Here is a 52,793-nt window from a genome sequence, read left to right as displayed (position 1 = left end):
AAAACATAAAACTTGTTGCGAAACCGCTAGGTCGTCCATCCGCAACGGCAGTGAAAAATCACATAAGACCGGGCGAAAGAAATCCAATAGAGGGAAAATTTGGCCAAGCAAAGACCAGATATGGCATGGACAATATAAAAGCCAAGCTGGCCAATACAAGTACTTCATGGATATCTACTATAGCCCTGGTGCTAAACCTGGTCCGGATGACCAGGCAGGCACCTGTATCCCTACTATTAAGGATACAAAATTGGCTAGCCTATCATGTAGTCAGGCTAGCCGGAAATTTCAGAATTAAAAATTATTATAATGTGTTAATGATCACCTAGCGGTGAGTTATTGAGCAGACTTTACTTAACCAGCCCTAAGCACAAAATGGCTATAGGGATTAATTTTTCTAGTGAGACCCGGCAGATTGAAGATTTTAAAACTGAAGTGTATTAAACAGGCAATGCAGATGTCAGCGTTGTCATCAGATAAAGGCTTTTGCCTATTAATTATTGTATAACCCGGACCTGCATTTTTTTCTTTTTATCCAAAGGGCGGTGCAGCAACTAACCACCACCTGGAGTAAAACTGATGCAGCTATCCGTCGATATGATACTCCTTTAGTTTTCTGTATAGCGTTCTTTCACTGATACCCAGATCATAGGCGGCGTCCTTACGCTTACCTCTGTGTTTTTTAAGTGCTTTGGTGATGAGTTCCTTTTCCTTATCCATGATGTTTAAGGTCTCTTCCACTTCCTCATGGCTGTGGATCTGGTCCCGGTCGGGATCGGCGGCATTTAAAATCACCGGCTGTCCCTGATGTGGTGGATTAGCAGGGACGGTATGTGCATTTTGCGCATGCAGGTGCGGCGGATCCTCATGGAAAGCGCCCGGAAGGGCAGCATTTGCGTAATAAGGTTTTATAGCCGTAGCCGAAGCTTCCTGGTCATTTAAAGACTGGTAAATCTTTTCTTTGGTATAATCATTCAGAGAGTTCGCGATCACCGGGTTTTGCAGGATTTCCGCGAACATCTTTTTAAGCTCGCTGACATCTTTTTTCATGTCAAAAAAGAGTTTATACAGGATCTCTCTTTCATTCATGAATTCACCTGTGGCGTTGCCCCCATGTGGGCCGGGGGAGAGCACCGGCAGGCGGTTATTATGATATTCCGGCAAAAACTGCTGCATCTGCTCCGCTGAAATACTATTAGACTTACTCAGCACGGAGATCTGTTCTGCAATATTTTTAAGTTCACGCACATTACCGGGCCAGGGGTAGCTGACCAGCAGCTGCATGGCCTGTGGCTCTAATTGCAGGGGGGGCTTGCGGTATTTCTCGGCAAAATCCACAACAAATTTTCTGAACAGCAGACTGATATCGTCTTTTCTGTCTTTTAAGGCCGGCACCCGGATGGGCACCGTACTTAAACGGTAATATAAATCTTCTCTGAACTTGCCATTCTGTGTAAATTCATATAAGTCGCGGTTGGTGGCGGCAATCACCCGGACATCTGTTTTCTGCACTTTGGAAGACCCTACCCGGATATATTCGCCGGTCTCCAGGACACGCAGTAATCTGGCCTGGGTACCGATGGGCATTTCTCCGATTTCATCCAGAAAAATCGTACCGCCGTTTACGGTCTCAAAATATCCCTTTCTGCTGTCAACGGCGCCGGTGAAAGCTCCTTTTTCATGACCGAACAGTTCACTGTCTATCGTGCCCTCGGGGATGGCCCCGCAGTTAACCGCAATAAACTTATTGTGCTTTCTGGAAGAAAGCGCATGGATAATCTGAGAAAACACTTCTTTACCCACACCACTTTCCCCGACAATCAGCACGCTTAAGTCTGTGGCTGCCACCTGAACGGCCACATTCAGGGCATAGTTCAGGCCTTGGGAGTTCCCGATGATATTAAATCTGTTTTTGACAGTTTGTAAATCCATTGGTTCGAAGTTTCCGTTTGATGTTGTAATGTCTGCCCCCTCCAGGCCCTGAAGCCAGGCAGGATAACTCCTGTTGCGTCCGGCTCAGCGTTGATCCTTTCTTTGTCCTTCATGGCGGATGCAGGGGACAGCTGTAAATAGGTTAATACCGGGTAAACCGTCCTTTCGTTATCCTAATTCTTATTTATATATAGGTAATCAGGCCATTGCAGGGACCATCTGTCCCTTTAAAGTCGCTTTATTGCACTCCTCTACCTTCACCCATACATAATCACCCTTTTGCAGATCCTGATCGTTCTTAGGAAAAACGATCACTTTATTCTGAGAGTTTCTGCCCATCCACTGCTGTTCGCTTTTCTTACTTTCTCCCTCAATCAACACCTTGTAGGTCTTGCCTACATCTTTTTTATTGCTTTCAAAAGAGAGTTCATATTGAAGGTCCACGATCTCCTGTAAACGGCGTTTTTTGGTCTCCAGGGGAACGTCATCCTCAAAGCGGCGGGCGGCCAGGGTACCCGGACGTTCGCTGTAATAGAACATATAGGCATAGTCATACTGGCTATAGCGCATAATGGACAGGGTATCTTCGTGATCCTGGTCGGTTTCCGTACAAAAACCGGCAATCATATCGCTGGAGATGCCGCATTCCGGAATGATACGCCGGATCTGATCTACTTTGGACATATACCACTCTCTGGTATAGGTCCGGTTCATCAGCTGCAGGATTCTGGAGCTGCCGCTCTGCACAGGCAGATGAATATAATTACAGATATTCTCATATCTGGCCATGGTCAAAAGAACGTCTTCCGTTATATCCTTGGGATGAGAGGTGCTGAATCTTACTCTTAATTCCGGGCTGACCTGAGCCACCAGTTCCAACAGGCGGGCAAAGGTGATGGTCTGACCGGTCTCCTCTTGTATAAAATTATAACTGTCTACGTTCTGCCCCAGTAAGGTCACTTCTTTAAAACCGCGGCTGAAGAGATCTTCTGCCTCGGCTACAATGGATTTAGGCTCTCTGCTTCTTTCCCGGCCCCTGGTAAAAGGAACCACGCAAAAAGTACACATATTATTACAGCCGCGCATAATAGAGATAAAAGCGGTAACGCCGTTACTGTTAAGCCTTACCGGAGAGATATCGGCATAGGTCTCGTCCCGGCTCAATAGCACATTAATGGCTTTCTGGCCGCTCTGCGCTTCTTCCACCAGTGCCGGCAGACTCCGGTAGGCATCCGGTCCGACGACCAGGTCCACCAGTTTCTCCTCTTCCAGAAACTTGGATTTGAGTCTTTCTGCCATGCAACCCAGGACGCCTACCAGGGCCCCCGGGCGGTTGGTTTTGTATTTTTTAAACTCCGTCAGTCTTTTACGGACGGTCTGTTCTGCCTTTTCCCGGATAGAACAGGTATTGACAAAGATCAGGTCTGCTTCCTCTGCATTGCGGGTGGCGCCGAAGCCTTCTTTATTCAGGATCGAGGCCACGATTTCGCTGTCGCTGAAATTCATCTGACAGCCATAACTTTCTATATAAAACTTTTTACTATATTGCTGTTCTCCCGGCAGCGGCTCATAAGCCTCACCTTGCCTGAGCTCATTAATTTGCTTATTTTGCAGTTCTAAAGTCTCCATTCACGAAATTTTATCCTGCAAAAGTAATTAAAAAATCCCCAAATGTCATAATGGCAGATATTTTGGAAAATTTTGGCTATTGGAAACCCCAAAAAATAGCAGAGTCTTTTATTTTTGAGCCCATAACGAGGGAACTGTCGCATGCTTTTTAAACAGACGGCTGAATAGTTAGATAAAAATAACAGCAAAATTTAATTTGATCATAACAGGGGTGTTTATTAAACTATTGCAGTCCGGTTCAATCGAAAGCAGGGTAAAGCATAATAAAATACGACCAGCCTACAGTCATTAGGCAGTTTTTTTATTATTTTTAATTATTATATAAGGACAGGGTAAAAGCTGTCTCTGTAAAGCACTATATGCGTGTGCGGATTTCAGGGAACCTGAGGCAACACGTTTAAAATAAAAGATTTAATTGAGAACTAAAATAAAGCGGCATATTTATCTAATGGTGGTGATGACGGCAGTCGTCTCATCCTTGCATGCACAAAACGATATACCGGTACGCTCGCTGCCCTCAGAAATCTTTGTGACCGTAAAAAAAGGAGCCACCGATACCATTCCATGGAAATGGAAATACGGCGGCAGCGGTAATTTATCGCTCGCACAGAGCTCACTGCGTAACTGGGCGGCGGGAGGAGAGGACTTCTCCATGGCGCTCACCTCCTATGTCAACAGCTTTCTTTATTACCGCAAAGGCAAGCACTCCTGGGATACCAATGTAGATTTTAATTTCGGTTATGTCCAGACCACGTCCAACGGGGGCCGTAAAAATGACGACCGGATTGCCGGTACTTCTAAATACGGGATTAAACTGGACAGTGCCGGTAAGTTAAATGCCTCCATGCTGCTCAATGGCCGCTCTCAGTTTTTTGACGGGCGTTCTTATTATAGCAGGGACAGTTCGACCTTGATCTCTTCGTTTATGTCTCCGGCCTATGCCGTGATTTCACTGGGTCTTGACTATAAACCCAAACCGGAGCTCTCCATATTTGCCTCTCCGCTGACGACCAGGCTGACCGTCATACTGAACCGCAAACTGGCCAGTCTCGGGCTCTATGGCCTGGATAAGGGACACCGCTATAACCTGGCGCCGGGTTTTTTCGCCACGATTAACTATCAGAAAGATATCATTAAAAACGTCAATTACCGGGCGAACTTAAACCTGTTCTCTGATTACACGGATAATCCGCAAAATGTGGATCTGGATATGAGTAATAATTTGAATTTTAAGATTAACCGGTTTTTATCAGCCACCTACAGCCTGGATTTAATCTATGATGATGACGTTAAACTATTCGGCCCCAACTCCAACAGCCCTGCCCTGCAGTTAAAAAGCAATATAGGCATCGGCTTTAATATGTCCTTCAAAACAGGCTATGCACGCATGTAATTCATAATGATTACATTTGCATTAAGACCAATCTCCAATCGTCTATGCAAGTTGCTATTTATGCAAGAATTCTACCTGCCGAATATAGCCAGGATATCCACTCCTTACTGGAGGAACTGACCCTTAAAGGCATTGGCATTCTCATCTATAAAGGTTTGGTGGATCAGTTTGGTGAGATTACCAGCCGTTTTTCGGCTATCGGCGTATTTGAGGACGGAAAAAGCCTGAGCCCGGACACGGATTGTCTGATCAGTCTGGGCGGTGACGGCACAATCCTTGACGCCGTGACCCTGGTGGGTGATAAAAATATTCCGATTCTGGGCGTAAATTTCGGGCGACTGGGTTTTCTAACCGGTGCCAGCAGGGAGGAGTTCTCCCTGGTGCTGTCGGAGCTGATCAACCAGAATTATATTATAGATTCCAGAACCCTGATTCATCTGGATGCTGGCATCCCCTTATTTGGAGACACGCCCTTTGCCTTAAATGACTTTACCATTACCAAAAGAGACGCCGCCCCGATGATTAAGGTCAGAACCTATCTGAACGGGGAGTTTATCAATTCCTACTATGCAGACGGACTGATCGTGGCGACGGCCACCGGCAGTACCGGCTACTCCATGAGCTGTAGCGGCCCGATTGTGTTCCCTGACTCAGCTAGTCTGGTCATCACCCCCATTGCGCCTCATCATCTCAACACCCGCCCGATCATCGTACCGGATAACAATGTCATCTCCTTTGAGGTGGAGAGCCGGGCGGAGGACTTTCTCTGTACCCTGGATGCCAGAAGGGAAGTCGTCAATAACAGCGTACAGCTGGCCATCCGTAAGGAGCGGTTTTCCATTAAGCTGATCCGGTTTAAGGAAAACAGTTTTTTATCGACTTTAAGAACAAAACTATCCTGGGGTTTTGATAAAAGGAACTAACACCCTGGCATCAGATTGGGATCCATCAATTGATACGAATCATTTACTTCAACAAAGAAAACCGGCACTCTGCTTTCTTATGATGATACACCGTAGATTAAAAACATTACCACTTACCGGCCGCCTGAAAAGCGTGCTGCTGTTCATGGCGGGCCTTATGAGCTGGGGCGCCCTTAGCGCACAGTCCATGAATTACCTGCCGCAGGCAGAAATAGGTATCGGGCTTGGAACCGCCCATTATTTTGGAGATCTGAACCCGGAGGGCAGCCTGAGCCCGGTGCATTACAGTGCCCAGGCTTTTTATCAGCGCTATCTGGGCAGTTATATAGGCGTCCGGCTCAGCGGGTCTTATGTCCATCTGGCAGCCTCGGACAAAGACAATAAGGACGCTGCTTATCATAACAGAGGACTGGATTTTGCCAATAATATTATAGAGCTGAGCCTGAGCGGGAGTTTTAATTTCTTCAAATATGCCCCGGGTGTTCAGGGCCATAGCTTTACGCCCTATGTAGGCCTTGGCATCGGCGGGATATATAGCGATCCCTACACCCATACGGATCAGGGAGAGAAAGTGTCACTCAGAAAGCTGGGAACCGAAGGCCAGTTGAGCAGCACCCCTCATGACGGTCAGAAATACGGGGCACTGGCCATGATATTTCCCCTTTCTGTCGGTGTCAGGCAAGCGATTAGCCCCAAACTTAATATTTTTGCCGAGGCCACCTACCGGTTCACGACCTCGGATTATTTGGATGATGTCAGCACGACTTATGCCGGGACGACGGCCTTTGACGGGGCTAATTACAAGGGGTCTGCCGCTCAGGCGGCAAGGGCTTTGGCACTGCAGGACCGCAGTCTGGACGGCAAAGCCCGGGCGGCAGGCTGGCAGCGGGGCAACAGCCTGGCAAAGGACCGGTATATGACCCTGCAGATAGGTCTTTCTTTTAATTTTGGAACCTGTAATTGTCCCGAGGTGTATTAGGGAAGAGCCAGCGGCCGCCCAGGCAAATCCGCCGGCAGAGAAACCTGGCTGACATCCCCCTGAATGCTCGAATAATTTTTGTACTTTTGCCCCCTTATTTTTGATACAATCAATGGAAAAGTCGCAGCAATATCAGATCGACCCGCAAAAGCTACCCCGGCATGTAGCCATCATCATGGATGGAAACGGACGCTGGGCACAGCAAAAGGGGGAGGACAGGCTCTATGGACACTATCACGGTGTGCAGAGTGTGCGTACGGTAACAGAGGTCGCTACTGAACTGGGTATTGAGTATCTGACCCTGTATGCTTTCAGTACGGAGAACTGGGACCGGCCTTCTCAGGAAGTGGCGGGCCTGATGCAGCTGTTGATTCAGACTGTACGCAAAGAAGTGCCGGATTTGAATAAAAATAATGTAAGGCTGCATGTCATCGGAGATATGGAGATGTTGCCCGAAGATGCCAGACAGGAAATGCAGGAGGCCCTGGAAGAAACCGCCGCCAATACCGGCGTGCAGTTGATTTTAGCGCTCAGTTACAGCAGCCGTTGGGAGCTGACAAGAGCGGCCAGGTTAATCGCCCAGGATGTGCAGGCAGGGAAGCTGTCTGCTGAAAAGATCGGCAAAGACACCTTGGCGCAGTATCTGACCACGGCTCCTTATCCGGATCCGGAGCTGATGATCCGCACGGGCGGAGAGAACCGGATCAGTAATTTTCTGTTATATCAGCTGGCCTATGCGGAACTTTATTTTACGGACATTAAATGGCCGGATTTTAACAAAGACGCATTTTTGGAAGCCATCAGTGCTTTTCAGATGAGAGAAAGGCGTTTCGGCAAGACCGGAGAGCAGGTGAAAAACAGCTGAAAACCGCTGTGGGCAAAGGCTGAAGCTACCCGGGACAGGTTTTAGGCAGCAGGTGGCTATGGCAGCGCTTCCCTTTAATGGCGGACAAAAAAAAAGGCCGGAACCGGCACAAAAGCGCCGGGGCGTAAAATAAGTAGCTTTTTAACAAAGACTTTTAATTATTACAGCTAATTTGCCACGCTTATATACATGATTTACTGGCAGAAAGCCGGCCGGAAGCGGCCCGTCCGCCTTGCCTTAAGTAGTGATATATAAGGATAAAAAGGAAGGTAAAAGCTGTTTTTGAAAGTGAAAAATAGCCGGGCGTTACCTAAAGTAACGCGCAAAAACAAAATGATCTAAGACAGGGGGCAAGATGGCAAATGAGATCAGATAAAAAGTAACTCATTGATATCTAATTACCTGTAATAATAATATTAAAGCAAAGGAAACTTTAAAACAGCAATTTAAAATTTAATGCGAAAATCGAGTCAATTGATATGGGTGCTGGTACTGATATTACTAAGCGGTCAGCTACAGGCACAAATTAATACAGACAATACCGATACGACAAAAAAGGTGCTCTATTCCACCAATCCGGATTTGAAGTCCACCCTGGAAAACGGAACACCGGTCAGATATAAAGTGGCTGAACTTGCTGTTTCAGGAAATGCCAGCTTTGATACGAACCTATTGAAAGCCACCTCAGGAATCACCGTAGGAACTTTCATCACCCTGCCGGGTGGTGATGAACTGCCCAGAAGCATCCACCGTTTATGGTCTCAGGGATTTTTCAGTGATATCACTTATTATGTAACCAAAATCCAGGGCAATGAAATCTCTCTGGAACTGGCCGTTACAGAACGTCCCCGCGTGACTAAATTTTATTTTAAAGGTGTCAGTAAGACTCAGGCCGATGAGTTAAAAGGCAAAAGCGGCATTACGCCAGGTCATGCTCTGACGGAGAATATGAAAATGACAGCCGTGGATGCCATCCGCAGCTATTATGCCGAAAAAGGCTTCAGACGGGTAGCCATTGATATCATTGAGCGTAAGGATACGACTTTTGACAACTCCGTATTACTGTATTTTAATATTAATAAAGGGGCCAAGGTTAAAGTCAATCAGATTGATTTCTTTGGCAATACCGCCGTTGACGGTCTGAAACTGAAAAAACAGATGAAAGGGACCAAAGAAATGTCCCGCATGACCCTGTATCCGACCGTAGAGGCTTTTGATACCACCAGCTGGGGTACGCCTTATCAGTACAGCTGGCATGATTACTTATCAGACCACGGTTATCTGACCTATACCAAGACCCGCAACCTGGTCAGCCCTTACGTACATATTAACCCGCTGGTCTCAGCCAAGTTTAATGAGAAGAAGTATCAGGAAGACAAACAAAAAATCATTGACTATTATAACTCCAAAGGTTACAGAGACGCCAAGATCTTAAAAGACTCGGTCTATTATACCAAAAAAGGAAGCGTAAATGTCGATATCAAGCTCAGCGAAGGACATAAATATTATTTCGGGAATATCAAATGGGTAGGTAATACCGTGTATCCGGATTCGCTGCTCAATGTCCTGTTGGATATCCGTAAAGGAGATATCTATAATAAGGAACTGCTCAATGATAAACTGGGTATCGGCGGTGGCCAGGAGGCCATGAGTATCTCTAACCTGTATCTGGATAACGGTTATCTGTTTTTCCAGGTGGAGCCGGTAGAGGCTACCGTATATAATGATACCATTGATTTTGTCATGAGCATGCGTGAAGGACCGGAAGCGACCCTTACCCGTGTCAATATCGTGGGTAACGATAAAACCAATGAACACGTCATTCGCCGTGCACTCAGAACCCTGCCGGGAGATAAGTTCTCCAAAAGTGATATCATGATGTCGCTGCGTGAGTTGAGTGTACTTAAATTCTTTGATGAACAGAAAATGAATCCGGTCCCTGAACCTAATCCGGCAGATGGTACCGTGGAACTGACCTATAACCTGGTAGAGAAATCTGCAGACCAGCTGCAGTTAAGTGCGGGTTTTGGCGGTGGTATCGGTCTGACAGGTACCTTAGGGGTGACCTTCAATAACTTCTCGCTGCGTAACATCTTTAATAAAAAAGGATGGGATCCGCTGCCGACCGGGGATGGACAGATGCTGTCTTTGAACTTCCAGAGTAACGGTAAGGCCTTCCGTTCTTACAGTGTTCAGTTTGTGGAACCCTGGCTGGGTGGTAAACACCAAAACGCACTCAGCGTCAGCTTTGCCGACAGTAAGTTCAGAAACGGTTATAACTATTATACCGGTCAGTGGGATGATCAGGGGGATACCGCTTCCTTTAGGACCACCTCCATCAGCGTGGGACTCAGCAAAAGGCTGAACTGGCCTGATCCTTATTTCCAGATCGGTGCACAGATCAACTATACCCGTTATCAGTTGCATAACTATTATATTGACCAGTATAACCTGCCCAATTACCGCAACGGGGTCTCTAACAACATCAACCTGCGTGTGACTTTGTCCAGAAACTCTGTTAACAGTGCGCAGTATCCGACCGGTGGATCCAATATTACGGCCTATGCCCAGTTGACGCCGCCATTCTCTTATTTTGATAAGTCTATTGAAGACGCGACGGATCCGGCCAAGAAATATAAGTTCGTCGAATACCAGAAATACCGCTTTACCGGTGACTGGTATGTGCCGATCGGACCGCAGCACGGGGAGGATAAAAAGCAGTTTGTATTAAAGGCCTCGGTTAAAATGGGGTATTTAGGTAAATATAACCCGAATATGCCGATATCGCCTTTTGAACGCTTCCAGTTAGGGGACGCCGGGATGAGTAACAACTACGCCCTGTTAGGTTATGATATCATCTCTCAAAGAGGTTATCCGGTTTATGAAACTTCAAATCCAAGGTATAACCCCGATCAGTCAGGTGCCACGCAGTATTTTACGATCTTCAATAAATACTCTTTGGAACTGCGTTATCCTTTGTCACTGAGTCAGGCAAGTACGATTTTCGGGTTAGTCTTTGCGGAAGCTGCCAACGGGTGGTATTCCTTTAAAGATTACAATCCTTTCCAGTTGCGTCGTGACGTAGGGGTGGGTGCCCGTTTTTATCTGCCGATGTTTGGTCTGTTAGGCTTTGACTATGGTATCGGTATAGACCGTCTGCGCTCCGGACAAGGTCTGGGTAAGGCCGGCCGCTTTACCTTTATGTTAGGTTACGAGCCGGATTAATAGCGGGCTCAGACTGTGCTGTCTTATTTTGCTGATACAATACCCGGAACTTTAAGACGTTTTAAGGTATTATGACTGAAACAAGAAAAAAAGGCCTGTTATTTCGGCAATGGCTGTGCTGGCTGCTGACCCTAGCGGCCATCAGCAGTACAGAGACCCTCTTAGCGCAGCGCTATGCGGTGATAGATATGAACTATATGCTAAGCAAGATGCCGGAATATGCCAGAGTGGATACGACCCTGGAGTTATTGACGGCCAAATGGCAAAAAGAGGTCGACAGCGCCGGCCACTATGCAGATTCTCTCAGAAATGACTATAAAGCAGAGCAGTATATGCTGGCCGATGAGTTAAAAGCTAAAAGAATGTTGCAAATCCAAAACGCAGAAACTGAGGTACGCAATTTGCGAACTGGCTACTTTGGTTATCAGGGACAGCTCTTTAAAAAGCGCGCAGAACTGGTACAACCCATTCAAAATAAGATATATAGCATTATCCAACAGTTATCTGTCAAGTATGGCTGGGATTTTGTCTTAGATAAGAGCGCAGGTACCCAGGTTATTTTTTCTGATCCCAAACTCAACAAAAGTGATGTGATTTTGGAGGCCATGGGGATTAAGACAAAATAAAGTTGGCAAACTGATTTAAGTTACTATATTTACAATTATAATTTTTTGGTTTACCTGGGTTAGGTAAGCCTGAGGACAATAAAAACAAAAACTAAAAGAAAGAATGAAGAAGGTTATTTTCTCCTTATTGACGGTAATGGCACTAGGTTTCTTTACCAGCAATGCACAGGCACAGACACAGACGCCTGCTTTAAAAATTGGTGTGTTTGATTATGATATTATTGTTGGTCACTTACCTGAATACAAGGATGTACAACAAAAAATACAGGTATTTGAAAAGGATTCACTGGGACCTAGACGCGATGCGCTGGAGTATCAATATAACCGTGCAGACAGCAGCTACAAAGCTGACTCTACGGCCAAAAAGTCTAAACAGGTACTGGATATGATCAATCAACAGCGTCAGCAATACGCCTGGCAGTTAATCAACTGGCAACAAATCGTTCAGAACGCTGAACGTCAGAAATTTGCTGAGCTGTCTCAGCCTTTATATGAAAAGATTCAGAAAGTGCTGATGGAAGAAGTAAAAGCACAGAAAATCACGCTGGTTATCAAACCCGATGATGTAGTCTATGGAGATGATAAAACAGTTGTGAATCTGTTTGAACCGGTGGCCAAAAAACTGGGTATCGACCTGAATGCGGCAGATACAACAGGTGCAGGCGGCGGACAATAATCCAAAAGCTGAATCCGGTCATTGGATCAGCACCTGTCTTTGATCAAACAACGGGTTAAATCGACCGGGAAAACAGAAAACAGAACGCATTAATAAAAAGCGGCACTATGTCAAAATAGTGCCGCTTTTTAGTTTTTTCAAGGGTGCTTTTTTAAAGCACGCTGTTTTTAGCTGAACTATCCGGCGTAACTGTCCAGTTCAATATTAATCACCGTGCCTTCCGTATGGGTTGATTGAATATCTATTTTCCCTTTTAAAAAAGCCACACGGTTTTTGATATTACTGTATCCCAGTCCTTTTTTCTGCTGCAAAATTTCAGGATCAAAACCTTTTCCATTGTCTTCAACGGTAATTAAAAAAAGGCCTTCATTCTGGCTGCACTGGGCAAATATCTGACTGGCGCCGCTGTGTTTGGCAGCGTTGGAGATTAACTCCTGGATGATCCTGAAAATATGGGCCTGATTGGTAAGGGGGATGTCTTTTGCAATGCCGAAAGTCTGCATCCTTACGTCCAGTTTCTGGGTGTTATAGGAGGCGGCGAGATCCCTTAGCGCTTTTTCCAGCCCGAATCTTAATAAAGAATCCGGCATCATATTCTGAGCAATTCGTCGGAGTTCCGTGATGGAGTTGTCCAGCTGTTCAATCACGCCGGTAAGCGCGCTGTCGGCCATCTGAGCGTGCGGATCACCGGCCTCCTCCTGCTCCATTCCGGAGAGATTGAGCTTAACGGCTGCCAGCATGCCGCCCAGGCCGTCATGCAGGTCGCGGGCCACCCTTTTTCTCTCCTTTTCTTCCCCGTCCAGCATGGCCTGGGTGAGTTGTAACTGCTGCTGCCGTTTAAAGTCTGTCAGCTGATGCTGTAAATTGATCTCTTTTTGCCTGGATAGCTTTCTGTAATAAAGCCAGCTGGCCACCGCCAGGGCCAGTAAAAAAAGGCAGGTGATCGTTAATATCCGGTTCGTCCATTTCTGACTCTGGCTCTGAAGGGCCGCTTTGTCCTTTTCTGATTGTAAAGCCAGTATTTTTTTCTCCTTTTGGGCCGTCTGAAACTTAGCCTCCAGCTCAGTCATATTTTTCAGGGTGTTGCTCTGCGTAATAGAGTCATTTAAGGCGCTGTAACGCTCCATCCAGTGGTAGGCGTTATCCATATCCTTTAAATGGGCATAGGTGACCGCCAGCCCGTAATACATCTGTACCCGGTTGGTTTTAATGGCCATAAACTCTTTGCGGTCCAGTAAAGAAAGCATGACATCCCGGGCCTGACTATAGGATTGCTTATTGTAGAGCGCATAGAATTTTTGAAACAGGAGTCTTTGCTCCGGATAAGCTTTGTTTTTTTTACGGGCCAGCTCAATCCCCTTGTCGATATTAATGACAGCGTCGTCAAAACGTTCGGCTACGGTCAGATGCATGCCCTCAGCCGCATAATAGTCCAGCCAGCCTTCATAATCGGGGTATGGTGTCAACAGGCTTTTCATGGTATCCAGATAATGACCGGCCAGCTCATTATGACCAGAGAGGGCGGCATTCTCAGCAATGGTATGGTAGACCGCAATCAGGTACTGCGCAGGTGCTGCCTTAAGATGCAGTATATAGAGCGCCGTTTTCAGGTTTTTGTCGGCCGAGGTAAAATCCATCATGTTTTTAAAGCCGATGGCTACATTCATATAAAGAACGCCCAGGTAGATACTGTCATTGGCTTTAAGTGCCAGCGGGATGGATTGATTCAGCAGGATGTCGATATAGCGCTGATGCTGGTCTTTTTTCTTTTCCAACAAGGCTTTGCTGGCGGTGGCTTTGGACCTGTAGAGGTAGGCCATATTTTGATGAAATGCCCGCAGTTGCTGTTCGGCTGCCGTAAACAGCTGGTCTGCGCTGTCCGGCAACTGATCCATGATAAGCCGGCCGGCGTAATACGTGCTGACGGCAGATAATAAAGGAGAGCTTTTGGCATATTGCTCGGAGGTGGTAAAATATCGACGGGCGAGCGCGGTGTCTTTTTCAAGCCAGTATTCTGACAGTAAAAAGCCGGGCATTACTTTTTCACTGTCTGAACCAGGGGTGTGAAGGAGGGCCTTAAGACTGTCCGTATAGTTTTTTTCACCGGGCGGATAATACTGTGCACTTAGTTGCAGGGTCCAAAAATATAAAACCAGGAGTAGCAGATATCTTTTCATAGGATTAGGTTTACAGGTCGTAAGCAAACTACAAGTTACATCAAAGTGTAAACAAAATCACAGGGCTTTTTAAAAATACCTAATTATTGGTAGAAGGGGAACCCGGCCTGGCCAGGCACCGCAGCCAGCCCGGGGCGTAGCAGATGCAGTCTTTTTATACGGATCACGAAGCGTAAAAAGTTGTATAAGCAGTCTATAAAAGAAGCGCCTTTTACCGTAGTAGAAAACTGCGATAAAAGGCGCTCTTTGTATGATCTTTTAAGATCTCAAACCGGAGAGATAATTAAGAGATAATTATCTTAACTCCAGGTCAGACTAGTAGTTGTTTCTGTAACCACCACCGTTGTTGTTGCCACCACGGTAGCCACCGCCACCGCCGAAGCTTCTTTTTTTGTAACCACCATCAGCACTTTCTTGCTTTTGGTTTACAACGATTTTACGGCCATCAACTTCAGTTTCATGTAAACCGGAGATAGCAGCATTAGCAGCAGAATCATCTGCCATTTCAACGAAACCGAATCCTTTAGAACGGTTGTTGTTAAATCTGTCTGTAACAACTTTTGCTGAAATTACTTCACCATAAGGAGTGAATAATTCTTGCAAATCATCGCTGGTTAAGTTCCAGCTTAAGTTTCCTACGTAAATGTTCATTTTAATTTTTTGAACTAGTTAAAAATGTCAGAACAGTGCCCAAAGCCCAAAAACAATTACGTAAAAAACGTCCGTTAAAAGGATTGAAATAACTGTCGATTACTATACAAAGATATTGTTATTTCTGAAAACAGCAACTTTTCTGCTACTTTTTTTGGCCTACCCTAAAAAAAAGAGCCAACTGTTAATTCCCAATAGGTTATAACAGTTGGCGCAGTGGATATCTTTAAAAATCATCCGGGGATTCTCCCCGTTGGCTTACATATCCCAGTTCTTGCAATAATTAACCCCCCAGAGCTGATAACGTTGTAACTCAGTCTGTAAGCGTACTTTAAAGTCGTCATAATTCTTGGCAGAGGCCTTGGACCAGCCCACTTCACTTAAAGCGCTGATACGAGGGAAGATCATGTATTCTGCCTTAGCCGGGGAAGCGATGTACTCCGTCCATAAATTGGCCTGTACCCCCAGGATAAAGGAGTGCTGATCCGCTGGCAGCGCCGTTGGATAAGGCTGGAAACTATAGACTTTGCTGATGGGTAAAAATCCGCCAATGGTCAGAGAATCAGAGGGTTTATTCTGTGCATAGTCAAAATAAAGGTAGGTATTGGGGCTCATGATCACATGGTGATTTTGTTTGGCTGCTTCAATACCGCCTTTTTCGCCTCTCCAGCTCATAACGGTCGCCTGAGGGGCCAGACCGCCTTCCAGGATTTCATCCCAGCCGATTATCTGGTGACCTTTGCTGACCACGTATTTTTCGATGTTTTTGATAAAATAGCTCTGCAGTTCTTCTTCATTTTGAAGACCGGCGTTTTTCATGAGCTGCTGACAGTAATCTGATTTTTTCCAGTAGTCTTTAGGGCATTCATCGCCACCAATATGGATGTATTTAGAAGGAAATAAAGCCATGACCTCGTCTATGACATCCTGTAAAAATTTAAAGGTATTGTTGGAAGGGACAAATACATCCGGGAATACACCCCAGGTCTGCTGCACCTGTTTACCGGAAGTGCTGCCGGCCCAGGTGGTATGCTCAGGCACCACCGTAGATTGGTTGGGGAAGGTACTGAGCTCCGGATAGGCCGCAATCGCTGCGGAGGCATGCCCGGGCATTTCTATTTCAGGGATGATCGTGATATAGCGATCAGCCGCATACTGGATAATTTCCCTGATCTGATCCTGGGTATAATACCCGCCTGATTTCTGGTTGTCGTTACCAGTACCGGGATAATGGCCGATAATGGTACCGTTACGCCAGGCGCCCATCTGGGTCAGCTTAGGATATTTTTTGATTTCTATCCGCCAGCCCTGGTCATCGGTCAGGTGCCAGTGGAAGCGGTTTAATTTATGAAGTGCCAGATAATCAATGAATTTTTTGACAAAGTCTACCGGCATAAAATGACGGCAACAATCCAGCATCATCCCTCTGTAACCCAGTTGCGGTGCGTCCTGGATATCCACGCCCGGCAGGGTAAGGGTAGTGGCCACCGCGGTGGGCAGTAGCTGGATGAGTGTCTGCATCCCGTAGAAAAAACCTTCTTCATTGGCGGCTGAGATGATCACGGAATCCTTACCGACATGCAGGGTATAAGCACCGGTGGTATCTGCTGCCGAAGGAGCCTCCATCTGAAAATAGATCACATTGCCTTTGGCCGTGGCGGCACTGTCGCCCTGAACGGGCTGAAACTGATAGTAAGAAGACAGGTACTGATTAAAAAAATCAATGGAATGCTTTGCTTTCTCCGGCATGGAGCCCAGGATTTTTGTACCGGAAGACAGTACAAAACTTTGATTGTTAGGGGTTACTGATTCCGGTTCCGGAATAATGTGGATGTCCTGAGACATGGCCTGCCCGAGTATTAACAGACTCAGGGCACTTAATAGTAAATGCTTCATAGTGATAAATTGGGTGTGAACTTTCAAATATAAGGTGTATGGGGTGAAAATTTAGGACATAAAGCGGGTTTTTTACGCAAATTTTAATAATTACCTTTGGCGGCTAAGGTCAATAACCATTCCAAAAATTTATCTATTCCATGGAGCAAAGTGCACTTATCAAAGAGAACCTGTCTTTTGTACATAATGAGATCAAGGAAGCCTGCCAGAAGGCCGGCAGGGAAAGTTCAGCGGTCCGGCTGCTGCTGGCCACAAAGACCGTGGAGCCGGAGCGGATCATCCAGGCCATTGAAGCCGGAGAAACGCTGATTGGAGAAAATAAAGTACAGGAATACCACGACAAGGCCGAAGCCCTCAGTGATATTCACTGTGAAAGGCATTTTATCGGCCATCTGCAGTCCAATAAAATAAAAGAAATCCTGCAATATGTATCTTGTATTCAGTCTGTTGACAGCATTTCTCTGGCAGAAAAACTGTCAGCACAGCTGCTCAAGGCAAACAGGACCCTGGATATATATCTTCAGATCAATACATCGGGAGAGGCCAGTAAATTCGGGGCGGATCCCGGGGAGGCTTTTCAGCTGATGGAAAAAGTAAAGACCCTTGGCGGCCTGCAGGTAAAAGGGCTGATGACCATAGGTCTGTTCAGCGATCAGGAAGTGCCGGTGAGAAAAAGTTATGCTTTATTAAGAACACTCAAAGAAAAAGGTCAGCGGGAAGGCCTGCTGCCTGAAGGCCATCTGGAGCTTTCCATGGGCATGAGCGGCGACATCGAGTGGGCCGTACTGGAAGGCTCAACCATGGTGAGGGTCGGCTCTGCCGTCTTCGGTAAAAGAAATTATGCGTAAAACAGCAGGGGCCACCTCAAAAACGTTGATGAACTGCATTGCCGGCCTATCCCCTCGGATAGGCCGGGTCATTAAAAGCAGTGGATCTGATAACCATTCAACAATAAATACAAGCGGGTCCGCCGTATTAAATAAACTTTACGTATCTTACCTGCCCTAAAATTTTATGGATAAACGCTGGACAATATTACCCGAGGATCCCATGCATGAGAGAGCCTTACATGCGGTGCTGAAAATCAGCCCTGTACTGTGCAGACTGCTCGTTCAAAGGGGGTATCCCACCTTTGAAAAAGCAAAGGCTTTTTTCAGGCCCTCTTTATTAAATTTACATGACCCTTTTTTAATGAAGGATATGGATAAGGCCGTCAGTCGTATCCAGCAAGCGCTTGAAAAAGGAGAAAAGATCCTGGTATACGGGGATTATGATGTAGATGGAACGACTTCTGTTGCCAGCATGTATAGTTTTTTATCCGCTATCCATCAGGAGGTACTCTTTTATATCCCGCACCGCTACAAAGAAGGGTACGGGGTGTCTAAAACGGGGATAGATTTTGCCAAATCGGCAGGTGTTCAACTCATCATCTCGTTGGACTGCGGCATCAAAGCCACTGAACTGATTGGTTATGCAGCCTCTTTAGGGATTGATTTTATCGTCTGCGATCATCATTTGCCGGATCTTGAGCTGCCGCCGGCAGCAGCTATTTTAAATCCCAAACAACCGGACTGTCCTTATCCCTATAAAGAACTCTGCGGTTGCGGAGTGGGTTATAAATTAATGCAGGCACTCGCTGCAAAAAGACAGCTTCCTTGTGAGAGCTATGAGCAGTATCTGGATCTGGTGGTAACGGCCATCGCTGCCGACATTGTTCCCGTGACGGGTGAAAACAGAATTCTTGCCTATTACGGCCTTAAAAGAGTCAATGAGCAGCCATCTGTAGGCATCAAGGCCTTACTGGACCTCACTGAGCGGAAGGTGGAGGAGATTAACATGCAGAATCTGATTTTTATGGTGGCCCCAAGGATCAATGCGGCCGGCCGGATGGACGATGCCAGAAAGGCGGTCGAGCTTTTTACCGAAAAAGACAGTGAAAAAGCAGCAGCCATCGCCCAGCAGCTTCATGCAGATAACTCGGACCGTAAAGAAGCGGATAGCCAGATTACACAGGAGGCGCTTGAAATGCTGGCTACCACGCCCGCCATGACGCAACGCAAAACAACGGTTTTATATCAGTCCCACTGGCATAAAGGCGTACTGGGTATTGTAGCCTCCCGCCTGATTGAAACCTATTTTAAGCCCACGGTTGTGCTGACACGCTCTGATGCGGTGGTATGCGGGAGCGCCAGAAGCGTGCCCGGCTTTAATCTCTATGAAGCGATTCATGCATGCAGACAGTATTTGCTGGGCTATGGCGGCCATTTTGCCGCGGCCGGGCTCACCATGCTGCCCGAACATGTAGACCGCTTTACCGAGGCCTTTGAACAGGTGGTGGCAGCCAGTCTGCAACAGGCGCATTTAACCCCTGAAGTTCTCATTGACTCCACCATTCATTTCTCGGATATAAAATTCAGTTTTTATAATATCCTTCAGCAGATGCGTCCCTTTGGTCCGGAAAACAAGGAACCGGTATTTGTGGCCCGGGGGGTGGAGAACACCGGGCATTCCAAAATTGTCAAGGAGAAGCATATCCGTTTTGTACTGCAGCAGGGAAGGTATCATTTTACGGGTATCGGTTTTGGGCTGGCAGATAAATTTGCGTTGCTGGAAAACAGCAAAACCATCGATATTGTCTTTAAAATAGATGAAAACAGATGGAATAACAGCAAAACCCTGCAACTGAATGTCATTGATTTTGCCCCCGGTAAAACGAACTGTTGATAGTCTGATTTTAGTGGTGTCGGGGCAGAATTCTATAGAAATTAAATTCTGATTTTGAAATATCAGACTTACATTTGCTTTTTAATCAATTTAAACAAATAATGGTAGATGTTATTCTCGGCCTGCAATGGGGCGACGAAGGAAAAGGAAAGATAGTTGATTACTTTGCACCGAATTACGATATAGTAGCCAGATTTCAGGGAGGGCCTAATGCAGGCCATACGCTGTATGTAGAGGGCAAAAAAGTCGTATTGCATCAGATTCCATCCGGGATCTTTCATCAGGGCGCCCAAAATATCATTGGCGGCGGCGTGGTGCTGGATCCGGTAATTTTGCAAAAAGAATGTGCCACTGTTGAAAGCTTTGGCATTGATGTAAAGAAAAACCTGTTCTTATCCCATCGTACCAATTTAATTCTGCCTACCCACAGAGCCCTGGATAAGGCCTCTGAACTGCAAAAAGGGGAAGGCAAGATTGGTTCTACCTTAAAAGGTATCGGACCTGCTTATATGGATAAAACGGGTCGTAACGCACTGCGTGTCGGCGACCTGCTCAATAAAAATTTTACTTCCCAGTATATTAAGCTGCGCTTAAAGCATCAAAGACTGCTGGATTCTTTCAATTTTACGGAAGATATCTCCAGTTGGGAAGATGAGTTCTTTGAGGCCATTGAAAAACTGCGTGAATTTAAAATTATCAACTCTGAGTATTATGTCAATGATGCCATAAGCGCAGGGAAAAGAGTGCTGGCAGAAGGGGCGCAGGCCGCCATGCTGGATATCGATTTTGGTACCTACCCTTATGTTACTTCCTCTAATACCATTTCTGCGGGTGTCTGTACCGGGCTTGGTGTGGCACCACAGAAAATCAAGGAAGTATTGGGCGTGACAAAATCCTATTGTACACGAGTAGGCAGCGGACCGTTCCCGACTGAACTGGATGACGCAACAGGCGAACAGCTCAGAACCATCGGCGGTGAATTTGGGGCCACTACAGGCCGCCCACGCCGTTGCGGGTGGATTGACCTGGTTGCACTGAAATATGCCTGCATGATCAACGGCGTTACCCAGGTGGTGATGACCAAGGCCGATGTACTGGATAAATTTGACCATCTGGATGTATGTACCGCTTATAATATCGATGGACAAAGCACCAAAGAGGTGCCTCTGCAAATGGAGAGGCTGCCTTTAACTCCTGAATACCAAACCTTTAAGGGGTGGAATACAGATACTTCAGCCATCAGAGAAGCAGCCGGCCTTCCGGAGGATATGGATGCTTATATCCGGTTTATTAATGAGTATCTGGGTGCACCTATCAAGTATGTATCCAATGGTCCGGGCAGAGACCAGCTTATTTCCCTGTAGATATGAATGGTCCGAAAAAATAATTGAAAAAAAATTTGTTTGATTGGAAATCTGTTTGAAATTTTACGGTAGAAATCTTGATGAATTATGGCAACAAAATCTGACAAGGGCGCTAACAAAAAGCTGCCTGCTAAAAAAGTAGAAGAACCTTCTAAAAGCAAAGGCTCTAAAGCAAAAAAGGACCAGGATCTGGACGAGGATGATGATCTGGACGAGGATCTGGACTTTTTTGATCTGGACGAAAAGAAAAGTAAAAAGAAATCAGGGCCCAAAAAGTCTTCAAAGGCTTCCAGCGAGGAAGAAGAGGATGAGGATGAGGATGATTTTGATGAAGCGGATGACGACTGGAACAAAGCAGAGGATGATGACTGGGATCCTGACTTTGAGGAATTTGACATTCCTAAGTCTAAAAGCGGTAAAAAATCCTCCACAGGGCCAAAGAAAAAAGGCAAACTGGAAGAGGATGACGACTTTAAATTTGAAGATGACGACTTCGGTGATCTGGATCTGTTTAACGACGATTTTGATGAAGAAGATGACTTCTAGATAAGACCGTTTCCCTTAAAATATTAAAAGAGCATTAAGTTATATATTGAATATAATTTAATGCTCTTTAATTTTAATACGCCTGCCTGCCGGGGCTGGTGAAAGCAGCCCGTTTGAAAAGCAGCCGGCGCAAGCCATAGGTGTAGCCCTGTCAGGCTTTTATGCGTTTATATAAGCAGTTCACCAGAATTTATTAAATAATGAGAAACTTTACGCTGTCTGTACTCGGTTTTGTCATAATCAGCATAGGGGTTGGTTCCTGTAGCAAGAAAAATACACCCGGACCGGTAGTTGACTACTATACCTTTAGCGGTCTTCATGGAAAATGGGCACTCAGTCATTTCACGGACCCTAAGGGCAGCCAGCTGGAACTAGATACCCTGATCTTTGCGGATAATTTCACGTACGCCCTGATCAGGGTAAGCGATACGGTAGACAAGGGCTTCTTTAAGGTAGGATACGGGATCAGGGTAAATGGCTTTGGTCATAAGCAGGCCTATGACAGCATTGCGCTGAATACCGCCTACCTTACCCAGGCTGCCATCTATCCTAAAGTTTTATATTACAGGCAGACAACCCTGGATACTCTCTCCATCAGTACCTGGTATAGAGATAGCGCTTCCAGCCAGTCCGTCGCTTTTTATACAAGAATAGACCAATAGCTGCGGGGATTTATCATTACACAGCGGGCCATGGGCCATCGTCGTTTTTAAACCGGCAGTTCTTTATTGAATCAGAACCTGTATCCTAACAAAATACTGAAGCCGTTATTTTTTACGGACCCGTCTGAACCTAAATACGCCTTTTGGGCGACATTGATCAGCCCCTTCTGATACCTGGCAGATAACCCCAGCCCGTTTTGTAAATAATAGCCGCAGCCGACAATCCCCGAAAAATCATATTTGGTAGCATAACCGGCGACGCTAAGAGTGGTGCCCTCTTTATTTTCTGAAGAGGCGTTGAGCAGGTAAGCCACCTGTGGTCCCAGATAAACCGCCAGCCCGGACTTAGCCACCTGGTAATTTACCAATAAGGGTAGCGCAAGGTAGTTCTCCTTATAGGATAGCCTGGGAGTTTCTCCGGCCTGATATCTGGCTCCCATTTGAGCATAGTCGAGCCCTGGTTGTAACGAGAAATGGCTGCAAAGAGGTATCCAGACTTCAATACCTGCATTTAGGCCGGGTTTTATGGTGTATTTGGAAACGATGCCGCTATTTTCGCTATGCAGGTTGGACATATTTAAGCCGGCATGGAGGCCGTAGCTGATTTTGGCAGGTTGGGCATATCCGGCCGACAGCAGTGTAGCCAGCAGGGCAGTTAGTAATAGGCGTTTCATTTTGCGTTTTTAATTTAAAAGTTGTTGGGTACAAAGCGGTGGCTGTATTAAACAGCTAAATTGAATACAAGTTTAGGCATAAAAATTTTACGAGCGACAGGCTGCGCTCAGGTTTTTTATCTGCCAGCAGAAATCTTCCGCTTTTTCAGCGCTGATCCTTGTATCCCTTGGAACCATCCGACAGGATCATTTAAATTGGATGTACAGCAAAAAAATGGAAAAGCAGTGACCCTGAATTTTCTTATATATTATAAATAATTTTATGCTTGAACCCTTTTATGTAATCCCATACTTTTTTGCATCTCCCAAGAAAAGTTACCTTTATATACGTTAAACCAACTATAAGATGAAAAAAACAGTCGGTCAACTTCTTATTTTACTCGCCATCTCGATTGGCTTACCGAGTGCAGTGCTGCAGGCACAAAGTATAAATGCTCCGGGCATTCGCACCCTTCAGAGCAGTGCCCGCTCCATGCCAACGGGTAAGGATTCCGCCCTGCAAGAGCGCTGGAACCTGCTGCAGCGTATAATCATGATGGATCATAGTAAGAGAACGCTGGATCTGTTGGACAGTCTTGCCACCGTGGCCAGAAAGGACGGGCGCAGGGATTATCTGTTAAAAGCAGCCATCTTCAGGTTAATCTATCAAAGGTCGTCTACCGACGGCGCTGTAACGGAGGGCATCCCCTATCTGGATTCTTTAATTGGCAGCAGTAAAGAACCGGATGAAACCAGTATATTACTAGTGACCAAGGCGCGTCTGTTATTTAGTATCTACCAAAAGGATAAATATAAAATTGACGGCAGAACCGATATTCAGAATAGCGCGCGGGATGAGACCCATATGGATAGCTGGACCAAGGCGGATTTTTACGGACAGATTCATGCATTATATCAAAAGGCACTGGCTCCTGCTAAAGTTCTTCAAAACACTCCCAATAAGGATTATAATGCACTGGTTACTCCAAGTACCCCAGGGTTTTTACGCCCTACCTTGTATGATCTGATCGTGTCAGATGCGCTGGATCTGTGGAACAGTTATCAGATAACACCAGGTTCCTCAGAGCAGTCTTTTGTGTTAGATGATCCTATGCTGCTCTCAGCAAGGGACAGTTTCGTAAATGCCCGTTTCGTTTTACCGGACCCGGGTGATTCATTACATCCTAAATGGCTGTCTGTTCAGCTTTATCAGCAACTGCTGCGTTTTCATCTGTCAGCCACAGGAGGCCATACGGCTAGGGCCACCCTTGGTGATCTGGACATGCAACGTTTACAGTGGGTCTATGAAAACGCTCCGGCAACTTTTATCCCCGGTCATTTAACAAAGGGGACCGGGGCGCCAGATGGCATGAATCCTTTAAAAGAGACACTTTACAGGGATGCCCTTAAAAAAGCCATTGATCTGTATCAAGGAACCGACGCCAGTTTATTTGGGGGTTACCTGCTGGCCGCAACTTATCAAAACAGCGCCGCAGCATATGACCCTTCCAGGGGCTTGAATACCGATACGACCCACCGGTATGACAGGGTAAAAGCCCTGCAAATAATCAACAGTTTTCAGGGGCCGTTAAATAAGGCGGTGGCGGCGGCCACAGACTCCAAAAATAAATATCAGGTAAGTGAGGGCGCAGCCATGCTGCTCAATTTGAAAAATCAAATCCTGCAACCGGATTATAAGCTGCAGGTTGCAGCCTATAATATACCGGGAGAGCCGATGCTGGCCCGTCTGGAGTTTAGAAATACGCAAAAGCTGTATGGTAGGATTTTGCGTGTCCCCGCCTGGCAGGACAACCTGAATTACACGGACAGTCTCTGGCGGCAGCTGATCTCCCAGACACCGGTAAAAACCTTTACCCAGCGCTTACCTAATACGGGAGATTATCAGACGCACGCAACGGAGATCATGCTGCCGCAACTGGAAAAGGGCTATTATATATTACTGACCAGCAGAAGCCCGGATTTTAAGCTGGACAGCGGTCTGGCAGCCATTGATTTTGGTGTAACCAGCCTGGCTTATATCATCCACGGTAGCGATCAGTTTTTTCTGGACAGGAAAACAGGAGCGCCGCTCCCTCTTGTTCAACTGAGCCTCTTTCAAAGAAGCTGGAACGGTCACGGGTATACGAATATACTGGATACGACGCTTACTGCGGACAATAAGGGGCATGTCAGCTACCCTCAGGATTATCACAATCTTGCCTTACGCGCTACTTTGGCCGGCGATACACTTAAGGATGTGTTGAGTGTATTTGAGCCCTATCATGACGTGTCTTATGAGCAGGATGAAAACGGCCTGGATATAGAAGGACAAAAGGACCTTATTTTTTATCTGGACCGCAGTATATACAGGCCCGGTCAGCAGGTGCAATTTAAAGCAGTGGCCACTTTTATTTACCAGGATGCAAGGGGCAGAAAGTTATGGACGGATAAAAAAGAGCATCTTGTATATCTAAATGATGCGAATGGAGAAACGATTGATTCGCTTCGTTTGCACTTAAACGATTTTGGCGCTTTTGACGCAGCTTTTACTCTGCCGTCCGGACATTTACCAGGCACGTATTCTATTTTCTGTGATGATCTGGGCGGAGAACAAAGCTTCCGGGTAGAAGACTATAAAAGACCCACCTATTTTGTGCAGCTGGATACTTTAAAAGCCGCCATGGCCATTGGCGACAGCATGGCCATTGGCGACAGCGTGACCATTCAGGGGCAGGTGATGGCCTATAGCGGCTATCCGATCACCCAGGCAAAGGTAGAAATTGCAGTCACGCGCAGTGTATATTTTCCATACAGATGGTACGGTTATCTTCCGTCGGCTCATGCAGACGTTATTAGCCATGGTCAGGTAACCACCGATGAAAAAGGGAATTTTAGTTTTAGATTCAAGGCCGTCAAAGGCGAGGCCTCCTGGCTTAAGTACCTGCCTGACTACCGTTTTGACATCGACGTCACCAGTACGGACCCCAGCGGAGAGACCCGGACCGCAAAACAGCAGCTGACAATTGGTTCCCAGCCTTTTAATATGGAACTGCAGGTCGCTGAAAATTGGAGCGGGGACGGCTCCGGCAGTCTTTTGGACACCATAGGCCTGGCTACCCGCACGGCAGGCGGGCAGTTTACTGCTCAAAAAGTAAAGCTGACGCTGACCCGTTTAAAAGCGCCTCAGCGGTTGCTCCGGGAACGCACCTGGCAGGCACCGGATCTGTCTGTTATGGACAGCGCGACCTTTGTTCGGTTGTTCGCCCATGATCCCTACCTGCAGGAAAATGATAAAGCGAACTGGAAAAGAGCGCAAGTGGTGTATACACGCCAGGTGACCACGACCAGGGATGCTAAAGTGGCCATTCATCAACGTTTTGAACCGGGGTGGTATGAACTGACGGCGGAGGCTCCGGGAAATAACGGTTTTGTGATCAGAGATCAGCAGTATATTTATCTGTTTAACGGTTCGGATCCCCTGATAGCGCCTGCCTATAACTGGTCAGCGTCCGGTGCTGTCCGTGTACTGCCCGGAGAGAAAACAGGCTTACAAATAGCCAGCTCCGTAAAGGATCAGTATTTTGTGTATACGGTTTCCCGGATGCAGGCTGAGGACGCTTCCATGGCTGATGTATATGTAGGCGACAGCCTGTTGAAAGGACCGCTTATGGAGCTGCCCGTCAGGCTGACGAGTAAAGATGTTTACGGACAGCAGCTGGACTATAGTTTTATCAGAGACAACAGAACCTATAGCGGAAAAATGACGGTGCAGCTGAAAGATACCACCACACAACCTGTCATCGTTTATGAAAGCTACCGCGATAAAACAGAGCCGGGCAGTGAGGAGCACTGGACGATTCGTATAAATAAGGGCACCCAGCCGCAAAACCAGATGGAACTGCTAAGCGCCATGTATGACGCTTCTTTGGATCAGTTCTCGTCTCACTCCTGGAGGCTGCCCGCCAAGGGGGGCAGTGGCCGGTTGGCAGCGGCCAACTGGCAGTCCGGCAATAGCTTTGGCAATAGCTACCCAAGGGCCTATCGGGCGTATATTCCAGGTTACAGCTCTGGTAAATCTTACGGTTATCTGGCCATAAAAGACTGGTTCAGCCAGCTAAATAATTCGGGCAGAAGAATAATGATCCGTGGTATAAGCACCATGGCGGGCGTGAAGGTTACAGGCAGCGCGGATAGCCAGTTTGCAGACATGGCGGCTCCTGAATCGAAGGCCTTAAGCGGCGTGGTGGCGGGTTATATCAAAGAGAAAATAGAAAATCTCACCGCGGGCGTTAACATCGTGGTGGAAGGCCCCCAGGCCACACAGCCGGTTCGCAGTGATTTTAGGGAGACGGCTTTTTTCTTCCCGCATATCCATAGTGATGCAAAGGGAAATTATAACCTTACCTTTCAGATGCCGGATGCGCTCACCACCTGGAAATGGATGAACCTGGCCTATGATAAGGAGCTGAACGTGGTTCAGGACGTTAGAATGATCGTCTCTCAGAAAACCCTGATGGTGAGCCCTAACCTGCCCAGGTTTGTCAGAAACGGCGATCAGTGGACCTTACCGGTTAAAGTTGTCAATCTCTCCGGGCAGAAGATCAATACGGAGGTTACCATAGAACTGACGGATCCGGCTACCGGAAAGGCGCTGAACTGGGTCCTGGGAAATGCTGCCACCAGCCGGCAGGTGAGCGTGAACGCTGGCAGTAATCAAATGGTATATTTTGAGTTGCATACCCCTGAGGATTTTACGGGCCCTGCAGCGCTTACGGTTAAAGCCAGCGGCGGACAGTACAGTGATGCGGAAAAGAACCTGATACCTGTTATCACGAATAAAATACAGTTAACGGAAACCCTGCCTGTATATATGGATAGTGACGGCACCCGGCATTTTACACTGGAAAAACTGCTGAAAGAAGGGGCTCACAAAGACAATCAAAAACTGGTTTTTGAACTCACTACAAATCCTATCTGGCAAGTGGTACTGGCCCTTCCTGAGTTACGCGTTACGGAACATGCAGGTGCTGAAGATCTGATGGGCGGGCTATATGCAGAGGCGATGGGTCAATATGTGATGAAAACCTATCCCAGGATTAAGGAGGTCATTAAAGGCTGGGCATCTGATACCCTGACGGATAAAAATAATAACGCCCTGAGCAGTCAGCTGGACAAAAACCCGGATCTGAAATCTGTTTTATTAGAACAGACCCCCTGGGTGCTGGAAGCCAAAGGAGAGTCACAGCAAAGGGCTGCGCTGGTTCGTTTCTTCGAGGATAAAAAAGAGGATTCCCTCCAGCGTGCGCTTGTGAATCGTTTGTTGGGACTACAGCAACCTGACGGCGGTTTTGCCTGGTTCTCCGGCGGTAAGTCAAATGTGTTGACTACGCAGCGGGTCTTGCTGGGTATCAAGGAGCTGACCGGTGGCAAGATAAAAGACCAGTCCCTGGCGCTTCCTTTGCAGGTCATCGAACAAAACGCGACCCGCTATTTAGCCGCTTATTATCAGATGCGTTACCAGCAGTGGGAAGACTGGTTAAGGGAAGAGAAAATAAGACGGAGCAGTCATAAAGAGGCGTTGGATAACTTAGATACGGTTTATCCGGTCACCGGTATGGAAATTCAGTATTTATATGCGCTGAGTCTGGGTGGCAGCCAGGATAATAAGGCGGCATTGGAACGCCCTGAGCTCCAGTTTTTAGCTGCTGAAAAACACCACTGGGAAGACAAATCCGTTTATCTGAAGTTGCTGATGGCCGCAACGCAGTATAGAACGGGAGACAGGGGATTTGCCTTAGATTCTCTTTTAAGCAGCGCCATGAACAGCACGGTGACGAGTCCTGATTTGGGACGTTACTGGAAGCAGCCTGTCAGCTATTATAACTGGTATGAAAATCCCTTGCAGTCTGTGGCGATGGCCATCCGGCTTATCAGCGAAGTAAAGGACAGCCCTGAGGGCTATGGTAAGCATCCTGAGTTTAAAGATTATTTACCCGGTATGCAGCGTTATATGATCAGTCAGAAGCAGGTGAACCGTTGGCCCGCTTTGCAGACAACCGTAGACGCATGCCTGGCGATGATAGCCGCTGCCCCTGGCAATCTGGACAGTAAAAGGACGGTGGAAGTGCAGTTGGGATCTAAAAAGCTGGATCTGAAAGCAGAGCCCGCAACAGGATATATGCGCTATGAGGTATCTGCTAAGCAGATAACACCGGACATGGGTAATCTGACCCTTCAGATAAAGGGGATGGGAGAGAAAAGCGGTGTGCCGGTTTATGGAGGACTTTACTGGCAGTATCTGAGTGCGATTAAGGACGTATCTGCCGCCGAGAATAAGACCGGTATTGCCCTTGAAAAGGCCTTATACCGGGAAATCAATACCAGTAACGGAAAACAGCTCGTGGCCGTTAAAACTACGGATAGGCTTCAGGTAGGAGATAAGCTGGTTTCCAGATTAATCATTCAGACGGACCGGGATATGGATTATATACATCTAAGAGAAATGCGTGCAGCAGGTGTGCAGCCGGATCAGAATATCAGCGGTTACCAGTATCAGGATGGGATTAGCTTTTATCAGGCCATCAGCGATCTGACTACCGATCTGTATTTTGATCATCTCAGTAAAGGGACGCATGTGATCGAATATCCGGTTCATATCAGTCATGCAGGGAGTTTTGCTGCAGGAACGGCCCTTATCGAATCATTTTATGCGCCTGAGTTCGCCACCCATACCGAGGGGGTGCAGTTAGAAGTGAAGCAAACAGACAGGTAAAATCTGTTTTAGGTGTTGTTGTGTTATATATCGTTAAAACTGATAATGGATGCCGTAAAATTTGGATATTTGGTCATAAATTAAACAATGGGATATTCTATTAAAGATATTGCGGCGGTCCTTGACTTTTCTGATAAAGCGGACGTTGCCCGCCTGCAGGCGCTGTCCCCGGAAGTAACGCTGAAAGGCCACAGCCGGATACTCAGAGAAAATGATATGATCGAGCATCTGACAGTGGATAGCCGCAAAATAAGTTTTGCCGGCAGCTCTCTTTTCTTTGCGCTGAAAACGAGTAACAGGGACGGGCTGGACTATGCCCTGCAGGCTTATGAAGCGGGTATCAGAAATTTTGTGTTAAACATAGCTGCGCTGTCACTCGTTGAAGGGGAAAGTGCTTCTGTAAGCGCCTTTGACTGGGAGGCGCTACAGCAGGCTAATCTGATTTTTGTACCTGATACGCTGGAGGCTTTGCAATACCTGGTCAGCTGGCACCGTCAGCAGTTTCGGTATCCGGTCATCGGTATTACAGGCAGTAATGGCAAAACGATCGTCAAGGAATGGCTGAATTACTTACTAGAAAGTAACTATAAGGTTGTCCGCAGTCCCAGAAGTTTTAATTCTCAGATCGGTGTTCCCTTGAGTGTCTGGGAGATGACGGATGCGGATAACCTGGGAATATTTGAAGCCGGCATCTCAACCGTAGGTGAAATGGATAAATTACAATCCATTATCCTGCCTGAGATCGGTATCTTAACCGGTATCGGCGATGCGCATGACAGCGGCTTTGACAGTAAGCTGCAAAAGCTCCGGGAAAAACTATTGCTTTTTAAGCAGAGTAAAATCCTGTTTTACCATGCCGAGGATAACTGGATTGAAAAAGAGGTTAGATTAACTTTTAGCAAGACTGCTAATCAGCCGCAAGTGCGGCTGGTCAGAATCGGGGCAGATGAAAATGCGGATATCAGGCTCACGCAAATCAAAGTGGATGAAAAAAGACATACCACCATCATAAGCGCTGTTTACCAGGCGGAGGCCACTTGGTCAGATGCTTCCGGCCAGGGGCAGCAGGCCGATATCCGCCAGATGCAGTTCGAGATACCTTTTACGGATGCCGCTGCCTTGCAAAACGCCGGCACCTGTCTAGCCGTTTGTCTTTATTTAGGGCTGAGCACGGCGGGTTTTATTTCAAAGGTACAGGGGCTGCCGGCCATTGATATGCGCCTTCAGGTGCTTCCCGCTATAAACCGGTGCTCTGTTATCAATGACAGCTATAGTCTGGATCAAAGGTCATTACAGGTTGCCCTGGATCTGTTAAATCAGCAACTGCCGTCAAAAACGCTGATCCTTTCCGATATCCCAGGATTAAATCAGACGGATGCGCCTACTGCTTATCGGCAAATGGCTGATTTAATCCTCAATAAAAAAGTAAACCGGGTCATCACCGTGGGCGCCCAATGGAAACGCTATGCTGCTTTACTTAAGGTGCCGGTATTAGAGCAATATGACAGTACCGAGGCCTTAACCAGGACTTTTCAGCCGGGTCAGTTTAAGGACGAGGCCATACTGCTGAAAGGCGCCAGAAGTTTTCAGTTTGAAGAGATTTTCTATCTGTTGCAGGAAAAAGTACATCAGACCAGACTTGAAATCAATTTGACCGCCATCGTACACAACCAGAAGATGTACCGCTCCCTGTTACAGCCGGGCGTGAAAATGATGGCCATGGTGAAGGCTTTTGCCTATGGCAGCGGCCTGTTGGAAATGGCCAGCGTATTACAATACCATCATATAGATTATCTGACAGTCGCCTATGCAGATGAAGGGGTCGTGCTTAGAAACGGCGGGATCACCACACCGGTGATGGTGATGAATGTGGATCAATATGCTTTTGAAACATTGGTGGCCCACCAGTTAGAGCCGGAGATTTATTCCTTTAGAATATTAAAGGAATTTATGGCCTTTTTAAGTGCCCAAGGTTTAAGTCAATATCCGGTTCATATAAAACTGGATACCGGGATGCACCGCTTAGGTTTTGATCCGGATGAAGTGGATGCGCTGGGGGATTTATTAAGCCGTCAAAAGACCGTATACGTGAAATCCGCCTTCAGTCATTTTACCAGCAGTGAGGATGACGGGGATGATCAGTTTACCCACCAGCAGGCAAAGCTATTATTGCAGGGGTGTGCTATTTTGGAAAATAAATTAGGCTACGGGTTTATCCGTCATATCGCCAATACGGCAGCGATTGCCCGTTTTCCTGAGTATCAGTTGGATATGGTAAGGCTGGGTATTGGCTTGTATGGTATTAATACCACCAGTGAGTCTCTGCCTATCAGAACAGTAGCAACCTTAAAAGCAACCATTGCACAGATTAAAGAAATTGCACCCGGCCAGACGGTGGGCTATAATAGAATGGGAAAGGTAGCGGTGCCGACCAGAACCGCTACCATCAGAATTGGTTATGCAGACGGATTTTCCAGGATGCTCAGCAACGGCCGGGGAAAGGTATTGCTGCACGGTAAAATCTGTCCTGTTATCGGCAATGTCTGTATGGATATGACCATGATTAATATTAATGCGGTGCCCACAGCCATGGAAGGCGATGAAGTGGAGATCTTTGGCCCTGAACTGCCCGTTCAACAGATGGCTGCCGCCAGCGGCACCAGTAGCTACGAAATCTTTACCTCCATCGGGCAGCGGATCAATAGAATTTATGTGGAAGATTAGCCACCGTTAAAAGAAGCTGCTAATTCCGGCCTGCATTAAAACTGCCCGGTCAGGCCTCTGATCTGATATTATTAGAGGTAACCGGGCAGTGGATTTAAATTCCAATGGTAAGAATTATTCGAATATAAACCGGAAGCTAAAAACAAAAAATAAAAAATAAAAAAGTTGTGAGGGCTATGCCTTTATTTTAAAGGTGAGCGCAAATATTTTTAAATCCATTGAACAATTTTGATGGCCATATACATACCCAGCATCACAATAGCCGGAGATAAATACCAGGCGGTATTGGCTCTGATGTAAACACTGCGCAGACTCTGAAATACGATGGTAATCATCAGGAAAAATGCGTAAATGCTGACAATGGAAGACCAGCTGCCTGAAAAGAAAGACCCAAATCCGCCCATAAAGTTATAGCCGGAGAAAAACAGGTTTAGAATACTGATGACAATCAATAATACCAAAAGAGGCAATGCGCATAGCGCTCCCGTAAAAAGCTCATTTTGGAAATCTGTCTGCTTATGATGAATCTTTTTAATGCACCAGGTTAACAGCCCGATAAATATAAGACCTATCATAACGGCAATGCCGATTTGAACAAAGAAGCGGAAGCCTAAAAATCTTCTGGCGGCGCCGACCATCAAATAGGGCAAAAACGTATATAATATACCGGCTAAAAGAATCAGCACAACAGATTTTACCTGAGGGTCAGATTGTTTAAATTCCTGGTTCAGTTCCAAAGGCTGGAAAAATACTTTTTTAATTAAGGGGCCAATCCCTTCTGCCAGGAATTTTTTGGCAGCTTCTTTGGACTCCTTAAAATCTGTAGGCTGCTCCTTATGTGCATTTGTTTCCATGATGCCAGGTTTTAGGTGAATGATGGTGAAACAAAACTGTACTCCCGTGAAATTAATTCAATTTTGAAAAAATAGAGCAAGAGGTTTCGCACAGGATGTGGATTACTGTCTGATTTATAGCTATATCGACCTATCATTTTTACCCATTTGTGAAAGGTACAGTTTACGTGTTTTGAAATGATTAATATGTAATCATTTGTAAAATAGTAAATTGTGTTTTTTGTATGGGCTAAAATCTATCTTTTACATTGCGCGTCCCTGCCTCTTGTAAATATATTTCACCCAGGAGGCTACAAAAAAATAAGCGTTATGGCTGAGTAGGAACCAGGTTCCCTCAGCCATAACGCTCAAATACCAGGAGTCGCATTTTGGATCAGATGATTCATTTCCGGAATGCGAAATAGCCATTTAGAAAATAAGAGACATGGTCAACCACGGCTACCGCCGCCATAGCATGGCTATGAGATGCAGCTAAGACTCTCACCTTGCCGCTTCACTTTATGCTTTGCTTTATAGAGCTAAATGCAAACTGATAGTTGCCTTTTTCAGGGCTAAGCGGATAACAGCGGTTTAACAATGTCTTCTTCAACCTCAAATATGGCGGCTATTGAAGCGGCAGATTGTTTAAACTCTTTTGGACAATGTTCAATAAAATTTTTAATAGCTATAAGCATCCCTTCAGCTCTTCCCTCAGCTCTTGCTTCGGCTCTTGCTTCAGCTCTTCCCTCAGCTCTTCCTATTGCTCTGGCCATTTTTTCCCGATCTTCATTGTGGAGCTCTGTGAGAAAGTCCATTAATTCTTCCATTGTGTCTGTATTTAACAGGTTCCTGATTATATAATTTTTTCTATATAACCTTAAACCCAAGCTGATGATTGTCTTTTTCCGGGTTAAGCGGATATCAGCGGTTTAACAATGTCTTCTTCAACCCCAAATATGGCGGCTATTGAAGCGGCAGATTTCTCAAAATCCGTAGGAAAATTTTTGATAAAATTTTTAATTGCTGTAAGTTCCCCTTCGACTTTCCCTTCAGCTTTCCCTTCGACCTTACCTTCAGCTCTTCCTTCGGCTCTCCCTTCAACTCTTCCTTCAGACCTTCCTTTGTCTCTGGCTCTTTGTTCCCGGTCTCCATTGTGGAGTTCTGTAAAAAAGTCCATTAATTCTTCCATTTTACTTCTATTTAATTGTTCGGCAATTTCAATAACATTTTCAAAATATCCCTCTTTCATGAAATCTGGCATTTTGTCCAATTCGTGAAAGTTATTCAATAAAAAGGTCCATTTATAACGTTCAGATAAAGTATCCGGCCTTAATTTTTTTGCCTTTTTCAAATCCAGTAGCATTTTGAAGTCTTTACCCGTCAGTAAATCGCTGGGATCAGCTAAATTAACGGTAGCGTATTCATGTAAAAAATCCTCCGGTCCCTGCTTGTGTAATTGAAAATCTGCAATGCCAAGCACAAAGATGGCCACCTGGTCGAAATCCCATTTACTGCCGGGAACGGCAAGTGCCGTTCTGGCTTTAGCGTCATATAATGAAATCCGCTGGCTGTAAAACTGCTGGCGCTGTCTTTGCATTTCTGTCAGGAATACGGATCCGGTTTTAGGATCTTGCCAGACAACATCCGGATGGATACTTCTGGCGTCAAATGTACTTGGCGTTAACGGGGTGCTTAGCATCCTTAAATCGGTAAAGTTTATATGATGTCCCTAAAAGGCCTTGTGAAAGGGTATGACAACTTCATCTTTATACCGCGGATTACCCATTAGTAATTTGAAAATAAGATCTTTCTTGAGGTTTACAGGCTTCCCGTTCGCTAAGGACTGATCAGGGCTAAAAAGCTGGGCTCCTTTTTGCTTACCAGGTTGCCAACTTTCCCTGCTTTCCGCCACTTCGTGGCTGGTCAGGTTGCCCCACCGGTCCACAAACATCTCATATGGCTTGGATTTAGCCTGCAAATTTGAAAAAGGGAGGTGTTCCATTATTCAGGAAATTTGTCCAAATACTAATATACTGCTTTAGTATTCAGTGGTTAAAAAATGATATTCTGGCAATGGTAGGTTCAATACAAACAGCAGGTCATCAAAAATTTTAATTCTTAATACTTAGCTGCCAAGACAAAGGTAAATTTAAATTTTGATATAAAACTAAAAAATAGAAAATTATTTTAAAAAATAAATAAAATTATTAGCAACGCTTAAGCGTTATTATTCTAACTGCCCTTGTTTAGGTCGCAGTATGTTCTCAGCCAATAAAAAATCAGTCCCTAGAACAAGGCGATGGCGGTTCGTCATCCTCCCAATAATTACAATGATGACAGTAGCTTTTCGGGACATGACACGCTCTTTATCCGGTTTTTTGGAATTAAAAAGGGACTAACCATTTAATTAAATAGCCAGTCCCTTCGCTTGCATCGTAACTAAAACTGTATGTCGAATTGTACTTTTTTAAAACAAATATGGTAAGCGCTTAATGCATGCTTTGGCCGGTTGGATGGACATACAGGCTGATGTCCGTCGCGTCAATTAATCGCAGCCCGTCTTCAATAAGTTTAGTGAGACCGGGCTCGGTTGCCAACTTTTGCTCCAGATAAGTCCGTATTTCTTTTGCCTGCTCACCCAGCACTTCATGATGGGTCATGAGTTCTAATATTTCAAGGGGACCCAGCCAGTCTTCGGGATGGTTGTCGCGTAGCTCCACCCAGATGCCGGTTGATTGAGCTATACTGGCGTTTGTGGCTTCGTCTGCCCGCTCTGACAGATTATTTCTGATGGCTCTGATCTGACCGTAACAGTTTTGTTTGGCCTTTGTCTTTTCATCATACTGGATCTTGGGTTCCTCTGATGGAGCAGTAACATTCAATGGGTAATTCTTCTTATCTGCATGTCCATTAAATACAGAAATAATCTTTTCACCTATCGCCAAATCATAATTTCCCCAGGAGGGCTCAAAAATTATTTTATGATGCAGCCGGTCGGTAACTGTGCAGTTTTTAAAATGGATGAGCAGGTTTTTGCCTTCTTTGGTCGTAATACCCACCACCTCGCCTGAGACTTCGATACCCGATTCAAAACTAAGCGAAGTTTTATTTCCCGGAAAAACACCCATTTTTTTTAGCGTCAACGCATCCGCATTTTCCAAACCAGACTGCAGGTTCTTGAGCCTGCCGACAGGTGAACTAAACCCATCCGGATGATGGGAACGGTCATGGCCTGCCAGCTCGTTTTCCTGAAAGCTGAGTGATACGGGCCCTGTCAGCCGGATAAAAACCGGTTGCGGGGTATGCGACGCCTTATCAGTGGATGCCGGTAAATGCTGAGGGGCAGACCGGTCAGTATCGTCATGCCAGGCTTCACTGAAGATGCCACTGACCTGGAGGCCGGAACTGTAAACGGCCGTAGCGATGTTTTTGCTTTCAATGGCTTTATTCAGGCTAGGCAGACCGCCCACCCGGAAAGCCATCGTATCCGCAAAGGCTTCCAGGACGTCAATCAGGTTCTGAAAGGTAGGGGTGACAAATAGCTGCGGTTGCGCCTTCGTGATATCATAGGCCTGGTCGGCCGCCTGTAAGGTATACCATCTTTTTTCCACCTCGGGTTTCATACAGCTGACACTTTCTCCGATGGAGGAGAGCAGGCCCGCTCCATATATTTTCGGATCTTCCAAAGTGCCGATGAGCCCGTATTCAACGGACCACCAGTGGAGCCTGCTGAGTAAGGCCATCTCTGAGGGTGCGCCCAGATTTTTAAAACAAGCATCCAGATGTAGCTCCGCCTCCGCTATTTTCTGGGGCGCAGTTCCTGGCAGCTCCTTTAAAATAGACAGGGCTCTGATGGCATCATACAGCTCATAATCTTTGGCAGAGAACAAAGCCTTCGCACCGATGGCCCCAAAATAACTCAGGTAGTTATTGTAATCGGGATCCGCGATAATCGGAGCGTGCCCGGCGGATTCATGGATAATATCCGGGGTAGGGGTGTAGGCAATATGTTCCAGTTGCCTTATCTCTGCGGCAATCACAAGGACCTTGTATTCCTGGAACTCCATAAAGATGGCGGGCGGAATAAAACCGTCCACGGCCACAGCGCCCCAGCCGATGGCGGATAGATTATCATTCATGGTCTGCAGATCGGGAATATGCTCAATACTGAGACCTGCTCTTTCCAATCCTTTGATATAAGGATAATAAGCCACTTTTTTAAGATAACTGTAGTTCTGGCGCATGACATAGCGCCAGACAGCATGATCAATAGGCGTATACCTTTCATAATGCTGCGATACTATATATTGCCTTAAATGGGGCGGCAAACCAGCCACCTGGGGGTTATTAAAATCATTAAAAAGCATTCGGCTACCTTGTTTACGGATGGCAAGGTAATCATATTTTTATTAAATACGAACGTTTGTAAGTTAATAAATTTCCTTTATTTTTCAGGGAGGTATGGCATTTACGGAAAGCAGAGGGCTGGAGGGGATCCAAATAAAAAAGCAGGAGGCCTTTAAAGCGCTCCTGCTTGACTTAGTATTTTATAAATCGATGATCTATCCTTTAATCGCCTTGATGGCCTCTGTCAGCCGAGGTACCACTTCGAAGGCGTCCCCGATAATACCATAATCGGCTGCCTTAAAGAAGGGAGCTTCCGGATCTTTATTGATGACCACAATGGTTTTGCTTCTGTTGACACCGCCCAGGTGCTGGATGGCACCGGAGATGCCAATGGCAATATATAAATTAGGGGCAATCTGGATACCGGTTTGTCCCACATGCTCGTGGTGGGGTCTCCAGCCATCATCTGCCACAGGCCTGCTACAGGCGACAGCGCCATGTAATACATGTGCCAGATCCGTGATCAGGTTCCAGTTTTCAGGCCCTTTCAGACCGCGGCCGCCACTGACCACGATTTCTGCTTCCGTTAACGGAACTTCACCCTCTACTTTCTGTACACCGGTAATGGTTACCTTGCTTAGGTCAGGATGCAGGTCCAGCTGAGAGACGGTCGCCGTGCCGGCTGCTTTTTGGGCAGGATAGCTGTTACCGGTAAGCGTAATTACTTTTACAGGAGTATTGATTTTAACATGGGCAAAGGCCTTGCCGGAGAAGACAACTTTCTTAACAGTAAAGCCTGCCTCCGTATGTGTATCGGGCAGTGCTACCGCTGAACTCACCAGGCCGGCTTTTAGGCGAACGGCAACTCTGGGGGCCAGGGCAATTCCATTGGCATTGGCCGCGAAAATCACCACTTCTGCCGAAAGGGTGCCAGCGACTCCCGCTACGGTTTTGGCCAGCGCCTGTGCGTCTGCCTTATCAAAGGCTTCATCGGCTGCCTGATGGACAGCAGAAAGACCATAGGCACCCAGACCGGCTAAATCTTCATTGACTTTGCCTAAAACGATGGCTTCCGCCGTCGTGTTTAAATTTTTTGCAAGTGCAGCACCATAGCTGATGGCTTCCAGTGCTGATTTTTTAATCTGACCATCGGCGTGGTCAATATATATTAAAATTGACATGTTGTTTAATTCGTATTGATATTATGAATGTGCAATTATGCAAATCGGATCCCAAGGGAACGCGCTTGCAGTCAATAAAACCCAGGCTTAAAATACTTTTGCCTCTTCGTGGAGCAGACGGGCCAGTTCAGCTTCCTGTCCTGCTTCAATCATTTTGACACCGGTTTTAGCGGCCGGTAATTCAAAACTGACGGCTTCCGTTAACCGGTCAACGGCTACTGGTTCAACTACTTTAATGGTTTTAGAACGGGCCGCGATCACGTTACGGATACCAGCCATACGTTGTTTGGCCATTCCCTTCGCACAACTGATCAGTACCGGAAAGGCTACCTCTTCGGTCTGTTCACCGCCTTCGATTTCTTTTACCACAACGGCTTTGCCATTTTCTACAGTCAGCTTGGTGGCTACCGGGATACAGGGGATGTCCAGCAGTTCTGCCAGCATGCCCGGAACAGCGCCATCATTAAAATCAATGGTTTCTTTTCCTGTCAGGATCAGATCATAGGCGCCTTCTCTAGCCACAGCTGCCAGCTGGCTGGCAACGCTGAAACTGTCGGTAGGTTTTATATTCACCCGGATGGCTTCATCGCCGCCCAGTGCGAGGGCCTTGCGTAAAATAACATCGGCTCCGCTATCATCCACGCTTACCAGGTGAATGATGGTATCCGGAGCTGCTTCTTTCAATTCGATTGCACGCACCAGTGCATACCACTCATCGTATGGATTGACAATCCATTGAACGCCGTCTTCATTAAAAGCGGTGTTATTATCCTTAAAGGTTATTTTGGCGGTTGTATCGGGTGCCTTGCTTACCGCAACTAAAATTTTCATGTAGATAAAGAACTATTTATTAGAAAAAATGTTAAAATGATGGTTCCAAATATAGTACAAAACTACTATTTAGACTTACGAATTCCGCAAATATTCGCCCCGGCACGCTAATTTTGTCTCATGGACAGAATGGAACAACTCCGGGAGCTGTTAAATCAGAGCCCTAAAGACAGTTTTTTAAGACATGCTTTAGCGCTTGAGCAGGAAAAAGCAGGGGCGCTGCAAACCGCCATCCGGACCTTTGAGGAGCTGTTAGCGGATGATCCGGCCTATGTCGGTTCTTACTATCAGTTGGGTCGGCTGCTGGAAAAGATCGGGCAACCGGATCAGGCCATCGCGTGCTATGAAAACGGGCTGATGTATGCCCGAAAGGCAGGGGAAAAAAGGGCGCAAAACGAATTGCAAAGCGCGCTGGATGAGTTGTTGTACGATTAAGTCTTATCTTAAGTTGTTGATTTTTAAATATTTAATCAATTATTGTGGTTAGGCCGGCTATTTTTTGAATGTTTTATTGCTCAAAATTATTTGTTCATTAGAAATTATTGTAAATTGAGCATACATAAAATTCAATAGCTATGATTAAAATTCAGGAACTTAAACAGGGTGATTTTGTAATAGCCGTATATGAAGAAATGGAAAGAAGAGGCGTCGTTGCAGAAACCGCCCCTGATGAGAAAAAAGTGCGTGTTATTACAGAAAACGGAAAACAGGACTTTTGGTATGATGTGGAAAATGTATTTGGGATCGCGCTCTCAGACGCAGAAATGGGCCGGTTCGGTTTTGACCGGGAGCTTTTGTCTGACGGTGCGGTTAAATACAAGAAAAATGCTTTCAGGCTGGTTATTCCCAGAGAAAATGATTTCTCTGCCGTAGAAATGTGGTACAGGGAAGACATCCGTAAAAATCCGAATGTGCATTATGTGCATCAGTTGCAAAACCATTTTCATCAGATGACCAAGATCTATCTGGAGGAAGTGGTGAACGGGGCCGTGATTTAAGGACGGGGTCCTGCCCGCCGTCTGAACAGTTGCGCTACATAAAATAGTTGAAATGCTGTCTCTTAGAGACGGCATTTTTATTGACTCAAAGCGTTTGTTCCGTGCTGAGAGAGGAGCGCCAGTTCAGCCGCTGAGTATCCTTTTATTTGACCGTCCATCAAATATTAAAGGAAAATATCCTTATTTATCTGAACTTTAATGACCTAAGTTTTAATTTTTCTTCTATATAACGATCATTCATGAGTGAAAATGTATTAAGCATCCAACAACTGTCCAAAAGCTACGGGAGCCTGCAGGCACTAAGTGCCGTATCTTTTGATGTGCCCAAGGGGAGTATTTATGGTATATTAGGGCCTAACGGCAGCGGTAAAACGACCCTGCTGGGTATTTTGACCAATGTACTGCATGCGGATAGCGGTAAGTTTTCCTTATTTGATCAGGGGGATGCGGCCGACAACCGTAAACAGATCGGGACCTTACTGGAGACGCCTAATTTTTATCCCTATTTGTCTGCTTATAAAAATCTGGAAATCAGCGCAGCCATAAAAGGGGTTTCTACCATGCAGATCGATCCGGTATTAGACAGGGTAGGACTGCTGGCGCGCAAAAACAGCAAATTTAGTACCTTTTCCCTGGGCATGAAACAAAGGCTGGCCATTGGCGCCGCCTTACTAGGTGATCCCCAGATGCTGATTTTGGATGAACCGACCAATGGCCTGGATCCCAACGGGATTGCAGAGATCAGAAACCTGATTAAGGGGCTGGCCGTGGAGGGCAGGACCGTTGTAATGGCAAGTCATCTGTTGGATGAGGTAGAAAAGGTCTGTACCCATGTGGCCATTATTAAAAACGGCAAACTGCTGACCAGTGGCAGCGTATCGCAGGTGCTGGCCACAGGAGATGTTGTCGCACTGGGTGCGGCAGCTCTGGATAAACTCATGGGCATCTTAGGATTAATGCCCGGTTTTGTTTCTTATGAAAAAGCGGACAAACAAGTGCTCTTGCGTGCGGATCTGAGCGTCGTCAGTCTGGCGGACATCAATCAGTACTGCTTTGACCATGGGGTGGTGCTGGATCATCTGGTGCTGCAAAAAGCGTCACTGGAAGCCAGATTCCTGGAGATCACCCATTAGGGTAGCCGTTTTATTTCAAAGGTTTTACAAGGTACGCAATAGCGTTTTTACTTTAATTTTTACAACTTTTATATATGATGAAGAATCTGTCAATTGAATGGCTTAAATTAAAAAGTTACCGGACATTCTGGTGGCTGATGGGGCTGTTTATCCTTTGTCTGATCGGCAGCAATTACATTACCTATCAGTTAAAAATAGCCACTTCCTCCCAGAGTCACGGCACGCTGGATATTTTAATGGGCAGTCCCTTTGAATTTCCGGATGTATGGCAGACGGTCAGCTACGTCAGCAGTTATGTTTTGTTTTTGCCGGGCTTTCTGATGGTCATATTAATTACCAATGAATATAATTTCAGGACGCACCGTCAAAATATCATCGATGGGATGCGCAGGTCTGCATTCGCCCTGACTAAAATTCTGGTAGCCGTTCTGTTAAGTGTATTTGCCGCGGTACTGGTGTTTGCCATTACGGTTTTAACCGGACTTATTGCCGGCAGCAGCTTTAGCCTGACAGGATCCGTCTATCTGCTCTATTTTTTCTTACAGGCCCTGACCTATACGCTGGGCGGCCTCTTACTGGGTACCTTACTTAAAAAATCGGGCCTTTCCATTGCCCTTTATCTGATCTATATAGGCTTTATAAAAAATCTGCTGGCGCTGCTGCTGGATAAGTATGCCGGCGGAATCGGCAGTTACACGCCGGTAAAAAGTTCAGATGAGCTGATTCCCATGCCTTTTTTTAAAGCGGTGACCCATTCTCTGATCACACCACCAGACACCACCTGGCTGCTCATATTGACCCTTATTTATTTAGCCGGGTTTTACTGGCTTACGCTCTATCGCTATAAAACCCAGGATTTATAAAAACTGCTGTAAGGTTCTAAATAGGGAAGCTTTTTGATATTGTAGGACATATTTTGGTTGTTTTCTGAATGGAACAGCCAAAATATGCATAGTTTCTGCCAACTTTATTGCAGGTAAAATGAAGCAGGTGCTGTAATTTTATGCTTTGGCATTAAGGCCAATGTATGTACAGCAAATCTCAAACTATTACAGATCACTTATAATCCTATTATCATGGAACCGTCTACCCATTTGCGACAAAGCAACTGCAACCCAACCATAAAAAGAGGCCTCAGATGGCAGAAAAAAGCGGCCATAAAGCTGGGCCTGGGTGCATGCCTGTTGGCCGCTGCAGGCAGTGCGAGCGCGCAAAAAACAGTAACTACTGCGCCTCCTGCCCCGTACGGCGTGTTGCCCTCACAAAATCAACTCAACTGGCAGCAAAACAATCTGTATGCTTTTATTCACTTTGGCTTAAATACTTTTACGGACAAAGAATGGGGCTACGGGGATGAAGATCCGGCCTTATTTAATCCGCAGCATTTTGATGCGGACCAGATCGTGAAAAGCATCGCCCAGGGAGGGTTCAAGGCGGTGATACTGACCTGTAAGCATCACGACGGTTTTTGCCTGTGGCCTACTAAAACCACCACGCATAATATAACAAAAAGTCCATTCAGGAACGGTAAGGGAGATCTGGTCAGAGAAATTGAGCAGGCCTGCCGTAAATACGGCCTTAAGTTCGGTGTATATCTGTCACCCTGGGATAGAAATGCACCCAGTTATGGCTCGCAGCAGTATGTCGAGATGTACCGGGCACAGCTCACGGAACTGCTGACTCAGTATGGTGATATATTTGAGATCTGGCACGATGGCGCCAATGGCGGAGACGGGTATTATGGGGGTGCCAGAGAAAGGAGAAATATTGACCGGTCGACTTATTATAACTGGCCCAGCGTCTGGGCCCTGGAAAGAAAACTGCAGCCCAAGGCGCTTATATTCGGTGACATAGGAGCGGACCTGCGTTGGGTAGGTAATGAAAGAGGTTATGCGGGCGAGCCCTGCTGGCAGACCTTTACGCCGGTTTCCAACGAACCCGGTAAGGCGCCTTCCAATGGCACCATTAAAAGTGAACTCTCTACTAATGGCACCAGAAACGGCAAGTATTGGATGCCGGCCGAAGTGGACTTTTCTATCCGTCCGGGATGGTTCTGGCATGCCAGTCAGAATGATCAGGTCCGCACTGCGCTCAATCTCTGGGATCATTATTTTCTCTCTGCCGGCAGAGGAGCCTCCATGCTCTTAAATGTGCCTCCTGATAAGGATGGCCTGGTCTATAAAACGGATTCAATTGAACTTAAGTTATTCGGACAGCTATTAAAAGAAACCTTTGCAAAAGATCTGGCGAAAGGTGCCAGGGCTACCGCCACCAATATCCGCGGGGGTGATAAAAAGGATTTTGGTCCCCAGCATTTATTTGACGAGGATCAGTTTTCTTACTGGTCAACGGATGACAAGGTACATACGCCGGAAGTGACCGTGCAGTTAAAGGGAAAACAGACTTTTGATATTATCCGGCTGAAAGAAAATACCAAACTGGGACAGCGTATTGATTCCCTGCAGGTGGATGGCTGGCTGGACGGTAAATGGCAGCTAATAGCTGCCGCCAACTCCATTGGCTCCAATAAGCTGTTAAGGCTGCCGGCTAAGATCACCACGGACAAAATCAGGGTGCGGATAATCGCTGCTCCGGTTTGTCCTGCTTTGAGTGATATCAGTTTGTTTAACCAGTCTGCTTTGGTTGATCAGCTCCAACAACAGGCGCGCCAGCAGAAAAATACAGCTGCCGGCAATACCAAAGCTTCTGACTGGAAAGTAAGTAGTTTTCAGGATGCCAAAGCCTCTTTAGCCACGGATCTGGATCCTGCTACGGTCTGGCAGGCTGCGGATCAGACGGGTCAGCTGACCGTGGAGGCCGGTAAGGTAAGATCCGTATTAGGCATTCAGTATTTACCCGCTTCTAACAGTAAGGGTGCCATAGATAAATACAGCGTCTCGGTCAGTACGGATGGTAAAGACTGGCACCAGGTAGCCAGCGGAGAATTTTCCAATATTCTGGCGAGTCCGGTACTGCAATCCGTTCATTTTACAACGCCTGTGGCAGCCAGGTTTATCCGGCTGGAAGCCCTGCATACAGCGGACGGCAAACCGGCAGCTATCGCGGAACTTAGCGTACTGGAATAATCCTATTGTAATCTATCCAGGCAGCATAAGGCTTACCATAGGGGCCGGGTGAAGTCTTATGCTGCTTTTTGTTGAACCGGTTTGTGTGGAATTGAATAAGGGGCCTAGGTTGCTTAAAATATAAAACTTGAAATTGAGCCAGATACGTTTTTCCCGTCGCGCCGTTTGCATTTTCCTGCTGTTGATATCAGTCGCACGTACATCAGGCAGGAGTATGGACCCGCAAGAGGCATCCAGGCTGTCAATGACTATGGTTGCCGGCCCTAATATCGTTCCGGTGCCTTATAGGGTGCAGGTGGGCGAAGGATATTTTTTGACGCCTGATCATTACATAATTAAGACCAGTGGCATAAACCCTAAAGACCAAAGCAAAGCCGTGGCTGTGCTGGTAACTCAAATAGAGACGTTTATAAAGACCAGGCTTCATGCCACCCTTCGTAAAGCAACTAAAGGTCAGCCGGGGCTTACGAATACGGATAACACCGCAGCAATAATCTTACGCTTAGCGCCCCTGCTACCGGCAGAGCAGTCATCAGATACTTTGAAAAACAAGCGCATTGAACCAGGGCTTTTGCATTGGCAGGGTTACAGGCTGCGGATAAAAGGTCAGCAATTGCTGCTGGAAGCTGAGAGCGTGCAAGGGCTTTTCTATGGATGGCAGAGCCTGCAACAGTTGCTACTCCAAGCAAGTCTTACAGGAAGCAGGCAAATAGCAGCGGTAGACATACTGGATTATCCCAGATACGGCTTCAGGGCGCTGATGCTGGATCCGGCCCGGCATTTTTTACCGGTGGAGGATATAAAGCAGTATATCAGGACCATGGCTTTTTATAAATACAACTATCTGCATCTGCACCTGACCGATGATCAGGGCTGGCGGGTTCAGATTAAAGCCTTCCCCGGCCTCACCAGGCAGGGGGCCCTGGTTAAGACTGCTGACGGGCGCACGCAGCCGCTTTATTATACCCAGGATGAATTAAAAGATTTAGTGGCCTTCGCCGCTAAATATTATGTACAGCTGATCCCTGAAATCGATATACCGGGCCATAATACGGCCTTACTTACCGTCATGCCCCATCTGGCCTGTTTTCCAAGGACTTTTACCTTAAGGACAGAACCGGGCGTTTCCAAAGACATCCTGGACGCTTCCAACCCGAAGGTATATGCGGTGTACGAAAGGATTTTCAAAGAAGTCGCGGGCATTTTTCCCTGCACTTATTTCCATCTGGGGGGCGATGAAGCGCCGCTGGATACCTGGGAGCAGTCGGCCCGCTGCCAGACGCTCATTGCTCAAAAAGGGCTTAAAGATGCAAGAGGGTTAATGGCCTATTTTTTAAAGAGAAATGCGGCCGTGGTACAAAAGCTGGGTAAAACCCCGCTGTTCTGGTATGAACTGGATGTGCCCGGCTATCCGGAAAACAGCATCGCCTATTTTTGGCGCATGGGGTTGTCTAAGCAGGTCATCCGTAAAGCCGCCGGGCAGTCAAAGCGCCTGATAGGGGCTCCGGGAGAACATGCTTACTTTGATTATCCCATGAAGGCCTCTGAACATCCCTACGCGGACTGGATGCCGGTTACTTCTTTAAAGGATGTCTACCAGTTCAACCCCGGGTATGATTTTAATGATTCCATAAGTGCACTTGTCATGGGTGTGGAAGCTACCGTCTGGGGTGAATATGTCCCCAGCCTGGCTATTGCCAATCTCAGGACTTATCCGAGGGCCCTGGCCATGGCAGAAGCAGGCTGGTCTTTTATGGAAAACCGTGGCTGGGAGGCTTTTAAAAAAAGGGTGCAGGTGCAGTTGGGCCTGTTGAAAATACTGGGGGTAGATTTTGAAAATCCTGATCTGACCCTTTAAAAATAAATCTTTCAAAGGCATATAAATCCTAAGTGTCCGGAGCTGTAAGCCGGCAGTAACTTTTTAAGGCGGGGATCACTATTGCTATATCAATAAAATCCCCTAGCTTGCTGGTGGTAATTTAATGCGGCTGGGTCTTTGATGATGAATCCATCAGAGGCGGCAGTAAATTAAGACCAACCAATAAACGATCAGCATATCGATCATTCTTGTAATTTTGTTTTATGGAGATTACCCTAGATAAAATCATACCCATTCCGCTGAAGGAAAACCTGGAAAAGCGGCCTTCGGAGGTCTGGCACAGTAATATCCGGTTTAAGACCGGAGAAAAAGTAAAAATAAAGGCACCCAGTGGAACAGGCAAGACCACTTTGGTGCATTTTTTATATGGACTGCGTTCTGATTATACAGGCACGCTGAACTGGGACGGTAAGGCTTTAAACCATTTAAAGCCGGACCAGAAAGCCGGTTACCGACAAAAAGAAATCAGTGTTGTTTTTCAGGATCTACGGCTTTTTTCACAACTGACGGCCAGAGAAAATATTGAACTAAACCGCGTGCTGCAGGAACCCTATTATCCGGCCACGGTGATTGACGAGATGGCCGCCGCCCTGCAGGTGGATCATATTTTAGATCAGGCTGCCGGCATCTGCAGCTATGGGGAACAACAGCGTATTGCGATTATCAGAGCCCTGGTACAGCCTTTCAGTTTACTGATTATGGATGAGCCCTTCAGTCATCTGGATCTAAATAATACAAAAAAAGCGGCCGCTTTAATTGACAGGGAATGCGACAAGCGGGGCGCTGGATTTGTACTTACCGATCTGGATGAAGATCAGTTTTTTAATTACACCACTTATTTGACCCTTTAGTACGCTTCTTACTATGCTTAATATATTACTCAAAAAGATTATAAAAAAAGGTGCCGGAAGGGTTCGGTATGTACTGGCCATGGTGGGGCTGACAGTAGCACTGCTACTGATTCTGGCAGCCATTCAGTTGCAGGCCAATTATCAGCAGCTGCTGCATGGCAATAACGCGCAGGATAGTATTGCCAATTTTCTGGTGATCAATAAGGAAGTGACCGCGCAAAATGCCGGCAATACCAACCTGACGGATGAAGATATTGCGGATCTGAAAAAGCAGCCTTTTATACAGGGAGTAGGGGTGGTAACTCCCAGCCGCTTTAAGGTTGCTGCCAGCGGCGGCAGCGCACTGCCATTTTATACGGATATGTTTTTTGAAAGTGTGCCGGACCAGTTTTTGGACATATCGGATAAAGACTGGAAATGGGATGATAACAGCCAGTATATTCCCATTGTAATCCCCAACCAGTTTTTAGATATGTATAATTTTGGGTTTGCCAAATCCCAGAATCTGCCTCAGCTTTCTCATGACCTGGTTAAAAGCATCCCTATTCAGATTGACATACAGACGCCGCAGGGACAAAAGTCCTTTTTAGCGAAAGTGGCAGGATTTAGTGACCGGATCTCTTCCATTCTGGTTCCCCAGGCTTTTATGGAGTGGGCCAACCAGAATTTTGCCACGCAGCCGCCTAAAGGGGCTTCCAGGGTCATTATTCGAACAGACGATCCCAGCAATCCGGCCTTAATTGCTTATCTGGACAGCCATCATCTTTCCACAGATATGGAAAAGACCCGGTTTAGTAAATATCGCCAGATTGTAGGTTTTGTCGTGCAGGTATCGGGTTTTACCGGGCTGGCCATGTTTCTTTTTGCCTTACTGATCTTTAGCCTGTTTATCGAACTGACCATTGCCAGCTGCAGGGAGGAGATACGTTTACTCGTAACGCTGGGAGCCGCGCCCGGGCAGCTGAGCCGTTTTTTAATGAAGACCTTTTATCCCTCTAATATTATTATAGCAGCCGTTGTACTGATCGTTCTATCTGTACTTCAATGGCTCTTGTCCGGCGTGCTGGCGCATGAATCCATGGTTATCAGTCCTTTTATTTCCATTTATACGATCTCAGGGGCCGTGATTGTGCTGCTGATTCTATGGTGGGTGCATATACGCACGATTAAAAGGCAGATTGCGGGAACTTAGGATAATGCGTAAGTTTCTTTTGGATTGTTATGTATTGAATATCAATATCTTGATCTATGATCTGAAATAGGAACGCCCGTCTGTCCGTCTGGCGGACAGGTCGTCTGATGGCACGCACAGCGTAGATTTTGAATGGTAATTTTGTGCAGCCCGGTCATGGGTATCAGTGAATTGTAGGGCTTAAAAAGCTGCAGATTGAAAAATTAAATATTATATTTGACGGGTTGTTTTGTGAACGGGCGTTCGTTTGATCTAATACAAACATACAAGGAGCCTTATAAAATGACACCAAACTTATAAACAATACAATGGCTAAACAACTAACGTTAGAGCAGATCCAGAATTTCAAGGGCAAGTACCCTAAACAGATCTGGTATATGTTTTTGGTGGAAATGTGGGAGCGTTTCTGCTTTTATGGTATGCGTGGCGTACTGACTATTTTTATGGTTGACCAGGTGACTGGCGGATTAGGGCTTTCCGAAAGGAGCGCTAATTTACAATATGGAACCATTCAGGCCTTTGTATATGCCTTTACTTTTGTCGGAGGTTTATTTGCAGATAAAATACTGGGCTTTAAAAGATCCCTTGTATTCGGTGCCCTTGTGATGATTGCGGGAAACTTTATTATTGCCTTTAATCCGCATACTTTCTTTTATATAGGTATCACCTTTAGTGTTATCGGGACCGGTTTTTTTAAACCCAATATCACCTCCATGGTAGGTTATCTGTATAAAGACGGCGACCACAGGCGGGACGCCGGGTTTAGCCTTTTTTATTCCGGCATCAACCTGGGTGCCTTGTTAGGAGGAGCGCTTTGTGTGTATCTGGGTAAATCCCCTGAATACGGATGGGCGTATGCCTTTATGGCGGCCGGCACTGTGATGATTATCGGGCTGGTCACCTTCCTGCTCACAAAAAAATATATTCAACCCATTGGTAATAAACCCGGCACGGAAGAAAACCTGCATATCGTTGAAATGGAACAAACCCAGCAGGTGGTGGAAGCCGATGTAAAACCGGTTAAACCGCAGGGTTGGTGGAAAGAATATCTGGTCTATTTAGGCGCACTTGCCAGTATCCCGATTATTTTGGTGCTGATCAAAAATGAGAATTTTACGACAGTATTTATGTATAGTCTGGCAGCAGTCGCGGTACTGTATTTTCTTTTCGAGTTATTCCGCCAAAAAGAGGTAGGGGCTAAATCCAAACTGATCGCTGCTTTTATTTTTATTTTCTTCTATTTTGTATTTGAGACCTTTTTTGAACAGGCAGGGGGATCTCTAGCAATTTTTGCCGACAAGAACCTGCACCATAGGATGCTTGGATTTTTAACCATTGATCCAAATATTGTCAACAACTCCGCCAATTCTTTCTTTGTTTGTATTTTCGGAGCATTAATGGGGCTGTTCTGGTTATGGCTGGCTAAAGGAAAGAAAGAGCCCAATACCATCAACAAGTTTGGTATTGCGTTTCTGTTAATGGCCTTATCCTATTATTTATTTTATTATCTGCGTTACACGGCCGACGATAAAGGGCTGACCTCTCTTGGCATTTTTACCCTGGCTTATTTTGTTATATCCATCGCCGAACTTTGTTTATCACCGATTGGCATGTCAATTGTAACGAAGCTGTCACCCAAGAAATTACAGGGTGTCATGATTGGGATGTGGTTTCTGGCGAGCGCTTACGGGCAGTATGGCGCCGGGTTGCTAGGGGCCAGCATGTCTGCAGCAGAGCCGGCCAAGGCGGCTCACCAGGCCACCGCCGCTGAGATTATCAAGCAGAACTTTGATCGTTTATATAGCTATACGGATGGATATAAACAAATGGCTATTTACTGTCTGGTCGCCGGTCTGTTGCTAATTATATGCGCCTCCCTGATTAAAAAATTAATGCGTGGCGTGCGCTAAACAACATTGAATGGTATTTAAAAGCAAAGTCGTTTTTGTCTTCTTATTGGTTTTTTGCGGAATTTTTTTGTCGGCACCGGTCATGGGGCAGAAAAAACTTATGGATAAACTCATCCATAAGTTTTTATCAAATGAAAAGGATACAGTCAAAAAAAATACCTTTTTCCCTTTCCCGGTAGCCTCCATGTCTCCGGAAACGGGATTAGAATATGGCGTAGCTGCGCTCTATTCATTTTATCTGGAAAAAGAGGATACGGCGACCAGGGTATCTACGATCAATATCATGGCTACCCATACTACGCACAATCAGTCTAAGGCTAAAATCGTGTCTGATGTCTGGAGCCGGGATAATCAGTATCATTATAGCTCAGAGCTCAGGTATTGGGATTTTCCCTACAGCTTTTATGGTATTGGTGCCAACACCTGGAAGTCAGACAAAGAATCTATCAATGAAAAAAGAGCCAGACTTACCTTAGCTGTCGACAAGCAATTAGCCAAAAACTATTACGCTGGCCTGGAGACGGGTTTTGAATATTTTAAAAATTCAGGTACCGATCCGGATGGCATTTATTCTGCCAACCAGTATTTTGGCAAATCAGGGGGTAAAAGAATTTATTTTGGCGTCAGGCAAAGCTATGACAGCCGGGATAAAGTGACTTATACGACCAAGGGGCTGTATGGGAATCTTCGGGCGGATTATACGCCGGGCTTCTTTTCCGGGGAGCAGTATACGGGTTGGCAGATGGCTTTTGATGGCCGTTATTTTACGCCCTTGACGGATAAGGTTGTTCTCGCGCTGAATGGTGTTTATGAAGGAATCTATGGCAGTCAGGTGCCTTTTTATATGATGAGCCAGCTGGGAGGAGAAAACACCATGCGCGGTTATTACCAGGGACGGTTCCGGGACAAGAATATGGCCACCATGCAGGCGGAGATTAAATACAGGTTTGTACCCCGTTTTGCCCTGGTTGGATTTGGTGGTGCAGGAACCGTATTTGGAGATCAGCCGCTGACCATTCACCATTTTAAACCAAACTATGGTGCGGGTATCCGTTATTTCTTTGACCTGAACAAAGACCTCTCTTTAAGAATTGATTATGGCTTCGGAGAAAAGCGTGCCGGAGAGGGAAGATTATCTGGATTTTATTTCTCTATGGATGAAGCATTTTAATGGCCTTGTGCTTATCTATTACTCCTTATTTAATCTTTCTGATCGACCAGGTCAGATACCAGGCTGTTGGCAGCAACATACAAAGCAATATGATCAGCAGTGTATAACCGCTTAGTGCTTTCTACTCCAAGCGCCAATTCAGAAAGCCCCTACTTCTCTTTACCGCACGCGCCGTTTGTCATTAACACTCCACTACCTGGTATTGACTGACCTCCCGTTTTTCAGATGAAAATGTGATGCCTACGGCCAGTTTCTTCCTGGCATCTGCTGCGTAAGGCTGCAGATACCCCTTGTCTTTGATCTGCTGCAGGGCTTCCTCAGCCGTACCGTCCAGTTTTAGTTCTATGACATAAATATAACGATCTGTCATGGCCAGAACATCACACCGCCCTTTTGCGCTGTGAACTTCGGTATGGACATCAATGCCGGCTAGTTTGAATGCAAGAAAGGTGACTACGGTAAAAATAGATTCCGTTCCGGCATTCCAATGATCATAGGGAATCGTGGCAACCAGGCTGTTTAGCTGGTTGACCAAACCTCCTATATCTCCATTTCTTAGCGCTTCTTTTATATTACTAATAACAGGCATTGAACCGGTCGGGTAAATTTCCCGGTAAGTGCTTAAGAGGCCATTAAGAAAGCTTTCTTTTACCTCCTCATTGGGGTACCCCAGCTCAATAACCTTACGATCAGCCGATGTCTTTTTAATGGTTAGATAACCCGTCTGAAATAATAACGGCCCAGGATCGGCATTGCTTATGTCAAAGGTGGCCAGATCTGAGCGCCCTATCCGCATCCCATCCACATCAAATAGCTTACTTTTCTTTAATAACTTAAATAAAAAAGTCGGTGTTCCTGTTGCATACCAATAATTGTCAAAAATTGGATCATCCATGAAATTAAGAACAGAAAATGGATTATATACCCAGGTTTTCATATTCCAGGTATACCCATTGTACCACTG

Annotated in this window: 39 protein-coding genes; 25 read left to right on the top strand and 14 right to left on the bottom strand. The window is 46.2% G+C overall.

Annotation, left to right across the window (positions count from 1 at the left end):
* Nucleotides 1–329, top strand: a 329-nt coding sequence (locus tag BLU80_RS17130; protein ID WP_211481787.1) for a transposase, incomplete at its 5' end; no start/stop codon positions are given.
* A 256-nt stretch (nt 330–585) separates the two neighbouring features.
* Here the strand turns inward: BLU80_RS17130 and BLU80_RS17125 are convergent.
* Nucleotides 586–1,932: a sigma-54 interaction domain-containing protein gene (locus tag BLU80_RS17125; RefSeq protein WP_091400915.1), complete on the bottom strand. Its 1,347-nt coding sequence runs from the start codon at nt 1,930–1,932 to the stop codon at nt 586–588.
* 198 nt (nt 1,933–2,130) lie between these two features.
* On the bottom strand, nt 2,131–3,561 hold the full coding sequence (gene miaB / locus BLU80_RS17120) for a tRNA (N6-isopentenyl adenosine(37)-C2)-methylthiotransferase MiaB (protein WP_091400913.1): 1,431 nt from the start codon (nt 3,559–3,561) through the stop codon (nt 2,131–2,133).
* A 415-nt stretch (nt 3,562–3,976) separates the two neighbouring features.
* On the opposite strand from miaB, the gene BLU80_RS17115 reads away from it, so the two are divergent.
* From BLU80_RS17115 to BLU80_RS17085, 7 genes are all read left to right on the top strand, one after another.
* On the top strand, nt 3,977–4,954 hold the full coding sequence (locus tag BLU80_RS17115) for a DUF3078 domain-containing protein (RefSeq protein ID WP_139188191.1): 978 nt from the start codon (nt 3,977–3,979) through the stop codon (nt 4,952–4,954).
* A gap of 44 nt (nt 4,955–4,998) precedes the next feature.
* Nucleotides 4,999–5,877 (top strand): NAD kinase, encoded by an 879-nt coding sequence (locus BLU80_RS17110; RefSeq protein ID WP_091400910.1) that lies wholly within the window; start codon nt 4,999–5,001, stop codon nt 5,875–5,877.
* Nucleotides 5,861–6,856, top strand: coding sequence for a type IX secretion system protein PorG (gene porG / locus BLU80_RS17105; RefSeq protein WP_139188190.1), 996 nt, complete (start codon nt 5,861–5,863; stop codon nt 6,854–6,856). Before BLU80_RS17110 ends, porG begins: the two co-directional genes overlap by 17 nt.
* A 112-nt stretch (nt 6,857–6,968) precedes the next feature.
* A complete protein-coding gene (locus tag BLU80_RS17100) occupies nt 6,969–7,721 on the top strand; it encodes an isoprenyl transferase (protein ID WP_091400907.1) in 753 nt (250 codons plus the stop codon).
* A 456-nt stretch (nt 7,722–8,177) separates the two neighbouring features.
* Nucleotides 8,178–10,946: a BamA/OMP85 family outer membrane protein gene (locus BLU80_RS17095; protein ID WP_091400905.1), complete on the top strand. Its 2,769-nt coding sequence runs from the start codon at nt 8,178–8,180 to the stop codon at nt 10,944–10,946.
* 71 nt (nt 10,947–11,017) lie between these two features.
* Nucleotides 11,018–11,572 (top strand): OmpH/Skp family outer membrane protein, encoded by a 555-nt coding sequence (locus tag BLU80_RS17090; protein WP_091400903.1) that lies wholly within the window; start codon nt 11,018–11,020, stop codon nt 11,570–11,572.
* A gap of 103 nt (nt 11,573–11,675) precedes the next feature.
* On the top strand, nt 11,676–12,248 hold the full coding sequence (locus tag BLU80_RS17085) for an OmpH/Skp family outer membrane protein (protein ID WP_091400901.1): 573 nt from the start codon (nt 11,676–11,678) through the stop codon (nt 12,246–12,248).
* A 176-nt stretch (nt 12,249–12,424) separates the two neighbouring features.
* On the opposite strand, the gene BLU80_RS17080 is transcribed toward BLU80_RS17085, so the two are convergent.
* The 3 genes from BLU80_RS17080 to BLU80_RS17070 all read right to left on the bottom strand — a co-directional run bounded on the left by BLU80_RS17080 (nt 12,425) and on the right by BLU80_RS17070 (nt 16,972).
* The gene (locus BLU80_RS17080) at nt 12,425–14,425 is read right to left on the bottom strand and encodes a sensor histidine kinase (RefSeq protein ID WP_091400899.1); all 2,001 of its coding nucleotides are present in this window, start codon (nt 14,423–14,425) and stop codon (nt 12,425–12,427) included.
* Between the two features lie 315 nt (nt 14,426–14,740).
* A complete protein-coding gene (locus tag BLU80_RS17075) occupies nt 14,741–15,076 on the bottom strand; it encodes an RNA recognition motif domain-containing protein (RefSeq protein ID WP_091400897.1) in 336 nt (111 codons plus the stop codon).
* Nucleotides 15,077–15,334: 258 nt separating this feature from the next.
* Nucleotides 15,335–16,972: a beta-N-acetylhexosaminidase gene (locus BLU80_RS17070; protein ID WP_091400895.1), complete on the bottom strand. Its 1,638-nt coding sequence runs from the start codon at nt 16,970–16,972 to the stop codon at nt 15,335–15,337.
* 140 nt (nt 16,973–17,112) lie between these two features.
* On the opposite strand from BLU80_RS17070, the gene BLU80_RS17065 reads away from it, so the two are divergent.
* The 5 genes from BLU80_RS17065 to BLU80_RS17045 all read left to right on the top strand — a co-directional run bounded on the left by BLU80_RS17065 (nt 17,113) and on the right by BLU80_RS17045 (nt 22,268).
* Nucleotides 17,113–17,820 carry a YggS family pyridoxal phosphate-dependent enzyme gene (locus BLU80_RS17065; protein ID WP_091400893.1) on the top strand — a complete coding sequence of 236 codons (708 nt, stop codon included), beginning with the start codon at nt 17,113–17,115 and terminating at the stop codon, nt 17,818–17,820.
* A 166-nt stretch (nt 17,821–17,986) separates the two neighbouring features.
* Nucleotides 17,987–19,696, top strand: a complete 1,710-nt coding sequence (gene recJ, locus BLU80_RS17060; RefSeq protein WP_091400891.1) for a single-stranded-DNA-specific exonuclease RecJ — start codon at nt 17,987–17,989, stop codon at nt 19,694–19,696.
* Nucleotides 19,697–19,797: 101 nt separating this feature from the next.
* Nucleotides 19,798–21,060: an adenylosuccinate synthase gene (locus tag BLU80_RS17055; protein WP_091400889.1), complete on the top strand. Its 1,263-nt coding sequence runs from the start codon at nt 19,798–19,800 to the stop codon at nt 21,058–21,060.
* A gap of 87 nt (nt 21,061–21,147) precedes the next feature.
* Complete coding sequence (locus BLU80_RS17050) at nt 21,148–21,606, top strand: hypothetical protein (RefSeq protein WP_091400887.1); 459 nt, start codon at nt 21,148–21,150, stop codon at nt 21,604–21,606.
* A 200-nt stretch (nt 21,607–21,806) separates the two neighbouring features.
* Nucleotides 21,807–22,268: a hypothetical protein gene (locus BLU80_RS17045; protein WP_091400885.1), complete on the top strand. Its 462-nt coding sequence runs from the start codon at nt 21,807–21,809 to the stop codon at nt 22,266–22,268.
* A 71-nt stretch (nt 22,269–22,339) separates the two neighbouring features.
* Here BLU80_RS17045 and BLU80_RS17040 read toward each other — a convergent pair whose 3' ends face one another.
* Nucleotides 22,340–22,942, bottom strand: a complete 603-nt coding sequence (locus BLU80_RS17040; RefSeq protein WP_091400884.1) for a porin family protein — start codon at nt 22,940–22,942, stop codon at nt 22,340–22,342.
* Nucleotides 22,943–23,288: 346 nt separating this feature from the next.
* Between BLU80_RS17040 and BLU80_RS17030 the strand changes: the two genes are divergently transcribed.
* Both BLU80_RS17030 and BLU80_RS17025 read left to right on the top strand, forming a co-directional pair.
* A complete protein-coding gene (locus tag BLU80_RS17030; RefSeq protein ID WP_091400880.1) occupies nt 23,289–29,693 on the top strand; it encodes an alpha-2-macroglobulin family protein in 6,405 nt (2,134 codons plus the stop codon).
* Nucleotides 29,694–29,780: 87 nt separating this feature from the next.
* Nucleotides 29,781–32,417 carry a bifunctional UDP-N-acetylmuramoyl-tripeptide:D-alanyl-D-alanine ligase/alanine racemase gene (locus BLU80_RS17025; protein WP_091400879.1) on the top strand — a complete coding sequence of 879 codons (2,637 nt, stop codon included), beginning with the start codon at nt 29,781–29,783 and terminating at the stop codon, nt 32,415–32,417.
* A 209-nt stretch (nt 32,418–32,626) separates the two neighbouring features.
* On the opposite strand, the gene BLU80_RS17020 is transcribed toward BLU80_RS17025, so the two are convergent.
* The 7 genes from BLU80_RS17020 to BLU80_RS16990 all read right to left on the bottom strand — a co-directional run bounded on the left by BLU80_RS17020 (nt 32,627) and on the right by BLU80_RS16990 (nt 39,609).
* Nucleotides 32,627–33,271, bottom strand: coding sequence for a hypothetical protein (locus BLU80_RS17020; protein ID WP_091400877.1), 645 nt, complete (start codon nt 33,269–33,271; stop codon nt 32,627–32,629).
* A 551-nt stretch (nt 33,272–33,822) separates the two neighbouring features.
* The gene (locus BLU80_RS17015) at nt 33,823–34,077 is read right to left on the bottom strand and encodes a hypothetical protein (protein WP_091400876.1); all 255 of its coding nucleotides are present in this window, start codon (nt 34,075–34,077) and stop codon (nt 33,823–33,825) included.
* 83 nt (nt 34,078–34,160) lie between these two features.
* On the bottom strand, nt 34,161–34,949 hold the full coding sequence (locus BLU80_RS17010; RefSeq protein WP_091400874.1) for a PD-(D/E)XK nuclease family transposase: 789 nt from the start codon (nt 34,947–34,949) through the stop codon (nt 34,161–34,163).
* Nucleotides 34,950–34,979: 30 nt separating this feature from the next.
* Complete coding sequence (locus tag BLU80_RS17005) at nt 34,980–35,252, bottom strand: hypothetical protein (RefSeq protein WP_091400872.1); 273 nt, start codon at nt 35,250–35,252, stop codon at nt 34,980–34,982.
* A gap of 487 nt (nt 35,253–35,739) precedes the next feature.
* Nucleotides 35,740–37,617, bottom strand: a complete 1,878-nt coding sequence (locus BLU80_RS17000) for an aromatic amino acid hydroxylase (protein WP_091400870.1) — start codon at nt 37,615–37,617, stop codon at nt 35,740–35,742.
* Nucleotides 37,618–37,812: 195 nt separating this feature from the next.
* The gene (locus BLU80_RS16995; protein WP_091400868.1) at nt 37,813–38,778 is read right to left on the bottom strand and encodes an electron transfer flavoprotein subunit alpha/FixB family protein; all 966 of its coding nucleotides are present in this window, start codon (nt 38,776–38,778) and stop codon (nt 37,813–37,815) included.
* Between the two features lie 87 nt (nt 38,779–38,865).
* On the bottom strand, nt 38,866–39,609 hold the full coding sequence (locus BLU80_RS16990; protein WP_091400866.1) for an electron transfer flavoprotein subunit beta/FixA family protein: 744 nt from the start codon (nt 39,607–39,609) through the stop codon (nt 38,866–38,868).
* 120 nt (nt 39,610–39,729) lie between these two features.
* Here BLU80_RS16990 and BLU80_RS16985 point away from each other — a divergent pair, with 120 nt between their 5' ends.
* The 10 genes from BLU80_RS16985 to BLU80_RS16940 all read left to right on the top strand — a co-directional run bounded on the left by BLU80_RS16985 (nt 39,730) and on the right by BLU80_RS16940 (nt 51,829).
* Nucleotides 39,730–40,044 (top strand): tetratricopeptide repeat protein, encoded by a 315-nt coding sequence (locus BLU80_RS16985; protein ID WP_091400865.1) that lies wholly within the window; start codon nt 39,730–39,732, stop codon nt 40,042–40,044.
* Between the two features lie 140 nt (nt 40,045–40,184).
* Nucleotides 40,185–40,607 carry a hypothetical protein gene (locus tag BLU80_RS16980; RefSeq protein ID WP_091400863.1) on the top strand — a complete coding sequence of 141 codons (423 nt, stop codon included), beginning with the start codon at nt 40,185–40,187 and terminating at the stop codon, nt 40,605–40,607.
* Nucleotides 40,608–40,846: 239 nt separating this feature from the next.
* A complete protein-coding gene (locus BLU80_RS16975) occupies nt 40,847–41,740 on the top strand; it encodes an ABC transporter ATP-binding protein (RefSeq protein ID WP_091400861.1) in 894 nt (297 codons plus the stop codon).
* Between the two features lie 74 nt (nt 41,741–41,814).
* Entirely contained in the window at nt 41,815–42,603 is a 789-nt protein-coding gene (locus BLU80_RS16970; protein ID WP_091400860.1) for an ABC transporter permease, read from the top strand.
* Between the two features lie 213 nt (nt 42,604–42,816).
* Nucleotides 42,817–44,826, top strand: a complete 2,010-nt coding sequence (locus BLU80_RS16965; protein ID WP_091400858.1) for an alpha-L-fucosidase — start codon at nt 42,817–42,819, stop codon at nt 44,824–44,826.
* Nucleotides 44,827–45,040: 214 nt separating this feature from the next.
* Nucleotides 45,041–46,684 (top strand): beta-N-acetylhexosaminidase, encoded by a 1,644-nt coding sequence (locus tag BLU80_RS16960; protein WP_091400856.1) that lies wholly within the window; start codon nt 45,041–45,043, stop codon nt 46,682–46,684.
* 224 nt (nt 46,685–46,908) lie between these two features.
* Nucleotides 46,909–47,556: an ATP-binding cassette domain-containing protein gene (locus BLU80_RS16955; RefSeq protein ID WP_091400854.1), complete on the top strand. Its 648-nt coding sequence runs from the start codon at nt 46,909–46,911 to the stop codon at nt 47,554–47,556.
* 13 nt (nt 47,557–47,569) lie between these two features.
* Nucleotides 47,570–48,748 carry an ABC transporter permease family protein gene (locus BLU80_RS16950; RefSeq protein WP_091400853.1) on the top strand — a complete coding sequence of 393 codons (1,179 nt, stop codon included), beginning with the start codon at nt 47,570–47,572 and terminating at the stop codon, nt 48,746–48,748.
* Between the two features lie 308 nt (nt 48,749–49,056).
* The gene (locus BLU80_RS16945; RefSeq protein ID WP_091400851.1) at nt 49,057–50,658 is read left to right on the top strand and encodes a peptide MFS transporter; all 1,602 of its coding nucleotides are present in this window, start codon (nt 49,057–49,059) and stop codon (nt 50,656–50,658) included.
* 100 nt (nt 50,659–50,758) lie between these two features.
* Nucleotides 50,759–51,829, top strand: coding sequence for a BamA/TamA family outer membrane protein (locus tag BLU80_RS16940; protein WP_139188189.1), 1,071 nt, complete (start codon nt 50,759–50,761; stop codon nt 51,827–51,829).
* A gap of 181 nt (nt 51,830–52,010) precedes the next feature.
* On the opposite strand, the gene BLU80_RS16935 is transcribed toward BLU80_RS16940, so the two are convergent.
* Nucleotides 52,011–52,793, bottom strand: a 783-nt coding sequence (locus BLU80_RS16935) for a PD-(D/E)XK nuclease domain-containing protein (RefSeq protein ID WP_170831275.1), incomplete at its 5' end; no start/stop codon positions are given.

This window comes from Arachidicoccus rhizosphaerae (genome assembly GCF_900107765.1).
Classification (GTDB): Bacteria; Bacteroidota; Bacteroidia; order Chitinophagales; family Chitinophagaceae; genus Arachidicoccus; species Arachidicoccus rhizosphaerae.
The sequence above is the reverse complement of the archived record's forward strand: the minus strand, read 5'-3'. Positions and strand labels throughout refer to the sequence as shown.

Bases quoted from the DNA above. Each gene is read 5' to 3' on its own strand.
- BLU80_RS16980 (WP_091400863.1), top strand. From the start codon at position 40,185: ATGATTAAAATTCAGGAACTTAAACAGGGTGATTTTGTAATAGCCGTA.
- BLU80_RS17085 (WP_091400901.1), top strand. From the start codon at position 11,676: ATGAAGAAGGTTATTTTCTCCTTATTGACGGTAATGGCACTAGGTTTC.
- BLU80_RS17100 (WP_091400907.1), top strand. From the start codon at position 6,969: ATGGAAAAGTCGCAGCAATATCAGATCGACCCGCAAAAGCTACCCCGG.
- BLU80_RS16975 (WP_091400861.1), top strand. From the start codon at position 40,847: ATGAGTGAAAATGTATTAAGCATCCAACAACTGTCCAAAAGCTACGGG.
- BLU80_RS16985 (WP_091400865.1), top strand. From the start codon at position 39,730: ATGGACAGAATGGAACAACTCCGGGAGCTGTTAAATCAGAGCCCTAAA.
- BLU80_RS17030 (WP_091400880.1), top strand. From the start codon at position 23,289: ATGAAAAAAACAGTCGGTCAACTTCTTATTTTACTCGCCATCTCGATT.
- BLU80_RS16960 (WP_091400856.1), top strand. From the start codon at position 45,041: ATGGACCCGCAAGAGGCATCCAGGCTGTCAATGACTATGGTTGCCGGC.
- BLU80_RS17040 (WP_091400884.1), bottom strand. From the start codon at position 22,942: ATGAAACGCCTATTACTAACTGCCCTGCTGGCTACACTGCTGTCGGCC.
- BLU80_RS17080 (WP_091400899.1), bottom strand. From the start codon at position 14,425: ATGAAAAGATATCTGCTACTCCTGGTTTTATATTTTTGGACCCTGCAA.
- BLU80_RS16950 (WP_091400853.1), top strand. From the start codon at position 47,570: ATGCTTAATATATTACTCAAAAAGATTATAAAAAAAGGTGCCGGAAGG.
- BLU80_RS17075 (WP_091400897.1), bottom strand. From the start codon at position 15,076: ATGAACATTTACGTAGGAAACTTAAGCTGGAACTTAACCAGCGATGAT.
- BLU80_RS17055 (WP_091400889.1), top strand. From the start codon at position 19,798: ATGGTAGATGTTATTCTCGGCCTGCAATGGGGCGACGAAGGAAAAGGA.
- BLU80_RS16965 (WP_091400858.1), top strand. From the start codon at position 42,817: ATGGAACCGTCTACCCATTTGCGACAAAGCAACTGCAACCCAACCATA.
- BLU80_RS16970 (WP_091400860.1), top strand. From the start codon at position 41,815: ATGATGAAGAATCTGTCAATTGAATGGCTTAAATTAAAAAGTTACCGG.
- BLU80_RS17070 (WP_091400895.1), bottom strand. From the start codon at position 16,972: ATGAAGCATTTACTATTAAGTGCCCTGAGTCTGTTAATACTCGGGCAG.
- recJ (WP_091400891.1), top strand. From the start codon at position 17,987: ATGGATAAACGCTGGACAATATTACCCGAGGATCCCATGCATGAGAGA.
- BLU80_RS17000 (WP_091400870.1), bottom strand. From the start codon at position 37,617: ATGCTTTTTAATGATTTTAATAACCCCCAGGTGGCTGGTTTGCCGCCC.
- BLU80_RS17090 (WP_091400903.1), top strand. From the start codon at position 11,018: ATGACTGAAACAAGAAAAAAAGGCCTGTTATTTCGGCAATGGCTGTGC.
- BLU80_RS17005 (WP_091400872.1), bottom strand. From the start codon at position 35,252: ATGGAACACCTCCCTTTTTCAAATTTGCAGGCTAAATCCAAGCCATAT.
- BLU80_RS17125 (WP_091400915.1), bottom strand. From the start codon at position 1,932: ATGGATTTACAAACTGTCAAAAACAGATTTAATATCATCGGGAACTCC.
- BLU80_RS17065 (WP_091400893.1), top strand. From the start codon at position 17,113: ATGGAGCAAAGTGCACTTATCAAAGAGAACCTGTCTTTTGTACATAAT.
- BLU80_RS16945 (WP_091400851.1), top strand. From the start codon at position 49,057: ATGGCTAAACAACTAACGTTAGAGCAGATCCAGAATTTCAAGGGCAAG.
- BLU80_RS16940 (WP_139188189.1), top strand. From the start codon at position 50,759: ATGGATAAACTCATCCATAAGTTTTTATCAAATGAAAAGGATACAGTC.
- BLU80_RS16995 (WP_091400868.1), bottom strand. From the start codon at position 38,778: ATGTCAATTTTAATATATATTGACCACGCCGATGGTCAGATTAAAAAA.
- BLU80_RS17095 (WP_091400905.1), top strand. From the start codon at position 8,178: ATGCGAAAATCGAGTCAATTGATATGGGTGCTGGTACTGATATTACTA.
- BLU80_RS17020 (WP_091400877.1), bottom strand. From the start codon at position 33,271: ATGGAAACAAATGCACATAAGGAGCAGCCTACAGATTTTAAGGAGTCC.
- BLU80_RS17050 (WP_091400887.1), top strand. From the start codon at position 21,148: ATGGCAACAAAATCTGACAAGGGCGCTAACAAAAAGCTGCCTGCTAAA.
- miaB (WP_091400913.1), bottom strand. From the start codon at position 3,561: ATGGAGACTTTAGAACTGCAAAATAAGCAAATTAATGAGCTCAGGCAA.
- BLU80_RS17010 (WP_091400874.1), bottom strand. From the start codon at position 34,949: ATGCTAAGCACCCCGTTAACGCCAAGTACATTTGACGCCAGAAGTATC.
- BLU80_RS17045 (WP_091400885.1), top strand. From the start codon at position 21,807: ATGAGAAACTTTACGCTGTCTGTACTCGGTTTTGTCATAATCAGCATA.
- BLU80_RS16990 (WP_091400866.1), bottom strand. From the start codon at position 39,609: ATGAAAATTTTAGTTGCGGTAAGCAAGGCACCCGATACAACCGCCAAA.
- BLU80_RS17110 (WP_091400910.1), top strand. From the start codon at position 4,999: ATGCAAGTTGCTATTTATGCAAGAATTCTACCTGCCGAATATAGCCAG.
- BLU80_RS17025 (WP_091400879.1), top strand. From the start codon at position 29,781: ATGGGATATTCTATTAAAGATATTGCGGCGGTCCTTGACTTTTCTGAT.
- BLU80_RS16955 (WP_091400854.1), top strand. From the start codon at position 46,909: ATGGAGATTACCCTAGATAAAATCATACCCATTCCGCTGAAGGAAAAC.
- BLU80_RS17015 (WP_091400876.1), bottom strand. From the start codon at position 34,077: ATGGAAGAATTAATGGACTTTCTCACAGAGCTCCACAATGAAGATCGG.